This window comes from Lactiplantibacillus sp. B652, from assembly GCF_023806745.1.
GTDB classification, from domain to species: domain Bacteria; phylum Bacillota; class Bacilli; order Lactobacillales; family Lactobacillaceae; genus Lactiplantibacillus; species Lactiplantibacillus pentosus.
Genome location: NZ_JAMSKY010000008.1, coordinates 1 through 57,671, shown reverse-complemented (window position 1 = coordinate 57,671; position 57,671 = coordinate 1). Strand labels below are relative to the sequence as shown.

Genomic DNA, 57,671 nt, shown 5'->3' with positions numbered 1-57,671 from the left:
GTTATTAATGAAAATCGACTACTGGAAAGTACTCCGTGGCGCGTGAACGATTTGGAAAAGATGGTCATGGCAAGTCGCATGCATGCCTCTATCGGCTTCTGGTCAGTTGCAAACGAAGAGTTGATTGGTAACACAGCTCTGGGTGAACGAGTTGCCAAAAAACTGGTTCAGACTATTAAAAAATGTGATTATGAACACCTAGTCATGTCCGCAGAACTGTTGAATCCTGAAGGTACCGTGGACGAGGATTATTTAAAGAATTTTGATGTCTTGGGTGTTAATTATCCTGAAGCCGGTGTCATGGGTGCGGGCGCAGAACTGATCAAGCAAAACCATCCGCACCTCCCAATGATGAGTACTGAAAATGCGTCATACTTTTCAACACGGGGCGTGTACAAAGATGATGCTGAAAAGTGTCAGTGTAATAATTTTGGCTCGATGTATTCGATGGTCTTACCTGGTAAACGGAAAGCTGGCGATCCCGGAGTAGGTGGAACTGCACATCCAGAAACTGTCATGGATTATTTCCGTCAACATTCATATATGGGTGGTGTGTTCTTGTGGACGGCATTTGACTATTATGGTGAACCATCCCCATTTGAATGGCCTGGAATTGGCTCACAATTTGGGATTTGTGATAATTGTGGTTTCCCGAAGGATTATTACTATTATTATCAAGCACATTGGACTAGTGATGACATGATTCATGTGATGCCAGCTTGGAAACGTGATGCTTTAGAGTTGGACTCAGATGGGAAAGTTGCGGTGCGGGCGTTTAGCAATGCCCAGTATGCCGAACTATTTGTTAATGGCATTAGCTATGGTCGAAAAGCGCTCGATGACTGTGAAGTTAACTGGCGTGTTCCATATGCTGATGGTGAGTTAAAAGTCTGTGCAGATAATGGCGGAGAAGTTGTTGCTAGTGATTGTCGGCATACGAGTGATATTGCGAAAAAGGTTAATGTTTCGAGTGTTTACCGTGGTGTACAGGATACGCTGTATGAAATTAGTGCTGTCGATCAGAACGGTTATTTGGCAATCGATTCAAATGATCCAGTAGATTTGAGCATTCAAGACGGAACGATTATTGGTACTGGAAACGGCAATCCTGCAAATATTGAAACACCAGTATTAAATCAAGTCAGATTGTTTAATGGGCGTGCTTTAGTGATTGTTCGTCGAGTTGGATCACAAGTCGAACTGACTGCAAAATTAAAAACGGCACGTCATGGTTAGTACTGGGAAATGAACATAAGAAACATGATTTTTGAATATGGTGTGCGTGAGAAGGACACCATATACTTATAACTGTAAATGAAAGCGCAAACATTATTGAAAAATAAGACGTTATAGGGAAGGGTGCTTTATTAATGACTAAGAAAAAAGTTGCATTGGCGTTTAGCATATTGAGTATGAATTTATTGTTGATGTCTGGCTCAGTCGTTGGGGCTGCTATTGCTGCCATCAGTAAATCGTTTCCAACTGAACCAATTTCTAAAGTTCAGATGTTGAGTTCGATTCCACAACTTGGACAATTGGTTGCAACATTACTGTTCACATGGTTAACTTACCAATTGACACGTAAAAATATTGGGTTAGTTGCGGTTGCATTTGTTGCAATTGCAGGCTTGTTACCGGCATTTTATAACAGTAGTTTGAATATGATTTTAGCCTGCATGGTCGCATTTGGATTCGGATTAGGACTAATCAGTAACGTTGTACCAGTACTTTTACAAGAGTACTTTGAAGGTGAAGAACGTGCCACTGTAATGGGGTGGTCAATGGGCTTCAATAATATCGGTATGATGGCTTCAACTGCGATTGGTGGAATTTTAGGTGGCAGTAACTGGCGTAACTTATTCTGGATTTATGCGGTTGCAATCGTTATCTTCATTCTAGTATTTGCGATGTTGCCTAAAGGGGCTAAACTTACAGTCAATCATGAACAAGGCAACAAATCCAAAGGTGGCTTTTTACGAGTTGTCAAAGGATTGAATAAGTACGTATATATTATCTTAGCCGTTAGTTTTGTCATGTCCCTCATTATGATGACCTTTATGTCTAATCAATCAATCGTGTTAGCTGCTAAAGGGCAAGGAACCGCTTATACGGCACTAGTTACCGCCATCGGAAATTTAGGCGGAATTCTTACTGCTTTCGGGTTGAAATATATTCGTAAGATGACACGTAACGAAACTATGGCATGGGGCTTCATTTCCTTGGCATTATCATTTGTATTCGTCGTTTTCTTTAATAATGTTATCACGCACATCATTGGAAATATGTTCTCAGGAGCCGGAATTGTGATGGTTAATGCTACGATTCCATACGAATTATCCATTTTGGCTAATAAGAAACAGTTCCCAATCGTTATCGCAATGAATACCTTAATGACTTCGATTGCCGGTGTTACTGCACCGATGATTCTAGCAGGATTGCATATTAGTGCTGGGAACACTTCATTCGTCGTAGGTATTATCGCAAGTCTAGTGATTGCCGTCCTATTATTTGTAAGTCGGTTTGGTTCACGCGTCGGCCGCGCCCACAAACAGCAAGATAAAGACTGTTCTGTTGAAGGTGCGCAAGCGCATGCTAGCGTCTAAATAAGCTACTAATAATAATTTAGCCACATAAAAGACCAGGCATACTCTGTAGTGTGCCTGGTCTTTTATGCCTGATAATTAAATCTTCTGTTCCACATCCTCAATCGTCACAACCAAAGTAGCCCGAATCCAGTCGAACTTAGCGTGCATCTGATCGAAGTAAGCGCCGCTAGTCTCAAACTTACCGGTTCCATGAATATGGAAACCACAGCCAGTCCCAGTCGTGCCTGGCACCTTATAACTACCAACGGCGATGGTCAGGTGGTTATCCTTCGCGAAGTCGGCTTCAATTGAGTGCATACCAGCTGATGGGATCAATAGGGTATGGTCGTCGACTAGTTGCATGTAATGGCTCCACGTATTAACGACGTGGGCTGGCTGACCGTTGACGGTAACGATGGTTGCGGGGGTGGTGTCTTTGATTACTTCAAGAAATTTAGGGTCCATAATGAGTCTCCTTTAATATTATATCACTATAATATATTTTAGTTCATATATTAATTTTATCAAGCGAGACGGTTCAAAAGTGAGCAGAAATGTTGCCTTGTGAACGTCAACGGCACTAGTAAAAAAGACGGTTGCTTTTTACTAATGAAAGCGGTAACTTTAGCTAGGAGTGTTGATGAAGGGGTGTTTAAAAATGTATCAGGCAAGTCAGACGCGTTATGATCAGATGCAATACAATCGAGTGGGGCGAAGTGGCCTTAAGCTATCAGCGATTGGGCTCGGATTATGGAATAATTTTGGCAGTGTTGATCCAATTGCCAATCAAAAGGCGATTATCCATCAAGCCTTTGATCTGGGGATTACTTATTATGATTTGGCCAATAACTATGGCCCGGAACCTGGAAGTGCGGAGACCAACTTTGGTCAAATTATGAAGACCGACATGCGGCCGTACCGTGATGAGATGGTGATCGCCAGTAAAGCGGGCTATGTCATGTGGCCTGGACCATACGGCAATTGGGGGTCACGCAAGAGTATCATTGCTAGTGCTGACCAGAGCCTACAACGCACGGGACTCGACTATTTCGATATTTTCTACAGCCATCGTCCTGATCCTGAAACGCCGATGGCTGAGACCGCAGCGGCCCTCGACCAATTAGTTCGTCAGGGCAAGACGCTCTACGTTGGGATTTCCAACTATAATGGGGAACAGACAGCGGCGATGACCAAATTATTTGAGCAACTCGGAACGCCGTATATTATTCATCAACCGCGCTATAACATGTTCAATCGTCAAGCTGAACAAGACTTGTTCCCGGTACTGACGAAGACACACAAAGCAGCGGTTGGGTTCAGCTCGCTATCGCAAGGACTATTAACAGACAAATACTTGCATGGCATTGCAGCGAACTCCAGGGCGAATAAGGCCACGATTCCATTCCTCAGTCCCGTCCAAGTTGAACAGACCCTCACGACCGTTAAACGGCTCAATGAGGTCGCACAACAACGGGGACAGAGCCTGGCACAGATGGCTTTAGCGTGGAATTTACGTGAGCCCGCCTTAGCTAGTGTGCTGATTGGCGCTAGTCGGCCACAGCAGGTCGTCGACAACGTGGCGGCTTTGGACCAATTAGCATTTAGTGAAGCTGAATTAGCGAAGATTGATCAGATTTTGGCGGAACAGCCGGCCATTGATTGGTCAGCAGGACGAAAGTAACGTTATATAGCGAATAGTGGAACGCTATGTCAGCTAATTGAAATGCAAAAACAAAGAAAGGGTCGCATCCGAAGATGCGGCCCTTTCTGTACCTAATAGTTAAGATTATCTTAGCATAGTTTGCTGGCTTTGCAATGGTGAAGTTCTTTTACTAAAGAAATTAATGCTTAAGTTCGCTAATTTTCATATTTAATGATAAAGTTTTACATGATAGTTATCTCAAATACGTGCTAAAATCGACAAAACACTTTAAAATGACAATTAATTACGAAATAAAGCATGCGATAGCGACTTTAGATAGTGTCAGTATCTGTTTAAATTTAAGGGGGCCAATCCATGGCGGCAACGCTAAAAGATATTGCGAATAAAGCCGGGGTATCGTTGGCAACGGTATCGCGGGTGTTGAATAAGGATCAATCACTGTCAGTCAGTGAGACCACGCGGAAGCGCATCCTCGATGCCGCAGAAGCGTTACAATATTCTAAAAACAAGCGGCATACCATCACGACCGCACGCAAGCGACTCGCGATCGTTCAGTGGTATTCCGAATCTAAGGAACAAGACGATTTGTATTATATGTCAGTGCGGATGGGAATTGAACGGCGCGGTCAGGATAATCAGTTCGAAGTCACCCGGATTTTCCAAAATAATTTGCAGGAACTGGGCCCGGACGTGGATGCCGTGATTGCAGTCGGAAAATTCAGTCCGACTCAGGTTGATGATCTCGCTGCGGTGACCGACAACTTGGTCTTCGTTGATGACGACCAGTTTGACGCCGGCTTTGACAGTGTCATAACCGATTTTCGGCTAGCAACGGAAAAAGTTGTTGATTATTTCTGGCAACGCAACTTTCATCACATTGGCTTTATTCACGGTTCAGAAATGACGACCGACCATCAGCAGACCGTCGTCGACCGGCGAATGCTCGGCTTTCGGGCCGCGATGGAGCGCCGCCACGCTTTTGATCCCAAGTTTGTCTTTAAGGGTGACTACACTAGTGAGTCTGGCTTTAAGATGATGCAAAAGGCGATTCGAAGTCTGGGTGACCAATTGCCAGGCGCGTTCTTTGTTGCTAATGACCCGATGGCGGCCGGTGCACTGAAGGCCCTGCAAGCCAGCGGGATTCAGGTCCCAGAACGGGTCAAGCTATTTAGTTTTAATAACACGTCGTTAGCGACCTTTGTCTATCCTGAGTTGAGTGCGGTGAACGTGGATACCGAGCTCATGGGGGCGACTGCCGTGAGCCTGGTGATGAGCCGTTTAGCTGGGCGAACAACGACGCAACGCGTGGAATTAGGGACCAATCTAGTTGAACGTGCAAGTACCAAATAATCAGAAGCGAGACGTGAGCCGAATTATCGGCTCACGCCTTTTTAAGTAAAACTTTTACTCATCAGATGAAAAGTCTGGTATACTACTAAATGAAAGCGGTTTAAATAACACGGAGGTGGCATGTTTTGGAAACTAAAAAAACAGTATTTGATCAACTCGATGGCCAAGATGTCATGCGTTATACATTAGTTAATGACAAGCAGACGCGGATCTCAGTCTTGAGTTATGGCGGGACTTGGCAAGAATTTGTGGTCAATGAAGATGGCGTCGAACATCCCTTGATCTGGGGCCTCGACAGTATGGCCGATTATCAACGGGTCGGCTTCTGCCTTTGCCAATCAATCGGCCGGGTCGCTGGTCGAATCGGTGGCGCCAAGTTCGAGATCGACGGGCAAGATTATAATGTCGATATGAATGAACAGACTCATTCGCTTCATGGTGGTAACCATGGCTTTAATACCTTGAATTTCGACGGCGAGTTTAGTCAGGACGACGATAGTGTTAGTGTGACATTATCCAAGCATATCAAGTCAACTGACGATAATTACCCGGGAAATATGGACGTTAAAATCAAGTTTACTTTAGATAATCAAGACCAAGTCTCGATTGCCTTCACCGGTGATACTGATGCGGCAACGCTCTTCAACCCAACGAACCACGTTTATTGGAATACGACCGATGACCGGACGAGCTTAGCACAACAACAACTTCAAATTACCAGTGCTGCTCATCTCGAATTCGATGATGAAAAGGTCCCAACGGGCAAGAAGTTGGCAGTTAAGGGCACGGCCTATGACTTTAACCAAATTCAACCAGTCGAAAAGGCGTTAGCCCAATTGAAAGCTGAAAATGGTGGCATCGAATTCGATGATGCTTATGAAGTAACGCCGAGTGCCACGGAACCAATCGCAATCGTCGGTGATACTGCGGGTAAACGCCAAGTGAAACTTTACTCTGACCGGAATAGTCTGATTATTTTCACGGCGAACCCATTCGATCCAGACAAGCAAGACGCGCATGAATACAACGCGTTAGCAACTGAAGCGCAGACCTTGCCAGACGCCATCAATCATCCTGATTTTGACGACATCGTCTTACGTCCTGGTCAACCAGTGACCCATACGATTCGTTACCAATACGAACGTTTGAACTAGAATTAACTCCTTGTGTGAAATCACGAGCGCCCTCAATCGTCGGGGGCGCTTTTTTTGCGCGTACGGGGCCAGTTTGGCTACTAGTAAACGTTGTTTAAAGTTGTAATGCGTGTCTAGCAGTGAGATGTTAATGCCGATTTGGTAAATTTAGTTGCCACTTATCGAAATTTAGTTGAGCGAATGATAAAAATTCCAATATTTCACGGGATTTAGTTGGTATTGGCTGAGCATTAAAATTGACGCTAGCGGGTGATTACTAAAACAATTAAGCAAATTTTACTAAAAATCATTGACAATGTCCTTGAAAACGATTACATTTAAACATGTAAATTATTCAAGAAAGATGTGAGGCGAGATTATGGATGCAGAACAAAAGCAGAGCAAAGGTCGGAAGATAACATCACGACTTGCTTATTCATTCGGGGCGTTCGGGCATGATGCCTTCTACGCAACGTTATCGACATACTTTATTATGTTTGTGACCTCCCACTTATTCGATAAGAGCAGTGGGGCGCAAGGGACACAAATGATTGCATGGATCACCATGATTATTGCGGGCTTGCGGTTCGTGGAACTAGCAATTGACCCACTGATTGGGAACGCCATCGATAACACCAATTCACGTTGGGGCCACTTTAAGCCATGGATCGTGGTTGGTGGGATTATCGGTTCCGTCGTTCTAGCACTGTTATTCACGAATTTAGGCGGCTTGAACACGTCAAACCCAATTTTATATTTAATTATTTTTGCAATTTTATACATCACGATGGATATCTTCTATTCATTTAAAGACGTGGGTTTCTGGTCAATGATCCCAGCGATCTCATTTGACTCAGCCGAACGTGAAAAGACGGCCACATACGCCCGGGTTGGTTCTAACATTGGTGCCAACATTGTTGGGGTTATCGTTATGCCAATCGTTCTGATGTTCTCTGTTAAATCTAACAGTGGTCAGGGTGATAATCGTGGTTGGATGGCCTTTGGGATTATCATTGCCGCCATCGCCTTGATTTCTGCCTTAGTCGTTGCATTAGGAACTAAGGAAAATGATTCTGAATTACGTAAGAACACTGAAAAGACGACTTTCAAAGAAGTCTTCAAAGTGTTGGCACGGAATGATCAATTAATGTGGTTATCACTGATGTATGGGATTTATACGGCAGGGATTGCCATCACTAACTCACTTGAACTTTACTACTTCACCTACATTTTAGGTGATGCATCGAAATTCACGATGCTTGGCTCTTTGAACGCCGTTATCGGGATCTTTGCCGTATTGGCCTTCCCACCATTAGCTAAGAAATTTAGCCGGCGGAAAGTGTTCTTCTTAGCCATCGTCATCATGATGATTTCATTGATCATGTTTGCCTTTGCTGGTCAATCATTACCAATGATCTTGGCCGCCGCTGTTCTATTCTACATTCCACAACCATTGATTTTCTTAGTTGTTCTGATGGTTTTGAGTGATTCCGTTGAATATGGTCAATTGAAGTTTGGTCACCGTGACGAATCTTTGACCTTATCCGTTCGGCCATTGCTTGATAAATTAGGTGGCGCGATTTCTAACGGGGTCGTTGGTTTAACTGCCGTTTGGGCCGGGATGACTGCTGGTGCAACTGCCGGCGACGTGACTGCTCACGGACAAGCCATCTTCAAATTAATGATGTTTGGGGTTCCAGCTGCCATGATCCTGATTGGGACGTTCATCTTCTTCAAGAAGGTCAAATTGGACGAAAAGATGCATGCTGAAATCGTTGATGAACTTGAAAAGACTTGGTCAACTCACTTGGAAACTGATGAAACACCTGCCGAAGTTGAAGCCGAAGCTGATACTAAGACGACTGTTTATCAAGATCCAGTTGCTGGTCAATTGATCAGTTTAGATGAAGTCGCTGACGAAACTTTTGCTAACGGTAGCATGGGTAAAGGCTTTGCAATCAAACCAACTGATGGTCGTGTTTTAGCGCCATTTGATGGTGAAGTTGTTGCCACCTTCCCAACTCGGCATGCGATTGGGCTGCGTTCTGACACCGGTATTTTGACGCTGATTCATATCGGGATTGGCACGGTCAAGATGCGCGGGACTGGCTTTGTTCAGTACGTCGAAAAGGGTGATCATGTCACACAAGGCCAAGAATTGATTGAATTCTGGCAACCAGCAATTGAAAAAGCTGGCCTGGATGATACTGTGATGGTCGTTATTACGAACTATAAAGATATGCCTGAATTTAAGTACCTGAAGACTTCAGGAACCACCATCCATGATGATGAAGATATTTTACAGTTATCGAATGTCGGCTTACCGGATCAAGCATAGTTTCTTGATGAGAAGAGCTATTAATGACGCGAGCCATTAATAGCTCTTTTTTTCAGTAGTCGTAGGGAATCGTGAAAGGAAGTATTTGATATGGCAGTGACGTTGCAGCAAACTTTGATTAATATTGACGAACAGCACCTGGTCTTTCATCTGCATAACGATCAGATTTCGTATATCTTAGGCGTTGAAACGGGTGGGGTCCTCGCACACTTGTACTTTGGCCCGCGGGTCCGTGGTTATCACGGCGAACGCCAGTATCCGCGAATTGACCGGGGATTTTCAGGCAATTTGCCGAACACCACGGACCGGACGTATTCGAAGGATGATCTCCCACAGGAATATGGTGGCAACAACACCGGTGACTACCGCCAACCAGCTGCGATTATTCGCGCCGCAAATGGGGCCCGGACCGTGGACTTTCGGTACCAAGATTGTCGGCTGGAGGCGGGTAAACCCGATTTGAAAGGCTTGCCACAGACGTACGTCGAAGCGGAAGATGAAGCTCAAACGTTGATTGTGACGATGCGTGACGCGACGTTAGGGGTGACCGCGGAACTGGCATACACCATTTATCGCGATCGGCCCGTCATCACGCGCAGTGTCCGCATCATCAATCATAGTGAGCAACCCGTTGATTTGGAGAAAGTGGCTTCGATGCAGATGGACCTGCCAACGCAGCCACTGGACGCCATCTCATTGCCTGGTAGTTACGCGCGTGAACGTCAAATGAGTCGTGAACGGCTTCATCGCGGCCTCACTCAGTTTGAAAGCCGCCGGGGTGCCAGTTCTCATCATATGAACCCGTTTGTGGCGCTCGCTGATCCAGATACGAACGAATTTCGGGGCAACGTGCTCGGGGCGTTGTTGATTTATTCTGGTAACCACCAATTCAGTCTGGAACGGGACCCAATCGGTCAGACCCGTCTGACGGTCGGCATCAACGAATATAACTTTGATTGGCAATTAGCGGCTGGTGACAGTTTCCAGACGCCAGAAGTGGCGATGGTTTATTCAACGACCGGCTTGAACGGCATGTCGCAAGTCTATCACGACTTATTGCGGGAACGGGTCGCACGGAGCCGTTACAAGCACGAACCACGGCCAATCCTGATCAATAACTGGGAAGCGACCTACTTTGACTTCGATGCGGATAAGATTCAGAGCATTTTGGATGCGGCCGCACCGTTGGGAATCGAAATGTTTGTGCTGGATGATGGTTGGTTTGGTCATCGGAATGATGATAAAAGCTCACTGGGCGACTGGTTCGTTAACCGGGAGAAATTACCGGCGGGCTTAGCTGATATTAGCAAACGGACCCATGATAAGGGGATGCGTTTTGGTCTGTGGTTCGAACCGGAAAATATTTCGGCGGACTCGACCCTCTATCGGCAACATCCGGACTGGGTCTTAGGCGTCCCTGATCGTGGCCGGACCTTGTCACGGAACGAATATGTCCTTGATTTTAGCCAACCGGCAGTCGTTGACAACCTGTTTGAACAGATGACCGCAGTGCTGGACAAAGTGCCAATCGATTATATCAAGTGGGACATGAACCGGAATCTGACGGAAGTCTATTCGCCACATAGCGCTTCTGAACATGAAGGTGAGACCAGTCACCGCTTTATTCTGGGCGTTTATGACTTGATGGAGCGTTTGACGAAACGCTATCCGCAAATCTTGTTTGAAGGTTGCTCCGGTGGGGGTGGGCGTTTCGATGCCGGGCTAATGTACTACATGCCACAAAGCTGGCCATCAGATAACAATGACCCCATCGAACGCTTGAAGATTCAATACGGGACTTCGCTGGTTTACCCCATCTCTGCGATTACGGCGCACGTCGGGACGAGTCCTGACGAATTATTAGGTCGGTCGACCTCGATGAAGATGCGGAGTGCGGTCGCAATGAGCGGAACGTTGGGCTATGAATTAGACGCAGCCCAGTTGAGTGATGCGGATAAGGCTGCTGTTAAGGAACAAGTGGCGTTCTACAAGCAACACCGTGACTTGATCCAATACGGCACGTTCTATCGTCTTGAGAGTCCATTTGACTCTAATACCGTGGCTTGGCAATTTGTCAGTCACGATCAACGCGAAGCCTTGTTATTCACCTTTGTGATTTTAGGCGCCGTTCAGCCAGAACCCCATATTACTAAGATGGCGGGACTGGATCCTGAACAGACTTACGTTGAAGCCGACAGCCAGCGCGCTTATGGCGGGGATGAACTCATGCAACTAGGACTCTACACGACGCCGGTCCAAACCAGTGATTTCACTGCTCAGATTCACTATTTCCGGGCAAAGGATTAGTGTGCGCATGATGGATTTGCACGGATGGCATGACTGCTGGGCGAATCATTCCTAATCCGGTTGCTTGCTAGTCGTGAAACAAATTAGTAAAACTTCAAATTAAAATGGTCATTTACAGACAGCTACATGCCTGTAAATGACCATTTTTAGCTAGCGGAGCATTCAAGCTAGCTCATCCGCAACCAGACAAAAATGGCAGCCATTATCGAAAATGACTGCCATTTTAGTACCCATATTTAGTTGTCATCGCTAGGCGGGCTAGCCATCACACACGGCATCATCAGCTGATTTTAAAAGTGGATATTGAAGCTGAAATCGATATCCTGATCAGCTGGAATGTGGTACTGGGATTCGACGTCGGTTCCCCAACTGTCGATCCCACCGACACCACGAACGGCACCGAAAATGGAGAGGACGGTCCGTCGAGCTAACGGTAATTCTTCCATGTGAGTGGCGTTTTCCAGTTCTGCGGCGGTATAAGGTAAGCAACTGAAAGCGAAGGGCGCGTCAACTTGACTGAACGTCAGGCTGAAGGGTTCGCTACTATGGTCAGCGTTGTTTTGCGTTGTTGACCGTGTTACCGTGACTTGTTCTGTCTGCATATGCATGCCGCATTCTTGTGGCACCAGATAAGGGGTGACGGGTAGACTGTCAACGTGGAACTGGCCATGACTAGCGCCGGCTAAACGGTCAGGATAGGTTTCGCCTGATAGTCCGGTGTAATCGAAGCCGTTTGCGGTCGTTGGCATGATGAACCGCAACCCGAATGCTGGTAACTCCGGTAAGCCAGCTTTGCCAGCATAGTGCGTCGCCACGTTGATCTGACCATCGGCCGTCACGGTGTAGGTGACTGTGACCGTCGTGCTAGGAACGGTCGTCGTCACGAATTGATAAGCCAAGGAGACTTTCGTGGCCGTTTCATGGTCGGTGTAGCGATTGTTGAGCGGTGCGATCGGTAATGGCGTGATGGCTTGGTCATCAACCGTCAATTGAATGTCTTGGCAGGTTGAGAATTTGTCAGCCGCGTACCACTGCGCTGATTTAGTCGAAAAACCGCTCCCGTGATCATTGTCGGTGGTTGCGCGCCAGAAGACTGGTGTCGGCGTCCGATAAAGCCATTCCTTGCCGTTGACGAGTAGTGATTCGAGACCACCGCGCTCGTAACTGAATAGGTAGTGGAAGTTATCGCCGGCCAGGCCTAAGCTGCCATCACCGTAAATAACGTGTAACTGATTATTTGTGTAAGCCATAGTAATATTTCACCTCTTGCATTGCTGGTTTTGGCGACCGGTCGGCAAACATTAAGCCGTCACCGGAAAATTCATAGTCAGAATGGCGTTCATCGAAGTCGCCACCGTAACGAAGGACGTCTTGGTCAGTGACTGGATCATGAACGAACAGGGCTTGGTCGATAAAGTCCCAGATAAAGCCGCCTTGATACATTGGGTATTTATCAATCAAATCGTTGTAAGACTTCATGCCACCGAGTGAATTCCCCATATCATGCATATATTCGCAATCGAGGAATGGCTTGGCCGGATTGTCGTCCAAATAAGCGGCGATCTCGTCCGGCTTTTCGTACATACGACTTTCGACATCTGAAATCCGGTCTTTTAGTTCAGGCGTGTGCACCACACCTTCGTAATGAACGAGTCGTGAATCGTCGTGTTGCTTGTAGAAGACTTGCATTGCGGCAATGTCTTCGCCAGCGAATGATTCGTTACCGAGTGACCAGAAAATGATGGATGGGTGATTCTTGAACCATTCGTAATTCGAACGGGCCCGGTCCACCACAGCTTCAAGCCAGTGTGGATTGTCGCCAGGGACGTTGTAGGACGGTTCGATTGCGCCCATCTTTTGCCAAGAACCGTGTGATTCCAAGTTGTTTTCAGCCATTAAATAGATGCCAGCTTCATCACAGAGTTGATACCATGGCAATTGGTCTGGGTAGTGGCAAGTCCGATCAGCGTTGATGTTATTCGCTAACATCGTCTGGATATCAGCCTTCATATCGGCCATCGTAATCACCCGACCAGTATGCGCATTCCATTCGTGCCGGTTGACGCCGTTGATGACCAGTCGTTGATTGTTGACGTAAATGACCTTGTCGTCACGGAGTTCAACGGTCCGGAAGCCAAACTTGTAAGGAACGACTTCTAAAAGCTCGTGATTAGCATCGTAAACTTCAATCAGTAATTGATAGAGATACGGTGAAGCTGGTGACCAGAGCTGAACTTGGTCAAAAGCCATTGCGTCAAATTTCACGGTGTCACTGCCCGTTTGGGTTTGCGTTGCAACAACTTGACCGTCCTGATCCTTAACGGTAAGTGCCAAAGTGGCCGCATCGCCAGTCAGCTTAGTGGTGACATTCAAGACACCGCTTTCAAAATCATCGTTGACGGTTGGACGCAGATCCAAGTCGTTGAGGTGAGTGGCAGGTTCAGCCAATAAATTGACGTCGCGGAAAATCCCGGAAAAGCGGAACATATCTTGGTCTTCGATAAAGGATGCCGTGCTTCGTTTGTAGACCCGAACGGCCAAGACGTTGTCGGTGTCTTGGATGTAGGGCGTCAAGTCGAATTCAGATGGTGTAAAACTATCTTCGGCGTAACCGATGAAGTGCCCATTCAACCAAACGTATAAGGCTTCTTCAACCCCTTGGAATTGAATGATGACCCGTTGCCCTTTGAAGGCATCGTCTAAATCGAATGTTTTAAGGTATGAGCCGACCGTGTTGTCGTCAGCATCACTGAACAGGCCAGGGGTTAATTGATCCTGATTCAGGGTGTATGGTGGGCGCCGGTAAATTTTACCTTCCCACGGATAGAGCGTATTGATGTATTGAATCTGACCGTACCCGGCGAGTTCGATGTGGCCGGGGACTTGAATCGTGTCGAAGTCACTCGCATCAAAGTCCGGTTGATAGAAGTCAACGGGGCGTTCGGCCGGTGTTTTGGCAAAGTTGAAGCGCCAAGCACCATTTAAGGACTTAACGAAACGACTGCCAGTTTTGATTTCAGCTGCGTCGTGATAATAGTGATGGTCACTATGCGCAGGTAATTGGTTAACCCGGAACACTTCCGGGTCGTCTAACCATTGAAGATTAGCTTGCATGAGGAAGCTCCTTTCAAAATCGTTAATAAAAACGCTTACAACTATGATGATAAAACATTGTGGGGTATTTGTACACGATATTTTAGTTAAAATTTAACTAAATCAATTGATGATAACGGGATAATAACCTCGGCGTAAATCGAAAATGAAGCCTAGGTTCAGGCGAAATGGTAAAGCGTTACCATTTTTGCTATAAAAGGATTGTTAAGGTATTGACAGCGGCCACTAAAAGCATTATAGTCAAGTTAATAAAATTTTAGTAAAACTATTTACGGAGGGATTTTTCATGAAAACTAGCGACTTAAAACAGGAGTTTACCGAAGCCTTTGATACCACACCAGAACGGGTCTTCTTCTCACCTGGTCGGATTAACTTGATCGGTGAACATACTGATTACAACGGCGGTCACGTCTTCCCATGTGCGATTACGATTGGGACATACGGGGTCTACGCACCACGGACGGATACGACGGTTCGGATGTATTCCGCAAACATTCCAGATGCGGGCATCGTGACTTTCGACGTTAATGATTTAGCCTATGATAAAGCCGCTGGTTGGACGAACTATCCTAAAGGGATGATGAATGAAATCGCCAAGACCGGTGTCAAATTCGATCACGGGTTCGACTTCTACGTTCACGGTAACATGCCAGATGGCGCCGGCCTGTCTTCATCCGCTTCAATCGAACTATTGACCGGTATCATGTTGAACACTGGGTTTGACCTCAACATAAGCCAATTAGACTTAGTTAAGATTGGCCAAAAGTGTGAAAACAACTACGTGGGCGTTAACTCCGGGATCATGGACCAATTTGCCGTTGGAATGGGTAAAAAAGATCAAGCAATTTTACTAGATACCAACACGATGGATTATTCCTATGCGCCAGTTAAGCTTGGTAACAACGTCATCGTCATCATGAACACGAACAAACGCCGTGAATTAGCGGATTCCAAGTACAACGAACGTCGCTCAGAATGTGAAGAAGCACTGCGGCGCTTACAAACTAAGCTGGACATCAAGTCTCTCGGCGATTTGACCAACGACCAGTTCGATGCAGCAGCTTACCTCATCAATGATGAAACCTTGATCAAACGCGCTCGTCACGCGGTCTTTGAAAACCAACGTGCGATTCGCGCAACCAAGGCGTTAGCTGATGATGATTTGACGACCTTTGGCGAATTAGTTACGGCTTCACACGTTTCATTACACTTTGACTACGAAGTAACTGGGAAAGAATTGGACACCTTAGCTGAAACGGCTTGGAAACAACCTGGCGTATTAGGTGCGCGGATGACTGGTGCCGGCTTTGGTGGCTGTGGCATTGCCATCGTTGACAAGGATAAGGTCGATGATTTCAAAGCCAACGTCGGTAAAGTTTACCGCGACACGATCGGCTACGACGCTGACTTCTACATCGCAGAAATCGCTGACGGCCCTAAGGAACTTTAATCGCGACGATTAGGACGTTAATCGTCAGAAAGTTAACGTTAATTTAGAAGATGTGCGTTAATTACTAAAAAGTGAACGTTAATTTAGAAGATGTGCGTTAATCATCAAAAAATGAACGTTAACAGCATCATGATTTAAATCAGTTATATGCATTGAGGAATTTGAGGAGGAATTAGAATGGCAGTTTTAGTTTTAGGTGGTGCCGGTTACATCGGTTCACACGCGGTTGATCGGTTGATTGCAAAAGGGTACGATGTGGCGGTTGTGGATAACCTGGTCACTGGGCACCGGGCAGCGGTCAACGATCAAGCTCGATTTTATGAAGGTGATGTGCGGGATACGGCGTTTATGAATACCGTATTTGACCAAGAAAACGTGGAAGGTGTCATTCATTTCGCCGCATTCTCAGTGGTCCCAGAATCGATGAAGGATCCGCTCAAGTATTTTGACAACAACACGGCCGGGATGGTCAAGTTGTTGGAAGTTATGGCTAAGCATGACGTTAAGCGGATCGTCTTCAGTTCAACGGCGGCAACGTACGGCGAGCCGAAACAAGTGCCGATCAAGGAATCTGATCCCCAAGTGCCAACTAACCCTTATGGTGAAAGTAAGTTGGCGATGGAAAAAATCATGCATTGGTCCGACTTAGCATACGGCATCAAGTTCGTGGCGCTTCGTTACTTTAACGTGGCTGGCGCTAAGCCAGATGGCAGTATCGGTGAAGACCACGCCCCAGAAACGCACTTGGTTCCGATTATTTTACAAGTCGCTGCTGGCGAACGGGATCAATTACAGATCTTCGGTGATGACTATCCAACGCCTGATGGGACGAATGTGCGCGATTACGTTCACGTGGTCGACTTAGCAGACGCCCATATCTTGGCGCTCGAATATCTCAAACAAGGTCATGACAGTGATGCGTTCAACCTCGGTTCTTCAACTGGCTTTTCTAACAAACAAATGTTGGATGCTGCGCGTGAAGTGACTGGGAAGCCAATTCCAGCCGTTATGGCACCGCGGCGTGCGGGTGACCCAAGTACCTTGGTTGCCGCTAGTGATAAAGCGCGGAAGGTCTTGGGCTGGAAGCCACAATACGATGACGTCAAGGAAATTATTAAGACGGCTTGGACTTGGAAAGAAAGTCATCCAGCTGGCTATGACGATCGGGGAGGCCAGAACTAATGACGAGTTTAGATCAATTTGTTGATGCTGTGATTGCCTCACCATCACAATATACCGCGATGGACCGCATTTACGTGCACAATCGGGTCTTAGGACTCGTTGGTGAAGGCGAACCAGTCGCTGCGGCGGACGACCAGTTAACGAGTTTGACGGATGCGTTGGTCGAAACGGCGATCCAAAATGGCAAGATCGAAGCGTCCCAGTCGGATCGCGATATCTTGGCTGACCAGTTGATGGACTTAGTGACACCGTTGCCATCAGTCCTCAACCAACGTTTCTGGGACAAGTATCAAGACAGTCCCAAAGCGGCGACGGATTACTTCTTTAATTTGAGCAAAGCCAACGACTACATCAAGACGCGGGCGATTGCCAAAAACGTGGTCTTCCCAGCTAAAACGGCCTTTGGTGACCTCGAAATCACCATCAATCTCTCGAAGCCTGAAAAGGATCCCAAAGCGATTGCGGCCGCACGGAATCAACCACAAGATGGCTACCCACTGTGTCAGTTATGTATGCAAAACGAAGGCTACTTGGGTCGCTTAGGCTATCCAGCACGGAGTAACCACCGCATCGTGCGGTTGACATTAGGCGGGGATACTTGGGGCTTCCAGTACTCCCCTTATGCCTATTTCAATGAACATTCGATCTTCTTGGATCAAGAACACCGGCCAATGGTCATCAACCGGCAAACATTCACGAACTTGCTCGAAATCGTTCGTCAATTTCCACATTACTTTGTGGGCAGTAATGCGGACTTGCCGATCGTTGGTGGTTCGATGTTGTCACACGAACACTATCAAGGTGGTCGGCACGACTTTCCAATGATGAAGGCGCCAATCGCGCGGTCAATCGACTTAGGAATCGCCGGCGTTAAAGCGGGCATCGTTAAGTGGCCAATGTCAACGATTCGGTTATCAAGTCCGGATGTCTTGGCGTTGACGGATGCCGCTGTCAAGATTCATGACACGTGGATGAACTACTCAGACGAAAGCGTGGACGTCCGTGCCTATACGGATGGTACTCGCCATCACACGACGACGCCCATCGCCCGTAAAGTTGGCGACGATTACGTTTTAGATATCGTGCTGCGTGATAACCAAACGTCCGCTGAGTTCCCTGATGGTATCTTCCATCCACACCAGGATGTGCAACATATCAAGAAGGAAAATATCGGTTTGATCGAAGTCATGGGCCGCGCTATTTTACCAGCACGTCTCAAGACGGAATTGGCCGAAGTGGGCAAATATTTGTTGGATCAGCCAAACGAAATGGTCCCAATGCATCAAGCATGGGCTGACCAATTGAAGGCTGATAACACGATCACTGCCGATAATGTCACCAAGGTGATCGACAAAGCAGTCGGCAATGTTTTTGCCCGCGTACTGGCAGATGCCGGCGTCTTCAAGTGGGACGATCAAGGCGAAGCGGCGTTTGACCGGTTCATTGCAACACTCAAAGACTAAATTGTAAATTAAGCAAATAAAACGTGGGGCAACGGGGTGTTGCTGTGCTACTGGCCAATCATTATTGGTCAGTGGTGCCAGTCCCCGCGACCCCACGTTTGTTATTAGAAGGAGGCGAGACGATGGCCGTCACGTTAAAAGATATTGCCAACCGGGCAGATGTCTCGCTGGCAACGGTCTCGCGAGTATTGAATTATGATCGCACGCTGTCTGTGAGCGACCAGACGCGCCAACGGGTGTTTGCCATCGCCGCGGAGCTACGTTATAGCAAGCGCAAACGGCGAGACGTGAAAACGATGATGCGTAAGAATATTGCAGTGATCCAGTGGTATTCCAAGACGCAGGAGCACGATGATCTGTATTACTTAGCGATTCGCAAAGGAATTGAACATCAGGCCCAGGTCTACGGTTTCACCACCACGAGCATTTTTCAAAACAAATTGGATCAGGTCGGTGATGATATTGACGCGGTAATTGCGGTGGGGAAGTTTAGCCCGACGCAAGTGCGCCAGTTGAGTGAATTGACCCCGCAACTCGTGTTTGTGGACGATGACCAGTTTGCACAAGGCTTCAGCAGCGTCGTCACGGACTTCACGTTTGCCACGAGTCGGGTCGTCGACTATTTCTGGCGGCGCGGGATCCAAGATATTGGCATGATCTATGGTCAGGAGTGGTCGACGGATCAACAAGTTGAGATTCCAAATCAGCGCCAACAAAGCTTCAAGCAAGCGTTAGAGCGCCGCCATGCCTATCATCCTGAGTATGTCTTGGCTGGCGACTACACGAGTCAGTCTGGCTATGTAACGATGAAACGGGCGATTGCCGCGCTAGGGCCGCGTTTGCCACACGCTTTTTTCGTGGCTAATGACCCAATGGCGGCGGGGGCCCTGAAAGCCTTGCAGCAGGCCAAAATTGCCGTTCCTGGACGCGTCAAACTGTTTAGCTTCAACAATACCTCGCTGGCGGAATACGTTTACCCTGAAATCAGCTCGGTCAACGTTGAGACGGAACTGATGGGCAAGACCGCCGTCGACCTGTTAGTCAACCGATTCCAAGACGCTCACCAAGCGGCCCAACGGATCGAGCTGGGAACGACACTGGTGGAACGGGAGAGTACGAAATAACGAAAAACATCCTGAGCTGTACTGTGGATTAGCAGAACGGCTCAGGATGGTTTAGTTTTAATCATTTAGTCGTAAAAATTTCTTCAATCAAGTTAGGATACTGCTGAATTAATTGTAGTAACCGGCAGGCGCTGCCATTTGGCTGAGATTTGCCAGCTTCCCAAGCTTCAACCGTGCGCGGGGAGACCGCCAAAACTACCGCCAGAACGCGCTGTGTGATGCCAAGCTCTGAACGAATCGCTTTGATATCTTGTGCCGAATAGTGAGGTACTGGTTGCAGCGATGATTCGTGGACCGTGACGTTTGAATAATCACCATTTAGCGCTGCAGTTGCTTGTTGGATGCTTTTTTGTAGATCAGTTAATTTTTCGCTCATGATTTTTCCTTTCTGGTTGTGAAATGCTAAAGGTCAATCAAACAGTTCAGCGCATTGATTAATGCCATTGTATGCGCACCTCGTCCTCTATTCCGTGCCACCCATGCTTTGGGATTAGCTAAAGAGTCAGCCGTGAAAAGAATCTGGCCAAACTTTATCCTGCGAAAACGAGCAATTGCGGCTAGTGCTGAGCATTCCATCTCCACGACTTCAAATCCCTGTGCCACATACTGATCAGCCAATGCAGGTGTCTCACGAAAGAAAGCGTCGGTTGTCCAAGTCTTGACGGTTTTTGCTGCAACTGAATTCTTGCGTAGTGACGCCTGAACAGATGCAATTATGTCCGAATCAAGCTGAATACTTGGCGCTGCTGGCAAGTAATGATAGGATGTCCCCTCATCACGCAAAGCTTCCGTAACAATTAAAAAAGAATTCTCTGGAATTTCTCGCAGAACACCGCAAGAGCCTACCGCAATAATCTGTTTGGCACCATAAGCAATTAGGAATTCCATAATCTGTGCAGCGGCTGGTGCACCCAAAACCGAACGACAGACCCCCATCGTTTCACCATGCCAATTAATTTGAAAGACCTGAATGGCACCCGAAAACATCGGAAAAGTTGCTAACGCTTCAGCGTTGTATTCTTGACTAAACTTACGCATCACTTCTGGCGTTACGAATGCCAGTAACATCTTATCTGGAAATTGATAATCTTCATCTCTAAAGGGATTAATAATCGCTTTAGGTGAAGAATCATAGTTAGTTATCGGAAGAAAATTCATAGTTGCCTCCAAAATTGTATTTCAAGTAAAATTTGCGATCTCACAAACGTTCGTTAATTTTTATACCGCTCGCTCTAGCTAATGTTAGTTTGACTTCACTGTTGTACTGTTACAAGTGAATATTAACATTCCAGCAAAAAATAGACTGTCAGATTAAAAAACTTTGGATGGGCGCATTTGATACGGACTTCCGAGCCCACGAATTGATTGACTATTGATCAAACGGGGTAACGTCAAACCATTATTGAATACGGTAATATCGTATACTAAATTTTCGTAGTTATCAATTTTATTATTCCGAATAGCAGGTGCCGTAGTAATGGGCACTTATTTTGGTGATGCTTTCGGGTGCGCTAATTTCATTTTTGCTCGTTGGCAGTAGCGACTGACTTGAATTGGTGGCAGACTGTTAATTCGTTCAAGGAACGTTAATATAAATAATGTTAACGTTAAAGTCCGGTACGCAGTATTAGGGGACAAGGACTAATATTTGGCTCTATAACTGCAATGAATTTTAATTGCAATAAGTTACAAATAGTTGCCAGTGAAACTCCAAAATTACCGGATGAGGATTCGATTACTGTAGTATTCTGATTGATTTTTCCGGATTTTATGGCCTGTTCAATGATGTAATATGCGGGACGAACCTTTACGTTGTTAAGCATATTGAATGGACTCAAGTTTGGCGAAAATAGATATGTGATTATTTGAACTTGAAACCTCCTGAAATGGTGTGTTCCCAATCAATTTTTTGATTATTGAAAGTCTTTAATGAATCGTTGTTAGTGTTCATGGCTTCTCCTATTACATGATTAATTTTGGGGTCTTTAAAATATTAAATACCCCCGTTGAATGCTACTCTTTTTTTAAATTAAAGATTAATTAAAAAATTGACAATTAGTTACATCTAGATTACAGTAAGACAATTAATGTTTAATCAATTAATCATTTTGAACGATTTTAATGCTTTTATTATTTTGAAATTATATTTCACAGAAGGCGGTAATGGTTTATTTTGAATCATACATTTACAAGAATTGGAGATGAACATGAAAGTATTTAATGCCCCGGATTCAAAGGGCCTGTTAAAAGGTTCGCCAGCAACAAGTTCTCAGACGCAAATTTGGTTATCTGAGAAAACCCATTCTTCTAAAAACCAGCAGTCAAAAGTTACATTTACAGTTGACGTATCGGGAAGGGTTGGGATAAAGAGGCTAAAAAAAGCAATTGAGTGCGTACTACAAAGTCAAAGTGCCTACAACGTCTACTTTTACTTAAAAGATAATCAGTTAATGTTTTCGGAGAGAACTTCGATACAAACTGATACGAATGATGTTTCGTTTGTAGTCCTGGAAAATATAAACAAAACTAGGTTTAACTTAGATGATGGTCCCTTGTACAAGATAACCATTTATCGCTTGAGTAAAACTAATGTTAGAGTATTGTTTCAATTTCATCATATTATTTTTGACCAATTTTCTGTGCATCTTTTTTGGAATCAAGTGGTTGATTATTATAATGGCGTTCAACAAGAGTTACCGACGAGTTCAAACTTTTTAGCTTTTGTTGAAAAGCCAAACTTTGGTATGACAAGGAATGATCTGGTTAGAATCAGGAAGGAATGGGCAGAAAAGTATACCAGAATTGATGACATTAAAATTATATGGATATCTGAAAAGGATTGGGAGATTTCTCAACAAAGAGTTCAATTTAAGTTGATCAAAAAAAAGCAAAGCTTAACTTCTATAAACATTCTAATGGGGGAGATAATTTCAAATGTTCTTTCAAAAAGATACTGTTCAAACTTTAAGGATAAATTGAATATTGCTATACCCTATGTAAATAGGTTTAAAGAAGAGTTATATATCCAGGGACACTTCGTTAATATGTTACCGATGATGATTGGACGTAGTGATTTTACTCCTAGCCTAGAAGAGTGTGTAAGCATGATGACTGATAATTTTATGGAACTTTTCTGGAGACAAAGACTTTCTTTTGATGAGATTCTGAGTACATTAAATTTTCCATCTCGAAATGAAAAGTCTGGTTTTGTTCAAATAGCATATGTATATGCAAGAAAAATAAAACTAACACCTTTGAATATGTCCACAAGGGTTAAGTTTAAAGAAATTATTCAAACACCGATAGATTTTCCACTAGTTATTTATGTGTTGGAAGGGAAAAATAGAAATAACGATTGACTTTGATGGAATCTTAATTGGGAAAAACGAGATTAGATACTTAGTTGATCAGATTGTTAAGGAATATAAAAAAGTATAAGGAAGCAATCAGATTGATGTCGGGATATGGAGAGTCACATGCATCTTTTGGTGAAATCATACAAGGAAACAGATTTGTAAATAAAACTAGTTTTTTTTAGTAACAATGCCGATAAATTTAAATTCTAAGGTAAAATTCATTCCGGATAATTCTGGATTAGTGCGCGTGGTCCCAAGTTATAAAACAAAAGTTATTGCAGCAATCAAAGGATTGGCTGAATTGCTCAAAATTACTGTATCGGGCACTTTTATTGTTGAGAGTAGGATTCCGGAGGGTAAAGGGTTGTCAAGCTCTTCAGCAGATTTAGTCGCTGCAATACGGGCATTTATAGATTATTCAAAAATTAAGGTTAATCTGGAACAGATTGGGAAAATTATATCTACGGTTGAGCTTTCTGATGCAGTTATGTACGACAAAAGTGTGCTTTTTTATAATCGCATTGGACAGTGTGAAGAAAAATATGATTTTCTTCCATCAATCACAATCTTAGCTGTTGATGAGGGCGGTGTAATCGACACAATATCTTGTTATAAAAAAAGGCAGGAGCAAACATTAAACACGTTTTATCTTCAAGAGACTCTGTTAGCAGATCTTCGTCATGTTATGAAAAAGCGTGATGTTTCAGCAATAGGACGTGTATGTACTCAAAGTGCAATTATTAATCAAGATGTTTTGCCTAAAAAATATTTGACGGAAATGCTTCAGATTGTCGATGATTTTTCGATACTTGGCGTAATAGTGTCGCATACTGGTACATACATTGGATTGTTATTGGATCAAACTGAAAGTGATTATGAGAGAAAACTTGCTCTTGTTACTCACGAATTGAAAGCAAAATCTCTTGAATATCACATTTATACAACATAGGGGTAGAAATGAAAAGGCAAACAAAAATATCAGGTTTCGAAGTAATAAAATATTTATCCTCTGTTTCCGCGTCATCAGCGGCCAACAGTGCCTCTGCATTGGCCATATATTGGTTCGTTCTTAAATCTAGTGGGAAAGTTTCAACGTTAGTCTTAGCAGGAGTTCTACAATCTTTACCTGCTATCTTTGCTGTCGTTATTTCCGCGCTTGCAAATAAAAGAGGGTCCAAATTTTTAATGGTATATAGTGACTTAATACGTGCGGTGCTTTTCTTAATAATTGCGATTGCTTGTACCACACGTTTTGGTATTTGGCTTGCAATTATTATTAATATTGTCATACAAGTTTTTGAACAACTTCGAACAGCTGCTACGACAACAATTATTCCAGAGGTAGCGGGTTCAAGTTCTAAATTGGGAACGTGGGTAGGCTTATCAAATAGCATTACTGCTGCGTTCGAGCTTATTGGTGTGTCTATCAGTGGTGTTGTTTTTGATGCTTTTGGGTATCAAACTCTCTTCACAATGATTTCTTTTGTTTTCATGATATCAAGTATATTAGCGATGTTTTTAAAAATAAATGTGGTAGTAAATGAAGATTCTAGTAATTTTGACATGATACAGACATTTCGACATATTCTTAGTTCAAAACTTCTAGTTGGAATTATTCTGCTGGCAATTGCTGTTAATATTTCATTTGCCCCGCTTGATGTAATATTAACGGCTTTTGTCAATGAGGTATTAAAAATGGGAGCGACTGTCTATGGATTTGTAGATAGTGGACTAATGGCTGGGATGATACTTGGATCTACATTATTTGGTATTGTGGCCGGTAAATGGCGTGTAAAACCAATTGCAATCGTTGGGTTCTTAGCATGTTCATCCGCTTTGTTTAGTTTCATGTTCATAAAAAGTTGGCAATTAACTATTGTAACAGTATTTTTATTAGGGACCTTAATGGCCTTTGTAGATAGTGCCATGGATTCTTGGCTTTTAGAAATTGTGCCAGAAAATGGCAGGGTTGCGATTTTTACAACTGTTACATCACTTTTTACAATTGCTGCACCACTTGGTACAAGTTTATTTGGATATGTTTATCATGCAGCCGGTGTGTCATTAGCCTTTGGTTTGATGGCATTAGTTATCTTAGTAGGTGTGTTTTTTTCATTGAGAATACAGGAGGATTGACGAATGGAACAATTTAAAAAGATAAAGATTGAGATGCTTTCCCAAGGTAATGCCGAAACTATCGCCAATGATTGGCATTATGAGGGCGTCTATTCATTTTATGATATGACCGAAGACCCCGAGGATTTTGAAGAAATTATCTCGCCAGACTTAAGAGGAGACCGCTATTTTCAGGTTGTCAATGATGATGAGTTGACCGGCTACTTTTGTATTGAGCCGTTATCAGCACGAAAGGCAGAAATCGGGTTGGGGCTTAAACCTGATCTAACTGGTCAGGGGCTCGGGTTATCGTTTCTGAAGTTGATTGAACATTTTGTTTTGCAACATCAGAAGTATCAAACATTAGTTTTATCAGTGGTGGCGTTCAATGAGCGAGCCATCAAAGTCTATATTAAGGCCGGTTATGTGAAAGTTGGTACTGAGATGGTTGCTTCTAATAATTCGGAATATGAATTTATTCTGATGGAAAAAAACGTCTCAAGGCAAGTTGATGAAATGAACCATTGAAATGGCCGCAAAGTCACTAATCTTTAGTGGCTTTTTTGTGCCAATCGTTAAACATCGACAATGAACTAGATTTTATTCGATTTAAAAAATGGCAGCACCAATGAATTGCGTATCTAAATAATATGGCTTGCTTGTTATGAGCGGTGTGTTGGGGTGGCGCAAGTTCGTAAACAGGACGGATCTACCCTTGAAGGGTATAATAGCGGTGAGGTGATGGAAATGAAATCGACAGCGGCAACGCTCAAACAAATTCGGCAACATTACCGAATTAGTCAAGCCCAACTGGCGAAGCTACTCAACACATCAGTTCGAACGGTGCAGCACTGGGAACAAGCAGACTATCAACCAAGTGGCGCCGCGGTGCGCTTGATTCAAATTTTGGCAGCGGATGATGCAGTTTTTCCTGCATTGACACAATTCAAGGAGGACGATCAAATTATGTATCTAGAACACGATGACCAAAAACTGACGATTATGGACGTGCCATTTCGGAATCGCAAGGAGTATCGGGCAACTCTGAATGCCATTATCAGTAATATGTATGAGGGCTTTGAACCAACGAAGCGAGATATTGAGGATGCGAGTCGTTTTTATGAGGATGGGCCAATCAGTGCACAAGAGATGCTAGCAACAATTCAAGCCTCCGCCGACCGTAAAGCTGAATGAGAAAAGTCTGGGCGGACTACCTTCAACCAAATGGCACATTGCGTAATTTGTTAGGAATAACCAACGCGGAAACGTTACAGAAAATCGAGTACAAGATAAGCACGCAACAGCAACAAGCCTTGATTCAAAATCAATACAGGTTGCCCAATGGTCAGCAGTTGACCGGACGTAAGATTGAAGAAATGAAGTTAATCAATGCTTATTTACTGGATCAAATTTACGATTGGGCCGGCCACTATCGCGAAGTTGATTTCAATAAAACGATGGACGGGGTCGTCACGTTTTTTCATCCCGTCGCCCTGTTCGGTAATGCTGAATTAGATATTCAGCGCCAACTCGACGATTATGCACAATTGCCCGACGACCGTGAAAAAATCGCCCAGGCGTTAGGCAGTCTCGTGACTGAAATCAATATGTTTCATCCGTTCCGTGAAGGTAATGGACGGACGACCCGGCTATTCACGGCCGTTTTAGCGCGGCAACATGGCTTCGAGATCAATTATACTCAGGAACAACAAGCCGCTTATATGCGCGCCTCAGTGGCGGATGATGCAGCACTGATGGGCCAGGTGTTTTTGGCGGTGTTGGAAGGGTAACTTTTGAAGACACTGGTAAAGTAGCGCTGTTTCATTGATAATAGAGCGTACCAAACTAAATTTTAAATCGAGGAGGATAATATATGCAGAAATATCGTGATTATCGAATGGCCATTGAAAAAACACTGGCCATGATTCAACCGACTGACGATGGCTTAGCAAGCGGCGCTGTGACCATCCAAGAAATTTTAAAATTAGCCGCATCCGAGACACCACTAGAACAGACAGAAAATAAAGAAGATACCCATTCAGAAGCACCCACACAGTCAAGACCGGACCCGACCGTTAAAAATGAAGCGACACTGAATACGGATCGGCCGACAATTGAGAAGATAAATACTGAGAAGTCAGCAACTGAGGAGCCAACGACTGAAAAAACATCCACTGAGCTGGTCACCCAATCAACTAAACCATCTCCAGATGAACCAAACCATACCGTGATGCAAGTTAGACGGCGACTAAAAGGGTTTGATTTAATTGATCCAGATAATGACAAAGCACCACATTACTATTACGATGAAATCCTAGCTAGACAATTAGAAATTCAAAATGGCGATTGGGTTCAAGTCGGAACAATGCAAAGAGGCAAGAATCATCCCTATATTGAAAAAATCTTGAGTCACGCGGAGGTTCCAAATTTAATTACCGTGGCCCCGCTCTACGTTGTTAACTACAACTCATTTGATGATACTTATCAGATTACCCAAAATTACCAAGGCACCCCATTAGCGAGTGTTAATCCCGCCGTTGAGACGTTTAAAATTTCAGGTCGCGACGCCTTGCGCCAACGGATCAATGATGGCCAGTTAGTCGACCTCGCTTGGTTTAATGAGCAGCCTGACAAACCAGTCGTTCGCTATGTCCATCATAGTCATCGGCCCCTGGGCGCACAGGCGAATCGACCTGAAAAACGGGTCAAGTCGACCACTTCTACCGGTCCGGCCGAACCAATTCAAACGTTAGCCTTTGATTTAAAAGCCCAAACGGTCGCCGTTGTCATGGGTGACGCCAACACCCGGCAGCAACAGATCACCCAGTTGATTGATGAACACAACGGTCATGCACTACTGATTGACGCCTTCAAACATAGCAACAGCGCCAGCTTCTACAATCAACAACTCAGCCAAACAGATATTGTCGTCATGGTCCAAAACCAAAACAAGCATGCGACATCCAAAGCATTGAGCAAGGCGGTCAAACAATATGACCTCAAAATGGCCATTGCCAATGGTGGCGGCCTACAACAAATCGAACGGGCGATGTATCGTGCCGTTAAAGGCCTACCAGCTTTTGAAAGTGGCAATTTGATTACTTATCCGCAGGCGGAGGCGCAATAGGCGGGCCAGTGGTTTGGCGATAGCTATTAAAGAAATTAGTAACTGGTCCGTTGCTAATCGAATAAACAGAAAATAGTACAATCGCAAAGCAAGATTAGATTTACTTAAGCATTAATAAAAGACATTTTTGACACCAGTTCGTGCGGAAGGCCGCCAAACTGATTGTCAAAAATGTCTTTTTTTGGTGGTATTTTACAAATTTAATCAGTCCGCGGCTTTAGAAAACTCTTACGATAGACTAATTTCGCATCGACTAAGACCATCCGTTTCTGAGGACGATCAAAGATGATGGTATCTTTAAGCGTCGCGATTGCCTGTGCCGCGATGTCATCCGTATCAATATGAAAAGTGGTCAATGGCGGTGAGACGTAGCGGGCAATGTCGATATCGTTGATGCTGATGATCGATGTGTCAGCGGGAACGGTGATCTTGTTTTCGTTGAAAGCCTGTAAGACACCGACTGCTAGGGGATCTGAACCGATTAGGAATCCTTTAGGGAGTGCCTGTCTGTACAACGATTGGACGACCTGCTGACCTAGTTGATAGCCACTGGCAACTGAAAAAGAGCCACCAACGAACATAAATCGTTCGTCGAAGAGCTGCAATTCACGCAAGCGACTTTCAAAGTACTTTTGTCGTGGGTCTTGATGATGGGTGACTTGTTGATCTTTACTCCAATAACCACCGTTAATGAGCCCAATTGGCGTTTTGCCGGCAGCGATTAATTGGTCGATCGCGTACTCAGTGATGGCTTGCAGATTTGGTTGAACCGAATTGAAATGTCGCGGATCCGGGTTGGAATCGACAAAAATCCGGTGAGGCGTCAGTTGCCGCAAGTGCTTGAGGGTTGGGGTGTCGAATTCACCGACTGCCATAACCCCATCAATATCGGCGGGGATGTGGTCAATGTCAGGATAAAAAGTCAGGTCCAGATTAGCCTGTTTACCATGTTCCACTAGCCCTTGCCGGAGATTGCTGAAATAAATATCTTCTAATTCTTGTTTCGGCTGCACCGCAAAAATGACCGCAACCTGGTAAGTCAGGCCGTGAGTCGTGTTCGGCTGCTGATAATTTAAGTTTTGAGCCGTCTGGAGAATCTTTTGACGCGCGTGATCTGAGATTGAAAATGTCGGGTCGTTATTTAATAGCCGCGAGACAGTCGCTGGTGAGTAGCCAGCCTTAGCGGCAATTTCACGAATAGTTGGCATTGAAACACACCCCTCTCAATGTGGATTAATAAACAATTGGTTACTGATTGAAATGCCTTCACAGTAATAATACGCTTTCATTCGCGGAAATAAAAGTAGTAACGATAATAAACGGAACGTAAATGTTGTTTACTCATATTTAGTAATTATTTTAGTAAAACGGCTTACATTCGACAATGAAAGCGCTTATCATAAGAGCTGTTAAAGATAAATTGATTAGACAGAAAAGTGAGGGTGCGTTGCAAATGACCAATCCAATCAAGACCACTGAATTTTTACATGGTGGTGATTACAATCCAGATCAATGGCTGGACCAGCCCGGCGTCATCAAACAAGATTTTAAAGCATTTAAGCAAGCCAAAATTAATACGGTAACGTTGGGTATTTTTGCTTGGGATAAGTTAGAACCTTCTGAGGGACATTATGACTTCAGTTGGCTGGATGAAATCTTTGATCAAGCTGAAGTACAAGGAACCAAGATTATCCTGTCAACGCCAAGCGGTGCCCGGCCACGTTGGTTGGCTGAAAAGTATCCAGAAGTGTTGCGGGTCAATGAACAGGGCCAACGGAATCAATTTGGCGAGCGCCATAACCATTGTTTTACCTCTCCCATTTATCGTGAAAAGGTGCAAGCCATCAATCGGAAGCTAGCCGAACGATATGGTAAGCGACCGAGCTTGTTATTGTGGCATATCTCCAACGAATACGGTGGTGCTTGCTACTGTGACTTGTGTCAGGCAGCCTTTCGTCAGTGGATTCAAAAAAAGTATCAGACCTTAGGCCATTTGAATCACGCTTATTGGAATGACTTTTGGAGTCATGATTATACAAGCTGGGATCAGGTCCAAGCACCGTCACCATTAGGAGATACTGGGGTGATGGGATTAAACCTGGATTGGCGCCGGTTTGTGACTGACCAGACGATTGATTTCTTTGAATCGGAAATCCAACCGCTACGTGAGCTCACACCGAACGTACCAGTTACGGCCAACTTTATGGGTGGCAATCCATCCGAGTCACACGTCTTCTACGACTTGGACTATCAAAAATTTGCTAAGCATGTCGATATTGTTAGCTGGGATTCTTATCCGAACTGGAGCAATGGCTATGAAAGCACCGCGCACTTAGCTATGAAGACTGCTTTGATGAATGATACGATGCGGAGCCTCAAGCATGATAACTACCTAATTATGGAAAGCACGCCATCGCAAGTCAATTGGCATCCGTACAACCGGGCCAAACGTCCTGGCATGCACGAAATGGGCAGCTTGCAACAGATTGCCCATGGCGCGGACTCCGTCTTATATTTCCAACTGCACCAATCATTGGGAGCTTCTGAAATGTTTCACGGGGCAGTCGTTACCAATCGTCGGGGAACTAAGACTCGGGCCTTCAAGGATGTCCAACAAGTGGGGCAAGATTTGCAACAGCTACAAGCGGCGCACGCAACGACGCGTTCGAGGGCGAAAGTCGGCATCGTTTTCGATTACGATAACATGTGGGCCCTGGATGATGCGCGCAATTATGCCAATGAGACCAAGCAATATTGGCGGACGATTCAGGAACATTATCAATATTTCTGGGAACATGACATTCCAGTCGAAATCCTCGCAACGACTGATGATCTATCCGCATATGACCTCATCATCGACCCGATGCACTTTATGATGAGTGCGGAATTTGCGGCCAAACTAAAGGCCTATGTTGAACAGGGTGGACACTTAGTCGGCACCTATATCACAGGCGTTGTTGACCGTGATTTCTTGGCCTACCAGGGTGATGGGTTAGCCGATTTACAAGCAACCTATGGCCTCAAGGTACAAGAAACGGATACGTTATATCCGCAACAGCACAATGCATTAACGGCCTATCATCAAGCTTATCAAATCAATGATTACTGTGATGTGATTGAGACGACGACGGCCGAGACGCTGGGCACTTATCAAAAGGATTTCTATGCCGGCACACCCGCAGTGACTAAAAACACGCTTGAAAATGGAAGCGCATACTATCTTGCGGCTCGAACAGATACTGACTTTTTGGCGGCCTTCTATGAACAATTGGCGATTCAACTTGAACTCAAGCCAAGCTTACCAATCACCAAAGCAACGCCAAAAGTCGCGATTCAAGTTCGTGAGAATGCAACGGAACGCTATTATTTCGTGATTAATTTTAGTCACCAGCCGACCACTGTGACGTTGGCTCAACCGTTACACGCTGTATTCAGTGACCAATCGATACAGGGAGAACAAGCGCTAGCCGGTTACGGTGTTCAAGTTTACACGATGCCAAAATAAATAAACGGGGTGAAACTAATGGAACAAAATGTGGAACAACAACCAGTGACGAAGAAGAAGCTGTCATGGCGCCAAATCAACGAAGGCGTGGCATTCGGGCTTGGTAATCTCGGTCACTCAGCCTTTTATGGCGCGTTAAGTACTTACTTTATCGTATTCGTGACCAGCGGGATGTTTAGCGGCGTGGCGCCGGCCATTGCAAATCGATTGATTGGACTAATTACCGGATTAGTCGTTGTGATTCGGTTAGCGGAAGTCGTCGTCGACCCGATTCTTGGGAATATCGTTGATAATACCGAGACACGCTGGGGCAAGTTTACGCCGTGGCAAGTGATTGGGAGTATTGTCAGTTCGGTCTTATTAGTCGTGATCTTTTCAGGCATTTTTGGCTTAGCCAAAGTTAATTGGATTCTATTTGCCATTGTTTTCGTGATTTTATTTATTATTCTAGATGTCTTTTACTCATTAACTGACGTTTCATATTGGGGCATGGTTCCCGCAATCAGCGAGGATAGTCACGCCCGTGGGATTTATACCGCATTAGGTAGTTTTACTGGAACGATTGGTTGGAACGGCCTGACGATGGTCGTGGTACCGATTACGACTTACTTTACCTTTATGGCGACAGGGAAGCATACTCAGGGTCCTCAAGGTTGGTTAGCGTTTGCTATTATTGTCGGGATTGTGGCGATCCTGTCAGCGTTATGTGTGGCTTTTGGAACGAGTGAAAAACACAATGCAATTCGAGAAGCCGCTAAGCAGAAGACGACGATCAAAGGCGTCTTCATGGGAATCATTAAAAACGATCAGATCATGTGGGTCAGTCTCGGCTATCTGTTCTATTCTTTAGCTTATGTGACGACTAACGGTGTCTTGTTCTACCTCTTTAAATTTGTGATTGGGAAGCCCGGCGAATTCTGGATTGCTGGTGCCGTTGCAACGGTGATTGGCTTTGTTACCTCGCCACTATACCCAATCTTGAACCGGTTCATTCCACGGAAAGTCCTGTTTGCACTCGGCCAATGCTCAATGATTTTGGCTTACATTATCTTTATCGTGGCCCATACTAATTTGACGTTATTGATTATTGGGTTGGTCCTCTTCAACATCAATTTTGCCCAACTCGTCACGGTATTATCGATGACGGATGCCATCGAATACGGACAATTGAAGAATGGTAACCGGAATGAAGCCGTTGTCTTAGCTGTACGGCCAATGCTCGACAAGATCACGGGTGCCTTTTCCAACGGGATCGTGGGTGCGATTGCCTTAGTTGCCGGGATGACTGGCAGCGCCACTGCCGCTGATATGACCGCCAGCAACATCCACACGTTTGAATTACTGGCCTTTTACCTACCATTGGCTTGTGCGATTTTGTCATTACTCGTCTTCATGTTCAAAGTAACGATTACGGAGAAAAAACACGCCGAAATCGTCGAAGAACTGCAGACGAAGCTTGCAACTGGTGAAGTTGCGGATGCACCAGCGACGGTCGCAACCGTTGACGATGCGCTGACAACGAAAGTATTAGCACCTGTCAGTGGTCAACCGATGATGCTTGAAGCAGTCAAAAATGGGAATCGAGGTCAAGGCTTACCAGGCGTTGGTTTTGCAATTCAACCAAATGATGGCCAGCTATACGCACCGTTTGACGGGACGATTCGGTTCACGTTCTCGACGAAACACACACTAGGAATTGTTTCTGACGCCGGACTTGAAACGATTATTCATGTCGGCTTAGGGACGGTCAACCTTCGTGGTGCTGGCTTTACGACTTACTACCAAGATGGCCAAGTTGTGCATGCGGGGGATCTACTGATGACTTTTGATCGTGACCTGATCAAGCAACATGGTTATGATGATGTCGTCGTCACTTTCTTCACACAACCTGGGCGAATCACAGCTCGGACGGATGACTGGCCGGCAACGATTCAACATGGACAGTCAGCGATGAAAGTTACTCTCAAACCAGAACCAAAATAACTCCTACACCCCAAATGAGCCCTGCCGGCAAACGCTGACAGGGCTCATTTCATATTTAAAAGGACTTCATCAAACATCGCACCAAAATTAGTTTAAAGATGCATTTGCAATTATCAATCGCAACTAAATCTAATGTTTGACCGGCAATTCCATACCCATGCTGGCCTGATTTTGCCGCGTGACGAGGTAATGAACGGTCCCGAAGACGGCGCCGACTAGTGCAGGTACGAGCCAGTCCATTCCGCTACTGGCTAGTGGCAAGTAGCTTTGGACGTGTGCCATGGCTTGACCAAAGGCACTTTGGCTAACGACTGCTGGAAACGCTGCGACCATGTCGAAGACGGCGGGAACAACGGTGAAGACGACGACCCAGACGTAAACGACGCGTGACTTATGGAAGAGCGGCGACAGGATGGATAAGAAGATCAAGGCCATCGCGAGTGGGTACAGGAACATCAAGACGGGTGTGGACCAGGCGATGATTTGATTGAGTCCGACGTTCGCCGTCAAGAATGAGGCGAGGCAGGTGATGCGTAACCAAGCTTTGTAGCTCAAGAAACCGAAATGTTTATGGAAGTCTTGGGCAAAGGCGGCGACTAAACCAATGGCGGTCGTCAAACAGGTCGTGACGATCAAGACGGCTAATACGGCCTGCCCGACTGTCCCCATGTAATGATTGACGATTTGGTCAAAAGCAACGCCACCATTATCTGATAATTTGAAGCGACCGAGGGATTGTGCCCCTAATAAGATCAATAAGACGTAGATCAACCCTTCAAACGCCATTGAGAAGAAGCCGGCGCGGGCAGTCACCCAGGCAGCCTTGTTGGGATCCGTTTGGCCCCATAAAGTTAACGGCCGTGACGATGGTGACCCCGAGTGCGAGACCAGCCAGGGCGTCCATCGTGTTGTAACCTTGCAAGAAACCGTTAGTGAACCCGGCACTCTGGTAAGCTGCGGTGGCAGTCGTGCTACCAGCATGTGCTAATGGGCTACTAAAGGCGACGGCGAAGATTACCACGAGCAATAATAAGAATAATGGATTTAATAATTTGCCGACGCGAGCCATGATCTTGCTTTGCTCAACGGAGAGGTAGTAAGCCAGACCGAAGAATGCGGCTGAGAACAGTAGGAGTGCCAGTGATTGGTACTTGGCTGGGAAGAATGGCGCTAATCCAACGGTGAACGAAACGGTGGCCGTCCGGGGTGTCCCGAAGAAGGGCCCAATCGTGAAGTGAATCAGGACCATGAAGACGACCGCAAAAGTTGCACCCAAGGGCCGACCAATATCGTAGACCCCTTTTGATTTAGTGACACAAACGGCTAGAACGGAGAGTAACGGTAATAAAACGGCCGTTACGAGAAAGCCCACGGCCGCCATGCCCCAGTGTGAACCAGCTAATTGGCCGAGATGTAGCGGAAAAATCAGGTTACCAGCCCCGAAGAATAGGGCGAAAATCATTGAGCTTAAAGTGACATAATCACGTTTGGTCAAGTTGCGTTTTTGGATACGATTTAGCATAAAATCAGCACTCCTTTGTGTGTTCGGGTCAACGATTGCTCGTAATGACGCCTTTAAAAAGTTGCGATTAACCAAAAAACGCCCTGATATCTGAGTTAGACTCAGAAACCAGGACGTTTTTACACGTGTTACCACCTTAGCTTTGTGACCGCATTGCTACGGACACCTCAGAAGGTACGGCAAGTGACCGGCCACTTGCGATACCCGGGCTCAATAATGGGAGCAACCAACAGCAACTAACGAGACGCTCGTCACTGCCACTCAGAGCTGATTTTCAATTAGCTAGTCGTGATGTCATTTCACCAAGCTGACACTCTCTAAACACTGCTAGGAAATTTACTTTGTTCGTCAACGTGTTTGTTAACCGTTTTTTAATGTGGTTCTAACTTACAACCGTGAAGATTATTTGTCAATCTTTTTTTGAAAATTGATTGGAAAATGTCTTAGGGATACTGACGGGTCGCGGATTGTGGGCTGGGAGGGCTGGAGAGACGCGATTGCTGCCGCTGATTGGCACATCAGAGCCTCAGATTATCAGGCGTTATTGGCAGTTGTCGCTAAGTTAGTAACTTCAACGTACGGGGCCGGGGGCAGTGACATAAAAATAAGAATGTGTGTACAACATGCTATAATGTACACACGAAAATACGAGGAGGATTATCGATGAGCGAAAACAATTCAGATCACATCAAAATGTTCAAAAACGGCAATTCATTTGCTTTCCGGGTGTCTAAAAAAGACCGGGAAGCGCTAAACGCCACGAGTGAGACTAGTTTTGAAAAAATTGTTTCCCCTGACGGCCAGGAGATCACATTTCGCAAGGTAGCGGATGAGCAGACCGACCTGTTAGCGATGGCCGACCATATTCTTGACCAACACGGCGACTTATTGAAACGACTGGAGGACTTATGAGATACCTAAATAAGCAATTCCTCATTGACCTCAACCAAGATATTATCAAGCGTGCCGATAAGAAATATGGCGGTGTTCAGTATTCGCAGGGACTTGAAATTGTGATTGAACAACCGCAACAGGTCTTGTTTGGCAAGGAATTGTATCCTAATATCTGGATTAAGGCCGCGTTTATGATTCAGAAAATAACGAAGAAGCATATCTTTGTGGATGGCAATAAACGGACCGCGTTCTTCAGCGGCATTATATTCTTGTACGCGAATGGCATTCGATTGAGTTATACCGATGATGAAGCCGTGGTACTGATTCTGGACGTCACGACCAACCCCGACACGGATGAAGTGATGGTGGCGTTAGCGGAGTGGCTGAAGGCCCACCAAGTCCCCAATGAAGCTTAAATACTGAAACGCTATTCGCTACAAGCTGGCGGATAGCGTTTTAAAATTGATTAATGACCACCGATAATCAATGTGCGCTAATTTTTTATGAAAAAAACACGTTAGCAGGTGCGGAATCGGCTGGAAAGTTGGATAATAGCACTATCAAGTAATTTGTGAGGAGGAACCGCCGATGACGACTAGTGACGAACAGAAGCCGCAATGGCAAGTGAATCAGAACCGCCACACGCGTTTCCGGACGATTGTGAGTGTGTTGCGCAAGTACAATGTGCTGAGTAATCTGGCGCGTCAGAAGAATCCTGACCAGGTTCGCGCGGCATTCGAAGAACTGGGACCCACTTTTATTAAAATCGGGCAGATTCTGTCGTCACGAACGGATATCGTTAAGCCGGAGTTCGCCAATGAATTCAAAAAATTGCAGAATAATGTTCGCGCCGACGATTTCGACGTCGTCCAACAAACGATTGAGCGGCAGACGGGTAAGCCAATCGATGAAATGTTCGCCCAATTCAATGAGCAGCCGTTTGCATCCGCATCAATGGGACAGACCCATCACGCGACTTTACTGAACGGTCAAAAAGTGGTGGTCAAGGTTCAACATCCGGGCATCGATGCCGAAGTGGCGCTAGATATTTCACTGTTCGAGCGGGCATTACCACTGTTGCGCTACATTCCGGAATCGTCGGTTGTCGACATGCAGGAAATGGTGGCGGAAATCAAGCGGTCGCTGTTTAACGAACTGGATACGAGCATTGAGGTCAAAAACGGCTCACGCTTTTACCGGTTGAATGACGGTGATGATATCATTCGCGTGCCGCGCGTCTACGGCAAGTACAGCACGCAAAAAGTTCTGGTCAATCAGTACATGCCGGGCACGACGATTCAGCATTTTATGGCTAAAGTCCTGGCCGCGGATGAAGCGGGTGATCATCAATACGATGAAGAGCGCCGCTACCTAGCAAATGTGCTCGTCCAGAACTTTCTCAAGCAAGTGTTCCAAGATGGCTTTTTCCATGCGGACCCGCATCCTGGTAACATCTTGTTACGTGAGCTGCAGCCGAGCGATATCGGGTACAATGACACGGTTCCGCAGCGCGTGGGCAAGCTCGGTAAACGCCAACTGCCGCCGTATCGCTTGGTCTACCTAGACTTTGGTATGATGGGCGAAATCAGTCCGGCACTGATGGCGGGGATTGCCAACGTGGTCGTGGCTGTCACGACGGAGGACACCCATCAAGTCGGTAAGGCGATTCTGGCCATTTCCAATCGAACCGGGGCAGTTGACGAGGAAGCCTTCTTCAGTGAGCTCGCGCCGTTTTTGAGCCAATATTATAATTCGGGTTTGGGCGACATTGACTTTCAAGGGTTACTATTTGAGATGGTCAAGGTTTGCCGGAGCAATAACATTCAGATGAATCCAGCAGTCACGATGCTAGGCAAGGCCTTTGGGACGATTGAAGGCATCGTTGAACCCTTAGACCCGACCCTGTCGATGATGGATGTGGCCCGCCCATTTGCCCGCAAGTACATTCGCGAAAACTTTAATATACGCAATGAGCTAGAGGACGGTTTGTTGGCCAGTCTGCAGAGCTTACGGGATGCGCCCAAGATCCCGTCGCGCCTGCTGTCGGCTTTGGATACCTTTGAAAACGGACAGACCCGCGTCAACTTGGTGTTTTCACACCGCAAGCTATTCATTGACCGTATCGATTCAATGGTCAATAAAATCGTGCTCTCAGTGATTTTAGCCGCACTGATCGTCGGGTCCTCGTTACTCGTCCAGAGTCATCCGGATAATAGCTGGATCACGAACATCGGGATTTTCGGTTATGTGTCGGCGGTCGTCGTGATTATCGGCCTGCTGATTGGGACGCTGCATTCGTGGTATACCCATTGGCGGCGGAAATAGGCAAGTTTAGAGCCGAATGCGGTCTGAGTCGGCCTTGCTTGCGGACGGGCTCAAAGGCAGTTATGACGTCATTATGGTAAACCAGTGTTTCAGCCGATAAAAATTAAAACTAAAAAAGTGCGGCCATGATTTCAATGACGAAATCATGGCCGCACAGTCGTTACTAGTCAATTAAATGGCTTAGTCTTCTGAACCCATGACGCGGGCACAAAAGGCAGCTAAGATGGCACCAACTTCTGGTGCTAAGATGTAGACCCATAGGTGTGATAAGGCGCTACCACCGGCGAAGATTGCGGGACCAATTGAACGGGCAGGGTTCAAAGACCCACCGGTCAAGTTGAGGGCAACGATGATCAGGAAGGCCAACGTTACACCAATCGTCAAACCGGCGAAGTCCGCGTTACCATGGTCGTTGCTGGTGACGTTCAAAATCACCAGTAAGAACAAGAAGGTAACGAGTGCTTCAACGAAGAAGGCCATCCCACTACCGATTTTTGGAAAATCAGTTTGTCCGAGTGACGTTGCGGATAAGCCTAACGCGCTGACGAAGGACTTAACAGCTGCGGAAGCGACGATTGCCCCAATAATTTGGGCGATGATGTAACCGACCGCGTCGGCGGCATCGATTCGGCGATTGATCAACATCGCGGTCGTTACAGCCGGGTTGAAGTGGCCACCTGAAATACCACCAAAGGCATAGGCGGAGACGGTGATGGCTAACCCAAAGGCTAATCCAATGGCGAGGACGTCACCCTTGGCAATCACAACGGTCGCGGTCCCTAAGAACACTAACATAAACGTGCCGAGAAATTCGGCGAGATACTTGCGCATATTTGCACACTCCCTTTTGGAATAATTGCTAACCTAACCTATTTTACAATAACTATCGGCTAAAACGAGGCTTTTTGCTCAATTAATGGCAACTTGCCGTAAGTTTTTGATAATTATATTTATTAGCTGGTTATATCCTTTGCATTGATGTCACGGGATTTTTGGTGATTTTCATCGGACTTGAAAACCCGTATATGAAAAATTTGTTGTTTGCCAGCGATAATTACCACTGGTCAGTATGATGAGACACTGACCTAACGTGCTGTGCGGTTGTTATTCAGCATGCAGGATGCTTAGAACGCGCCAATTTCTCAGTTTAAAAGCAGTAGCTGTGACCCAGTTCCAGAAGTCGACAAACGAACAGCTAGCCAAATCAAAAATACGATTCTGTTCTATAATAGTAACGACAGTAGTTGCTAGCATTAATGAAAATCATTCAGTTTGTTTCACGTGAAACAGTAAAGGAAGGTTGAATTCATGGCGTTATCGTATCAAGCATTGTTAACGGCAGTTCCGGTGGTGTTAAAGGCGGGCAACGTGCCCAACATTGTCGGTGAAGCGGGTATCGGTAAATCAGCACTCGTCGCGGATGTGGCGCGAAAGCTCGGGGCAAAACTATTTACGACGGTCGTCAGTCTTTCTGAAAAGGGCGATTTAGCGATTCCAGTGCCGCCGCTAACGAGTGACTCGTTTATTCAGACGCAACACTATGGTCAATTGGCGGATGTCCAATTTGGCTATTCTCACACGCTGATTGAAATCGTTCAATACGCCGAAGCCCATCCGCAACAGCCAATCTTATGGCTGCTCGACGAGTTTAACCGTGGGACGCAGGCAGTTCAAAGTGAATTGATGAACCTCGTTTTACAACGTACGATCAATTCGTTACGGTTGCCCGAACAAGTTCAACTGATCCTTGCCGAAAATCCCGATGCCAGCATGACTGGCTTCGAACAGAGCACGTACGGCGTCGTTGCGGGGGACGCGGCCATCAAAGACCGGACCGTCCGTTTAGTGATGCGCGCGGACCCAGCGGACTGGCTAGCTTGGGCGCAACGTTCTGATGAACAGCGTCAGCGGCCCAATATTCATCCGCTCGTCCAACAGTTTATTAGTGAAGATGTGACCCGCCTCAACCAAACGGATGTGCAGGCGGACTTAACGGCGACGCCCCGTGCCTGGGAACGTGTCTCAGCCAACCTATATGAACTCGAACAGTTGCCGGATGACCAACAAACGCTCGTCGCACTCGATATTTTTCAAGGTGATGTCGGCGCGACACTGGGGCTGGCCTTCTATCAATTTATCGAGCAGCAAGCCATTCACGTGACGCCGGCGATGCTGTACGAGGCCCAACCCGTCGGTGCCGTGGTCCCTGCCCCAGTCTTGAAACAGTTCACCGCGATGAGCGAGCTGCAAAAGAGTACGGTGCTGGCGAGTTGTTTGCAGCTGACGGCGACTTATCCGTTGACTGATGACCACAACGCCGGACGGTTTATGCAATTATTGCAAACGCTCAGCCAGGATGGTCAGTTCGCCCTGGTCCAACAGATTGGCCATCAGCGTGAGTTACTAAAACAGCTCTATACGGCCAACGTTGCCAAACAAAGTCCGTATGTCACGGCACTATATCAATATTTGCAACAAGTCGCGAGTTGGTCGAATCAATAGAAGGGGGTGCGGTCGATGCTGAATAACGCCGCGGAATATGCCAATTGGCGCCAAACGATGTTGACGACCGCGTCAACCCATCCGGCGCAGGAAGCTGCGACAATGCTCAGTCGTGCCATCATTGAGTTATTGGCGACGGACCAGTTTTATGGCGAATTACTGACGCGCTTGCCCCGGCAACTGAATACTGAGTTGAACGCGCCGTTTGCCTTGAGCTGGGTAGATAATCAGCTCGTCTTACAGTATGCCCCGCAAGCCTTAGCTCAGACGTTTACCCGGTTCGACCAGTTACAAGCCGGCCTCAAACACGTCGCGTTACACGTGGTGTGGCAACATCCATTGCGCTACCGCAATCAAGTCGCCACACAGCAACGACTTGTGACGTTAGCGACGGATTTGGCCGTGAATCAGTATGTGAGCGGGTTGCCAGCAACGGCGATTTCGCTGGCTCAGATACAGGCGCAGGTGCCCGTCACGTTACCGCAACACGCGGATTCGGGGACTTATTTACGATTATTGCGCCAACAACAGTCAACCGATCCAGAACGGCCGAATGCGGGCCAGACAACTAAATCCACGCCACAAGGGCCGCAACACCGCCAATCAAGTACGGGCCAAGAGTCACTGCCAGCTACCGGCCCCATTGACGATGCTCGTCAATGGTCGGCAAGCGGCCAGTTGACGAACCCTAATCTGGCGCAATCACGTCTACGCCAATTAGCCAAGGATGCGTGGCAACAAACGACTGAAGCCGGTCGGGGCTTGGTTGCGGGCCACGTCGCTGCGCAATTGGACGTCCTTAGTCAGCCAGCGCAAATCGACTGGCGGCAATTATTAGTCCGGGGATTAGGCCAAATTCCGAGTGGCAAGAAGGCCTCACACGCTCGCTTTAATCGGCGTCAACCCGCCCGCATGGAGTTGCCTGGTCAGATCAGTGATACCCGTTTGGATTTACAAGTCTACGTTGACCAGTCGGGGTCCATCAGCGATGCCTTATTACGCCAGTTGTTGGCTCAAGCCGCCACCTTGACTCAACTGTTAACGGCGACGATTACGATCAAACCGTTTGATGCAATCGTCCAACCAGGTCAAACGTATCAGGCTAGTTTCCCGCAACAGGTGCGGTTCGCTCGCCATGGTGGCGGGGGGACGGCCTATCAGCCGATTTTTGACGACTTAGCCCGGCATCATCAAACGGCTGCGACAACGCTTGCGCTCATCTTAACGGACGGTCGGGGTGAGGCTCAGATTGACGCGCATCATTTTACCAATGTCATTTGGTTATTGGCGCAGCCAACTGACAAGTTATCGATTCACCCCGTCGTTGGCCAGGTCGTTAATTTGAATTTAGGAGATGATCCCGATGGCCCAACCACTTAATCCAGATGATATGCAATCATTATTGACACATGACCGCCGTTATCAGCGTGCGGCCGCAATCCTTCACGACCAGTGGCAACGCGTCTCGGCGGAAGAAGACCTCGCTTATCGCCAGCAGATCACGGTCGACGATCTACGGTTTGCCAAGGCGTTACTAGCTAGTGAAACGCTGACGAGCCCCTTTGACTTCGACCATTACGCCGGTGCTCAACAGCTGCGCCAGCACTATGGTAGCCAGCTGACCAGTGCCGCACAAAATTGGTTGGTTCAGAAATATGTTTAGTCGTGTTCAGTTTACTGGCCATGAACGATTTAACATCAATTAATAAAATAAAAATGCAGATGCTAAAAGAAACCACAGCTTTCCGATTCATCAGAAGGCTGTGGTTTTATTATGCGCAGTTATTAACGCGTTAAAAATTGGCGCCAAGCTTGTTCACGCAGCGCAATATCTGGGTGAGCGCCCTGACGAAGACGAGTCTGGAGGCCAATCCGGGCTTCGAGTAAGGCCTGGGCAAGGGCAGTACTGGATTGCGTGTTGATGATTTGCTGACTCGCTTGACCCTTTAAAATGACGGCGGACATCAAGGTCAAGTAATCATTGTAGAACCAATCAACGGCTTGCTGGACATCGGTGTCAGTCGTCCCGAATTCAGCGACCGCGTTGGCCATCAGATCACCAGCTGGCTGGTCAGCGTTAGTTAAATCACGGCTAAACAGCATGCTGAGCACCGTCAACGCATCAGCGCCACTTTGTTCGAGCTGTTGCATCGCTTGCGTACAGCTTGTGAGCGTTTGTTGATGGTAGCGACTTAGCGCGCGGAGGTAGAGCGTATGCTTGTCACCAATGGCATTATAGAGACTCTGCTTTTTGACCCCACTGGTCGCGACGATTTCATCCATCGACGTGTGGTAGTAGCCTTGTTGCCAAAATAAAGACATAATTTTTTCAATAACTTGATCATCTTGAAATGTTTTCTTAGCGGGCAAAATCGAGGCCGCCTTTCTGATTTGAAATAAGTATTTCAAGTATACCATAGCCGGATTAGCGATTTGGTAAATATAATTGAACGGCTAAAATTGTTTGCTCAAAGGGCCTTTACTGTTTTGAAATTGGATTTTAATTGAGCACAATTAGTTGCATTTGGAAATTAAATAAAATTAGGGTTATTAAATCGATTACATCAGTTTATAAATTGAAGATAAGTTAAACAAACGGCGTAGCGTTGCGGGACTATTCCAAATTGATATAGCAATTCAATAGTTATAAATATCAGAACTTTTACCTAATGTTACTTCTCATTAAAGTCTAACAACAATATAATGTTGATGGCTTATTTAGTTAAGGCGGGTAACTACTAGCGATTATTTGACCATAAATGGCAGGCTGAAAAGCTTGATGTTAAACTGATTGCAGTAGTTTATATCGAAATATTTGTATTCGTCATAATATTAGAAACGGCTCAGAGGTCCGTTAAAAAGGCACTTTTAATCAATGATTAAGGGGCAACATTAATTGACAGCGATTCCAATACCATGATATATTTTCGTTGCTGATAGGGTTACTCACAACGATTCACTATTAGTACCAAGAATTAATTAGATTAATCAGACGTCAGTCAACTACTGGAAAGGAGTGGTCATATCAAATGGCAATCTGGCGGATTAATAATCGGGCTCAGCCAACTTATTAGCATTCCGGTGCTGGCTGATACCCAAACTGGAACTTACCATTTAACGGTCACTTCTAACTCAGGTGTGACTGGCAATCCCGTCAAAGGACCGCTACAAGGAATCTTACCGCAGATGAATGAAGTACAGCAGTGGATTCTACTCGTTATCGGGGTCTGCGGACTAAGTTTGTTAATATTCTTAATTCTAATCTGGTGGCGCAACCGTCAAACAATAAAGGAGCAACCAAAATGAAAAAATATATTGGAACACTTGTTGCAGGCATGACACTTATGGCAGGCTTACCACTCGTTGGGCAAGCAGCTGATAAAACGACTGAAGCACAAGTGAAGTTGGAACAAGATGAAAATAACAAGGACATTACGTTAGATGAAGCCCCAGCCTTGGATATGGGAACGGTTACAATTGATAACACGACGCAAACCAAGACTGCAGATACGGTCACAGGTAGTGTGAAGGTGACTAACCCCGGTAATACGGATGGCTGGAGTGTTCAAGTCGCGGGCTCCAAGTTTTTAAATGGCAGTCAGGAATTACGGGGCGCCGCATTAACATTCAAGAATGCCAGTGTGACGGCTGATGATGAAGCCAACGCTTCTAAGAATCCAACTGCACCCGATGTAACGGTGAACGAATCTAACCAAATGATTTTAGGCGCCGTTGCCAATGAAGGAATCGGTAAGTTTACGAGTGCTTATGCCAAGACGGACGTTTCCCTGTTAGTACCTGCTGGTAACTCAGCTGGGGCTTACACTTCTACGCTGACTTGGACATTAGGCAACGCCCCTAGCTAATTGAGAACCAATGGACCAAAGGAGAGCTGAGGTGTGACCGATGAGAATGGGATTGTTGGTGACAGGTCGGTTACTAATGATGGCCGTTAGTGGGCTGATTATTAGTAATTGGGGCTGGAGCGTGACAACGCAAGCTGCAGATAGACAGTCACAGGTGCAGGTTAAGTTGACCCCGTCGGACGATGACGACGCAGTTTCTCCGGTCGATCCTGATGATCCCAGTAAGCCATACCCTGGTGATCCGGCAGATGAAGGTAACGTGACCGGAACAGGCTCACGGGGCAAATTAACCATCGATTTCGTCAGTAATCTTAAGTTTAAACCCGTCACGACAGCCGGTGGACCCGCTACGGTAACGGCGCAAAATGAGCGTGCGATGATTCAGGTCACTGATCGGCGTGCATCGGCAGCTGGCTGGACACTACAAGTAACGCCCAGCCCGTTACAAAGTGGTCAGCAGCAGTTAACGACCTCGTTGAAGTTAGGCAGTGTCCAACTCAAACCGGGGACGGGCAATGTCAGTGCCGCCCCGAACGTGGTCAACACCGGCGAGCTCGTGACAGGTATCGCGAACAACGTCGTCACTGCCCAACCGCAATCGGGCTTGGGCACGTGGTTAGTTATTTTGAATCGGGGCGATGAACTGACACAACTTCAGATTCATGACCGGCAACTCAGTGCGGGTGATTACACCGGTACGTTAGCCTGGTCATTAAACAATGCACCTAGTTGAATAGTTTGATTGAAGCTGCTACTCGTCAAGAATGGCAGCTTCAATCATACATAGCACGTCACTTACCGTTGAAAAAAGGAAGGGTAACCCATATGAAAAAAATATTTTGGCAGTTAATGGCAGTTGTTGCTGTGATTGGGGCCGGCTGGACGATGCGCGCTCAGGCCGACGATTTGAACTATACGGTTCAAGCTGATTTACCTAAAAATCAGATCAATCAAAAAGTCTCTTACTTTGATTTAAAAGTGACCCCAGGCCAAAAACAAAATCTGACGTTGCATATTAAAAATAGCGATAGTAAAGAACACCGCTACACCGTTTCACCTAACTTGGCGGTGACGAATGATAACGGGATCATCGACTACAGTCAGGCCAACGCGAAGGCGGATGATTCACTGAAGTTTAACATCAAGACTGCGCTTTCGAAGAAGCAGGTCGTGACGGTGCCTGCTAAGTCGAGCAAGGCAGTGACTATCCAGCTGAACGTCCCTGAAAAAGAATTTAAAGGTGTGGCACTCGGCGGGATCAACATTGTTCAAGAGTTGAGTGGTAAGAAGCAACAGGCCAGTAGCGGGATGGCCATCAATAATCAGTACGCCTATGTGATTGGGCTCCAGTTACAAGAGTCCGATAAGACGACCATCAAGCCGAACATGAAGTTGCATTCCGTGAAAGCCGAACAACGCAATTACCGGAACTATGTCTCGGCGAACTTACAAAATAATCAGCCGGTCATTATGCACGGACTCAAGATCAAGAGTTACGTGACCAAGGCCGGGAGTTCTAAGAAAGTGTTAACGACGAATAAAGAAAATATGTCGATGGCCCCGAATAGTAACTTTAACTTTGCAATTGGTGATGGCAACAAACAGCTCAAAGCTGGCAAGTACACGTTACATTTAACCGCGACAGCGGATAAGGGCAAGTGGCAATTCACTAAGAACTTCACCATTACGGACAAGACGGCTAAAGCACTCAATGATACGGCTGTGACCGAAAAACAAACGAACTATTTCTGGTGGTTTGTGGCACTCGGCGTCGTCATCATTGCCCTATTAGGCGCAATTATCTGGCTACTATTGAAAAACCGCCGCCGTCAGGATTAACTAGCGAGAGGAGTTTTCAACATGTGGAAGGGACCGAAACAAATACTTGTTGCATTAGCGGCATTAACCGGGTTATGGGCCGGGACCGCCCAGATTCAAGCTGCGGACGAAGCGTCGTTAGCAACGGCACCGTCTGGCTTGAATCAGTTGGATAAACTCTTCACGCTTCCTGCCGCATTCAATAGCGGGGTGACGAACAGCGCTAGTATCGCGAACGTTACTAATGCCAGCTCGCCAAACACGCAGTCGATTCAAGTGATCAATGGCAAGAAACAAATGGGTGGCTTTTGGTCAAATGATGCCAACCGTTTTGACATTAACAAGGATGCCACCTTCAAGATGTGGCTATACTTGGGGTCATCAACGAGTACCAGTAAGGCCGGTGACGGGATGGCCTTCGTCTTACAAAATGATCCGAACGGGACGACGGCTTCCGCCAAGGTCAGTTCATCGAGTATTATTGGGGAGACCCTCGGCGTGTGGGGCGTCGATACCAATAACAAATTACAGGATGGCGATGAATTTGCCAAAACTGCCATCCAGAATAGTTGGGCCTTAGAGTTTGACACCTATACCAATACATCGACCGGTTATAGCGATGCGGGTAAGGGTGACGCCTTTGATAATGGGATCAAGAAACAACATATTGCGACCGGCTACCCAGGTAGTGCGAGCCAATATATCAATAATTCAGTCAAGAGTCTCGATATCACGGGGATTATCTGGTCAACGCGGTACTTCTTTACGCAGACTCACCATAATTTAGTCACCAACATGACGCTGGGTGACAGTAAGTGGCACCACCTCGTAATGAACTGGAATGCCGCTAGTAAGACGATGACTTACACGTTTGACGATGTGAATCCGGACGGCTCGGCAACTGGTGGTGGCTTTACTCAGAGTGAAGTACTCGACACTAGCAAGTTCAACAGCAGTGATGGCTTGATGCGCTGGGGCTTCATGGGCGCGACTGGGAGTAATTCCGGGAACAACATGGTCGTGATCGAGAGTGCGCCTAATCTCGTCGATGCGAGTGCGGCGGTCAAAGTGACGGATAAAACTAAGAACCGCGAAATCACGACCGGCAGTCAGTTGAAGGCTAAGCACAAGGTCCAATATGACTATCAACTCACGTATCAGAGTGGCCAATTAGATTGGGACAATATCACGGCCGAGCTCAATTTGCCGAAGTACGTGACGTTTGATAGCGCAAAAGTGACGTATGCGGATGGCAGCGAACAAGCCTTGACCGCGCCAACTGCGGATGCCACTAAGGTCGACTATAGCTTGAATAAAGCCTTGTCAGCCAGTCAGAAGACGGCGACCATCACGCTTACCGGGACGGCCAACGATGTGACGGTCAACCAAAATACGACGGTCACCAGCGCGACGTTCAAGAATAAGGTCTTCGAGACGTCAACTGAGGCGCCTGATTATCTGATTACGGTCGACCAGCCGATGGGGATTTATATTCGAAACAATCCTTACACCGTTGCTAATGGTGAGGATGTCACGATCAAAGGAATCGTGGCCGTTGAAAACTCCGAACAATTGACGAACGATAAGGTGACGTTACATCCCACGGTCAACGGCCAAGAAATGCCGACGGTGCAGATGAGTAACGATGAAGAATCCGGGTTCTTTAGCTACAAGATCAAAGCCAGTCAGTTACATGTCGGCAATGATAATAAGCTTGAAATCTGGGCGTCAGACCCTTATGAAAATGAATCACCAGTTGGTGTTGCCAATATCACGGTGACCGGTGGCGAACTGAGTTTTAAGAGCGTCTCCAAGAACAGTACGTTCAAATCGATCACGCTTGATGGGCAAGCCCAAACCACTGATCGTGAAGACGACTGGCAACTGGTCGTCCGTGACAGTCGTGGTAAGGGGTCCAGCTGGCAACTGCAGGCGAGCGCGACTAACTTCAAAACGACGGGTGGTCAGACGTTAGCGGGTGACGTGCTCTTCCGCGAAGGTGATAAGACAACGGTTCTGAATAGCAACGGCACCGTAATTGACAGCCATACAACGACCAGCGATAATGACGACTATGACGTCTTATCTGACTGGACGAGCAAGTCTGGCATTTTGTACCGCAGTAACGCCGGGGCCGTTCCCGGTTCGTACACCGGTGACATCACGTGGACGTTGACGGATGCACCAAAGTAACTAGTGGTTGGTGAATAAAAGAGAAGATGAAAGCTCTTACAAGTGAACGCTTGTGAGAGCTTTTTCTTATCGTTTGATGATTAGTTTAAGGGCAGTCATGATTTTTATTAACGACCCCTGTTAATCGAATTAATAAACGGGTTAATTCCCATAAATGCTGTAATATCGGCAATTCGTTATCACTTGATTAGTGAAAAAAGTGCGTTTTTTGCGTGTTTTTGGTTGCGTTTTCTTTTTCGTTTAGTACAATGTAATTGTTACCAAATACATGTTGCACAAATATGATTGTGAATATAAACACATTTAAGGAGCGCGTTTAATATGAAAGTTATCGTAATTGGTTGTACTCATGCCGGAACTGCTGCTGTAAATCAAATCTTGGCGTCAAATCCAGAAACAGACGTCACGATTTATGAACGGAATGACAATGTGTCATTTCTCTCCTGTGGGATTGCCCTCTATCTTGGTGGCGAAGTTGCCGATCCACAAGGGCTCTTCTATTCCAGTCCAGAACAATTAGCCAAATTAGGCGCGAATGTTCATATGCAACATGATGTGACCGACGTGGATACCGAAAATCATGAAATTACCGTTACTGATTTGAAGACCGGCGAATCCAAGAAAGATCATTACGACAAATTAGTTGTCACAACTGGTTCATGGCCTGTAATTCCACCAATCGATGGTATCGACAGCCCGAACGTTTACCTCTGCAAGAACTGGACGCATGCCCAAAGCTTATGGGAAGCTGCCAAGCCAGCTAAGCGCGTCATCGTTATCGGTGGGGGCTACATCGGGACTGAATTAGTCGAAGCTTATCAGAAGCAAGGTAAGGAAGTTACCTTAATTGATGGCTTACCACGGATTTTAAACAAGTATTTAGACAAAGGCTTCACTGACCGGGTCGAAAAAGACTTCGTTGACCATGGCATCAAGATGGCCTTAAATCAGATGGTTAAAGGCTTCAGTGATGATGGCAAGGAAGTTACCGTTAAGACTGACAAGGGCAGCTACACCGCTGATATGGCAATTCTCTGTGTTGGTTTCCGGCCAAACACCAGCCTATTAAAGGGCAAAGTTGACATGAACCCGAATGGCTCCATCAAGACAAATGACTACATGCAAACATCTGACCCTGATATCTACGGTGCCGGTGATTCCGTTGCAGTTCACTACAACCCAACTAAGAAGGATGCTTACATTCCATTAGCCACTAACGCGGTTCGTCAAGGAACTTTAGTTGGTTTGAACATCTTCAAGCCAACTCGGAAGTACATGGGGACGCAATCAACTTCTGGTTTAATGTTATTTGGCAAGACGATTGTTTCTTCAGGGATGACCTTGGAACATGCTCAAGCTGAAAAGGTACCTGCAGAAGCCGTTACCTTTGAAGATAACTACCGTCCAGAATTTATGCCAACCACGAAACCAGTTCTGATGCAATTGGTTTACAACCCAGAGACGCGTGAAATCTTAGGGGCCCAATTCATGAGTGAACATGACGTTTCACAATCGGCTAACGTGATCTCAGTGATGATTCAAAATCACAACACGATCGATGACTTAGGCTTTGTTGACATGTTCTTCCAGCCAATCTATGACCGTCCGTTCAACTACTTGAACTTATTAGGCCAAGCAGCTATCGCGCATGCGGCTGAAAAAGTGACGGAATAATTGAATTAAACGAGTTATTTTGACTCGAAAAAGATGCACCGCTGATCCGAACAAGACATGTTTCGGATCAGCGGTGCATCTTTTTTTGTTGGGGCACGACGGTTAACGGTCAGTCGTTGCTGGAACCCCACACGCTTGTGTTGAGAAGATTGACCCTACTATTAAAGGTGCGAGTGCCTAGGACGCTTGGTAGTCAAAGTTTAAGTTGTCGGTAGTCGTAAAGCCCAAAGCTGTCAGCACTTGTCCCATAAGTGAATCTGGTTGAGATAAAGCTAATTTGAGCTGCTGGAGTTTTAATTCGACGGTGCCGAATGCCACGAGTCGTTCCAGAATTTCCGTTAAGGGGGCGACGTCATGATTAGCGTCCGTCAGCTGGACTGTCAACGTTGCTTGGTGGGCAGCCATATCAATTGGCGCAAACCCGACCTGTCCGCAGAAATCATTGGTAGTCCGATCAGTAACGCCCCAAATCAGCTGACGATCGTTAAAAATCTCGCGCATCACTTGATTGATACGGTCGGCCGTCGCTGCCATGGTCACGGTCGTATCGGTCGTTTGGTAGAGATTGAAGACGTCGACCACGCGGACTTTCGTGAGCCAATCAAATGCATAGTGCGGCGTCAAAATAGGATGGTATTTTTCAAATTGTGACATCAAGCGCGTGCTCCTTTAAATGAGTTATTTCGATGTGAAACGATAAGTCTATTGTACCACGGGTCTGGGGGCGGGCTGGGTATGGATGATTTGGACTAGTAACTGTTTTGAATATTCCACCATAAAGCACTTAGTCTTCTAAAAAAGTAAGCACAATTATATCTCATGTGAAAAATCATTACATTTCACAAAATACTAATGATTTTACTCGATGTTATAATAAAGGCTTACTTTTAGTCTGCTATCAGCACCAACAACCCCACCAACCTAAAAATCGGTCCTCCGAGTCACAAGCTCGAAGAACCGATTTATTTTAGTTATTTATTTTAGTTATTTATTTTAGTTTAAACAATAAGAATTAAATTACCAAATCTTGACCCGTTTGTCTGGTGCCAAGTACATCGCGTCTTCAGGTTGGATATCGAAGGTCGTGTAGAAGTCATCCAGATTCTTTGGTTGCACATTGGCCCGCAGCTTAGCTGGGGCGTGGACGTCGATTGAAAGTAACAGTTGCATGTATTCCGTCGTTGCTTTCATCCGCCAGATCATGGCCCAGTTGGTGAAGAAGGCGTTGAGGTCGACGTCGTCTTCGCCCTTGGCTGCTTCTTCAGCACAACTCAGACCACCGGCATCGGCAATATTTTCGGATACCGTCAGCGTCCCGTTGACCTTAGCGCCAGCGAAGTCGAGACCGTCAAATTCACTGATCATCGACTTGGCGAGTTCCTTGAAGTGTGCGGAATCTTCGTCTGTCCACCAGTTATGCAAGTTCCCAAATTCGTCGAACAGTGCGCCGTTGTTATCGAAGGCGTGTGAGATTTCATGGGCAATCACGGCACCAATACCACCGTAGTTCGCGCTAGAAGACTGTTCGAGACTATAGAACGGTGCTTGCAAGATTGCTGCAGGGAAGACGATGATATTCATGAATGGGTGGTAGTAAGCGTTGACTGTGTCCGCACTCATTTCCCAGCGCGTCCGGTCCGTGGCCTTACCCCATTTTGAGAACATGTCTTGCCGAGCAAGTCGGTTGAAGTGGAGCACGTTACTCAACACGTTGCCGCCCTGTTCAGGGGTGTGCGTCTTGAACTTCGTGTAGATGGCTTCCAATTTATCAGGGTAACCGACTTGAATACCAAGTTTATCAAGCTTGGTGACGGCCTTGGCACGGGTATCGGCACTGAGCCAGGTGTTGGCTTGCAGACGGCGCTTGTAGACGCCAATCATTTTCTCGACCATCTGATGCACGTCAGCTTTGGCAGCTTCACCAAAGTATTTGTGACCATAGTAGAGGCCAACGACTTGGTCAAACGTGCCAGTTGCGAGATAGTAGGCACTCTTCGCCTGGTTACGTGGTTCCTTTTGTCCAGAGAGGGCCCGGGAGTAGGTCGTCGCTAAGACCCGCATGTCGTCGCTTAAGTAGCCGCTGTAGCGTTGAACTAACTTCGCCTTCATCCAGTTCTTCATCAAGCCGAAGTTGTCCGGATTGACCACGTCATTGAAATGGTCAAAGAAGGCGGGTTCTGGCAGGATGACTTGTTCAGGATTACCATCGATGACCGAATACGTGATGGCAGCCAAGTCTAAGTACCGACTTGTGTTGACGAAATCGTTGAATTTACGAGGGTTATACATCTTGCTGTAATCAGCGGATTCTTCAGCGGATTTGACCCACGGCACGATCAACCGGTCAAACTTCAAGGTGTCGTCGACGATTTGCTTGGCTTCCGCTTCGTCGTAGCCGGTCTTTTGAAGCAGTTCAGTCATCATTTGTGCGTAGATGGCGAGTAACTTAGGGCCGGCCTGGTTGCCTTCGTCGTAGTAAGTCTTGTCGGGCAAAATGGTGCCGGGTGCTTGGGCGAAGAGGGCGTTGACCTTGGTATTCTTCATGTCAGCGTCGACGTCCAGGCTGAATGGCAATGGGAGGCCGTCGTAGATCCAATCGGGCATCCGTTGTTGTAAGTCAGCAAAATCACTTAGACTATCGACTTGCTTGAGGCATGGTAATAGTGGTTCAGCCCCGTTAGCGTCGCGTTGCTTAAAATCTTTGGCTAAGCGGTAAAACTTGATAAATTCAGCTAGCTGGGGATTATCAGGTTCAACTGAACCCGCAGCCATGGCATCAAAATCATGCATTAACGTTTTTTCGATGGCATCGACTAAGTCCATGAAGCCACCAGTTGAAGAATGGTCATCCGGAATGACGGCGGTTTTGAGCCACTCGCCATTGACGGCATCGTAGAGATCTTGTTTTACTGCTGCTTGATTAATGGTTGCCATTAAATCCACTCCCTAATAAATTTTCTAATACTAGTTTAATTATACCTTAGATTAATCCAAGTGGTATCGTCGAGTACCGCTGAAAATTAAAATGATTTTGGATAGTGAGAGCTGTCGGCAAAATTAAACCGAGTCGGTGTAGTGGCCAAACGGCGCGCTTCAGTCACGGCAATCGCGTTAATTTGGGCCCTTATATGTGATTGGTTGGGACAAGATTACGGCTGCAACCAGCGAAAAATAGGCGGGTGAACAAACCAACCGGATGAGCGCTCACAGGTTGTGAATCGCCATCCGGTTGGTTTGATTATCTTATTCAGTTAATAACAGTTGGTCTGCATCGTTGATTTTAATGATTTTGCCAGTCTTTTGGGTAATCAGGCCTTGACGTTCGAACAAGGCGAGCTTGCGGCTAATGCTTTCAGGGGTGGTTCCCAAGAAGGTCGCCAAGTCCTTCTTCTTTAATGGTAATTTAAACGCGTCCGTCTTGAGTGCAGCCGCCGTTTCCGTGAGGTAGTTGGCTAGGCGCGCTTCGACGGACTCGGTCGCCGTGCTCGTCGTTTGGCGTTCCAGCTGGGTGAGCCGTCTGCCGAAGACGTTTAAGACGTTGATGCTGATGCTAGGATATTGTTGCATCAACGCTTGAAAGTCGGCGCGGCGGATGCTGCAGACATCGGTCGGAACCAGCGCTTCGCCAAAGGACGTGCGGCGTTGGTTCTCAAATAAGGCAGCTTCGCCATCAATATCACCAGTTTGTAATAAGTACAGTAACTGTTCCCGGCCATTTGCAGCTAATTGATAGACTTTGACTTGGCCGTTGGCGAGAATCATCAACGAATCGAGTGGGTCGTCAGCGCTGAAAATGGTGCTGCCGGCTGGAAAGTGATGATGCTGAACGATCGTTTCAATTGTATCTAACTGTTCATCAGCGAGTTCCTTGAAAATCGGCACTAACTGAACGCATTCATGCTCTGCCATGAGAACACCCCCTAATTAGATTCACCTTTACTATACCAGATTTCTGCTATGGCGTAGGCGTTCGCGTTTCATCTATGGCTTGATTTTTAACAATTTTATTGTAACCGAAAACTTTTTATTATTTCTTGACGGCGGTCAAGTTCTTATCAATAAAATCCGGTTATGATAGAACCATCAAATGAGTTGATACGGAGGTAATTGAAATGAAAATTATTATGCAATTAGGAACGTTGACCTGCCCATCATGCATGACCAAGATTGAAAAGGCTGTGTCGAACCACGAGGGTGTCGAAAATGTCAAAGTGTTATTCAATGCTAGCAAGGTCAAGGCCAACTTTGATCCAGAAGTAACGTCGGCCGATGATTTGGCACAAGTCGTTACCGGTTTGGGCTATGAAGTAGAAAACGTTAAGGTTAAATAGGAGGACGCATTCATGAGTGAATTAACAATCGATGAACAATACGCCGCTGAATTAAAACAAAGTGATATTGACCACCACGTCCCGACTGCCGGTGCGATGACGAATCACATCCTGTCGAATCTAATGGTCGCATATGTTAAGTTAAGCCAGGTCAAATGGTACGTCAAAGACCCGCAATCATTGGCATTGCGGACGGAATATCAACAACTGATCGACCAAAATGTCCGTCAGTTTGCTGAACTCGGTGACTTACTCTTAGATGAAAACCAAAAGCCATCTTCCACAACGGCTGAATTAACCAAGTATTCAATGTTGGAAGAAAACGGGGCTCTCAAGTACCAATCCGCTGATGAACTCGTGGCCGCAACCATCAAGGATTTTGATACGGAAAACCTATTCGTTGACCGGGCTATCAAGTTAGCTGAAAAAGAGACCCGGCCAGCATTAGCCGCATGGTTAGTCGCTTACCGCGGCAGCAATAATCGCAACATCCGGGAACTGCAAGCCTACTTGGGCAATGACGCACGTACCGGACTAGATGAAGAAGACGAAGATGATGATGACTAATTAGTCAGGTCAATTCAAATGAAGTGCTCGGAATCGCCATTGTGTGGGCAGGCGATTCCGGGCACTTTTGCTATTGTGACTAGGCTGCGCTATACTAGCGACATTAATTAAGGGAGGGACCCCAAGATGTCGATTAGTGATATTATCATGTGGACGTTTGTCTTTATTATCGCGACTGGGTTCGTAACGGTTGTTTCAACGACAGTACTGTTGAAGCGAGCAAAACGAGCGCCCAAGGATACCGAGCAGTCCCACAGTGATGACGACGATGACTGGAAAAAAGATGATTGGAACCATGATGATTGGAAAAAGGGCGATTGGAAGGATTAGTGGCGTTAGCTGGTGACAATCGGGAAACAACTGTCGCTGTTGGTAGTTGAGATGGCTTACTGTTCGGCAGTGCGTGCTCGCTCAGCCTGATAGTCGGGTAGCTGCTCGATTGACGGATGAATGACCACTTTACTTGGTACAATTGAGCGCTGAATATTAAGAAACGGCAAACTTTAGTTAGTATTAATGATTAATAAAAAACGTGCGTGATTGCGGCTATCAAGTTAACTTGATGCTGCAATCATGCGCGTTTTTTTGAATCGATTGAGTGTTGTTTCGTAAGCCCGCTAACAAGCGCTATGAACAACTAATGTTGAAGACTTATCAGGGTGCTGATTGTCAATTTTTTAACATACACTTGATCAGTTATCTGATGACGCACTTCAACGAAGCACTGCTAAGCTATATGAGGTTTATAATTATAAGCAAAAATACAAGCAAGGTGAGGCAACTACAATGCCAGGTTACCGGCCAAAACCGGTATATCTCTTACAGGCCTTCCAATAAGTTAATACGTACACGTTCAGTAAAAGTGTTGCAGTAGCGGGCCCGCAGTAGTCATATGCCCTAAATTTAGCAAAAGCTTCATTATCAGATTATGATTTGGATGGCTATCACGCAAAAACTGTGCAACAGAAGTAAAATAGGCTATCAAAACCAATGCGACCGGTCAAAAAAGTGGATGATATAAAAAAAGCTCCATTATGGTAATAGAGGACATTTGTACGGATGATGTGTCAGAAGGAATCTGCGACGATATTTTAGAGGCGGTTTTGGAACATCGAATGCGCCGTATGCAAGAAAAGTTAATAACTTGTTTCACGTCTTGATTATTCTGATATTAACAGTGTCCAAGATGCAATAAGAGCCCTCAGAAAACAAACGAGAAACCAGTTCACATCTGGTAATTTACAGAAAATCGGGAAAGCAATTTATGAAGTTGCACAATCATTAAAGTGAGGATGACAAAAATGCGTGCTTTAGTTGAAGTCAATCAAAACAAGATTAATATTGAGTTAGATGATTTAGCTGAATTGATTTGGGGAATAGACAAGAACGGACTGTGGATTAACCATGCCGGTACCACACAAACTTTGAAAGATGAATTTCGACTATCTTTTTCTCTATTTCCAAGTGACTTAAATCCAGAATGGAAGAATGTTCCCTTGGAATGGAAGGCAGACGGATTACTTATACAGCCAGTTAAAGATAATTCTAAAGAAATTGCGGTGTTTACTGAGTATGAAACTGAGTTACCTTTCAATCAAAAAGGATTTTACAATTTAGTTGCATATCTAGCAACGCACTTGAATGGCAAGATTAGCGAGGATGACGGTAATCACTGGAAGACGATTTCTCAGTTTCGTTTGAAACATAAATCGATTATGATAGCTGACTTTTATCAACTGTTAGCCGAAAGCATCGAAATCAGTGCAAAAGCTCTTCCCGTTGACGAACCCAAGTATTACGATTTATTGAATGAATAATTGAGAAGGCGGAAAATGATTGTGAGGCCCTATAATTGAGTCGATAAACAGGCCAAATGAGCAATACTTTATGTGTTTTTCTGAGTAAGCAGTAAATAATTAACCGTATTGTTTTCCCGAATTGTTTTACAAATTATTTCCAGTAAAAAAGAGTGTTCTGAACTTCTCGGTTTTTGAGAGAAGCTCAGAACACTCTTTTCCTTCAAAAGCACCTCATCAATTTATTTAATGAGGTAATCAGAATCCATATTGTCAGCAACGGTTGTAAAATGTTGGAAAATACCGATTAGAAAATGTCGGTTTTCCAACATTTTTTTACGGTAAAATAAACGCATCTCAAATTTGGAGGAACTGAAATGCGTTTAGA

The 57,671-nt window shown here is 45.9% G+C and carries 47 protein-coding genes, 2 pseudogenes and 1 other annotated feature (1 of these 50 running past the window's edge); of the genes and pseudogenes, 36 read left to right on the top strand and 13 right to left on the bottom strand.

All coding sequences use genetic code 11. The features are described from left to right. Both MZO40_RS10620 and MZO40_RS10615 read left to right on the top strand, forming a co-directional pair. Positions 1-1,236, top strand: partial view of a glycoside hydrolase family 2 TIM barrel-domain containing protein gene (locus MZO40_RS10620; protein ID WP_105961385.1) — the 3' portion only. Its footprint begins 1,170 nt before the window's first position; the window shows 1,236 of its 2,406 coding nt (coding positions 1,171-2,406); the start codon falls outside the window, past its left edge; its stop codon occupies positions 1,234-1,236. Positions 1,237-1,370: 134 nt separating this feature from the next. Continuing rightward, positions 1,371-2,603 (top strand): MFS transporter, encoded by a 1,233-nt coding sequence (locus MZO40_RS10615; RefSeq protein ID WP_252133269.1) that lies wholly within the window; start codon positions 1,371-1,373, stop codon positions 2,601-2,603. A gap of 78 nt (positions 2,604-2,681) precedes the next feature. On the opposite strand, the gene MZO40_RS10610 is transcribed toward MZO40_RS10615, so the two are convergent. Beyond that, positions 2,682-3,050 (bottom strand): pyridoxamine 5'-phosphate oxidase family protein, encoded by a 369-nt coding sequence (locus tag MZO40_RS10610; protein WP_021338078.1) that lies wholly within the window; start codon positions 3,048-3,050, stop codon positions 2,682-2,684. 193 nt (positions 3,051-3,243) lie between these two features. Here MZO40_RS10610 and MZO40_RS10605 point away from each other — a divergent pair, with 193 nt between their 5' ends. From MZO40_RS10605 to MZO40_RS10585, 5 genes are all read left to right on the top strand, one after another. Next, the gene (locus tag MZO40_RS10605; protein WP_105961386.1) at positions 3,244-4,266 is read left to right on the top strand and encodes an aldo/keto reductase; all 1,023 of its coding nucleotides are present in this window, start codon (positions 3,244-3,246) and stop codon (positions 4,264-4,266) included. A 336-nt stretch (positions 4,267-4,602) separates the two neighbouring features. Next, entirely contained in the window at positions 4,603-5,598 is a 996-nt protein-coding gene (locus MZO40_RS10600) for a LacI family DNA-binding transcriptional regulator (protein ID WP_050338230.1), read from the top strand. A gap of 125 nt (positions 5,599-5,723) precedes the next feature. Continuing rightward, positions 5,724-6,752 (top strand): aldose epimerase family protein, encoded by a 1,029-nt coding sequence (locus tag MZO40_RS10595; protein WP_165861048.1) that lies wholly within the window; start codon positions 5,724-5,726, stop codon positions 6,750-6,752. Between the two features lie 358 nt (positions 6,753-7,110). Further along, a complete protein-coding gene (locus MZO40_RS10590) occupies positions 7,111-9,069 on the top strand; it encodes a PTS sugar transporter subunit IIA (protein ID WP_252133268.1) in 1,959 nt (652 codons plus the stop codon). A 90-nt stretch (positions 9,070-9,159) separates the two neighbouring features. Then, positions 9,160-11,376: an alpha-galactosidase gene (locus MZO40_RS10585; protein ID WP_105960887.1), complete on the top strand. Its 2,217-nt coding sequence runs from the start codon at positions 9,160-9,162 to the stop codon at positions 11,374-11,376. Positions 11,377-11,666: 290 nt separating this feature from the next. Here the strand turns inward: MZO40_RS10585 and MZO40_RS10580 are convergent, their stop codons facing one another. Then, on the bottom strand, positions 11,667-12,626 hold the full coding sequence (locus tag MZO40_RS10580; RefSeq protein WP_088770476.1) for a beta-galactosidase small subunit: 960 nt from the start codon (positions 12,624-12,626) through the stop codon (positions 11,667-11,669). Beyond that, on the bottom strand, positions 12,610-14,490 hold the full coding sequence (locus tag MZO40_RS10575; protein ID WP_105960885.1) for a glycoside hydrolase family 2 TIM barrel-domain containing protein: 1,881 nt from the start codon (positions 14,488-14,490) through the stop codon (positions 12,610-12,612). The genes MZO40_RS10580 and MZO40_RS10575 overlap by 17 nt, the downstream gene beginning before the upstream one ends. Before the next feature lie 286 nt (positions 14,491-14,776). Between MZO40_RS10575 and MZO40_RS10570 the strand changes: the two genes are divergently transcribed. The 4 genes from MZO40_RS10570 (at position 14,777) to MZO40_RS10555 (ending at position 19,709) form a co-directional block, all read left to right on the top strand. Next, complete coding sequence (locus tag MZO40_RS10570; protein ID WP_105960884.1) at positions 14,777-15,940, top strand: galactokinase; 1,164 nt, start codon at positions 14,777-14,779, stop codon at positions 15,938-15,940. 177 nt (positions 15,941-16,117) lie between these two features. Further along, complete coding sequence (gene galE / locus MZO40_RS10565; RefSeq protein WP_003640038.1) at positions 16,118-17,122, top strand: UDP-glucose 4-epimerase GalE; 1,005 nt, start codon at positions 16,118-16,120, stop codon at positions 17,120-17,122. Continuing rightward, complete coding sequence (locus MZO40_RS10560; RefSeq protein WP_105960883.1) at positions 17,122-18,585, top strand: UDP-glucose--hexose-1-phosphate uridylyltransferase; 1,464 nt, start codon at positions 17,122-17,124, stop codon at positions 18,583-18,585. The genes galE and MZO40_RS10560 overlap by 1 nt, the downstream gene beginning before the upstream one ends. 122 nt (positions 18,586-18,707) lie before the next feature. Beyond that, entirely contained in the window at positions 18,708-19,709 is a 1,002-nt protein-coding gene (locus MZO40_RS10555; RefSeq protein WP_105960882.1) for a LacI family DNA-binding transcriptional regulator, read from the top strand. A gap of 61 nt (positions 19,710-19,770) precedes the next feature. On the opposite strand, the gene MZO40_RS10550 is transcribed toward MZO40_RS10555, so the two are convergent. From MZO40_RS10550 to MZO40_RS17650, 3 genes are all read right to left on the bottom strand, one after another. Next, positions 19,771-20,085, bottom strand: a complete 315-nt coding sequence (locus tag MZO40_RS10550) for a DNA-binding transcriptional regulator (RefSeq protein ID WP_105960881.1) — start codon at positions 20,083-20,085, stop codon at positions 19,771-19,773. A gap of 26 nt (positions 20,086-20,111) precedes the next feature. Beyond that, positions 20,112-20,867, bottom strand: coding sequence for a nucleoside phosphorylase (locus MZO40_RS10545; RefSeq protein ID WP_105960880.1), 756 nt, complete (start codon positions 20,865-20,867; stop codon positions 20,112-20,114). Between the two features lie 449 nt (positions 20,868-21,316). Continuing rightward, on the bottom strand, positions 21,317-21,532 hold the full coding sequence (locus MZO40_RS17650; RefSeq protein WP_105960879.1) for a pyridoxal-phosphate dependent enzyme: 216 nt from the start codon (positions 21,530-21,532) through the stop codon (positions 21,317-21,319). Between the two features lie 384 nt (positions 21,533-21,916). On the opposite strand from MZO40_RS17650, the gene MZO40_RS10540 reads away from it, so the two are divergent. The 7 genes from MZO40_RS10540 (at position 21,917) to MZO40_RS10510 (ending at position 28,307) form a co-directional block, all read left to right on the top strand. Beyond that, positions 21,917-23,068 carry a condensation domain-containing protein gene (locus tag MZO40_RS10540; protein ID WP_165861047.1) on the top strand — a complete coding sequence of 384 codons (1,152 nt, stop codon included), beginning with the start codon at positions 21,917-21,919 and terminating at the stop codon, positions 23,066-23,068. A gap of 244 nt (positions 23,069-23,312) precedes the next feature. Then, entirely contained in the window at positions 23,313-24,014 is a 702-nt protein-coding gene (locus MZO40_RS10535; protein WP_165861046.1) for a hypothetical protein, read from the top strand. A gap of 8 nt (positions 24,015-24,022) precedes the next feature. Beyond that, positions 24,023-25,201, top strand: a complete 1,179-nt coding sequence (locus MZO40_RS10530; protein ID WP_252133267.1) for an MFS transporter — start codon at positions 24,023-24,025, stop codon at positions 25,199-25,201. A 3-nt stretch (positions 25,202-25,204) separates the two neighbouring features. Beyond that, positions 25,205-25,708 (top strand): GNAT family N-acetyltransferase, encoded by a 504-nt coding sequence (locus tag MZO40_RS10525; protein WP_105961663.1) that lies wholly within the window; start codon positions 25,205-25,207, stop codon positions 25,706-25,708. A 219-nt stretch (positions 25,709-25,927) separates the two neighbouring features. Next, positions 25,928-26,374, top strand: coding sequence for a helix-turn-helix domain-containing protein (locus MZO40_RS10520; protein ID WP_105961662.1), 447 nt, complete (start codon positions 25,928-25,930; stop codon positions 26,372-26,374). After that, complete coding sequence (locus tag MZO40_RS10515; RefSeq protein WP_105961661.1) at positions 26,371-26,970, top strand: Fic family protein; 600 nt, start codon at positions 26,371-26,373, stop codon at positions 26,968-26,970. The genes MZO40_RS10520 and MZO40_RS10515 overlap by 4 nt, the downstream gene beginning before the upstream one ends. A gap of 83 nt (positions 26,971-27,053) precedes the next feature. After that, the gene (locus MZO40_RS10510) at positions 27,054-28,307 is read left to right on the top strand and encodes a DUF2325 domain-containing protein (RefSeq protein ID WP_122217937.1); all 1,254 of its coding nucleotides are present in this window, start codon (positions 27,054-27,056) and stop codon (positions 28,305-28,307) included. 200 nt (positions 28,308-28,507) lie between these two features. Here the strand turns inward: MZO40_RS10510 and MZO40_RS10505 are convergent, their stop codons facing one another. Beyond that, on the bottom strand, positions 28,508-29,515 hold the full coding sequence (locus MZO40_RS10505) for a LacI family DNA-binding transcriptional regulator (RefSeq protein ID WP_105961658.1): 1,008 nt from the start codon (positions 29,513-29,515) through the stop codon (positions 28,508-28,510). 245 nt (positions 29,516-29,760) lie between these two features. Between MZO40_RS10505 and MZO40_RS10500 the strand changes: the two genes are divergently transcribed. Continuing rightward, entirely contained in the window at positions 29,761-31,812 is a 2,052-nt protein-coding gene (locus MZO40_RS10500; protein ID WP_105961657.1) for a beta-galactosidase, read from the top strand. Between the two features lie 18 nt (positions 31,813-31,830). Next, positions 31,831-33,795: a PTS sugar transporter subunit IIA gene (locus MZO40_RS10495; protein WP_252133266.1), complete on the top strand. Its 1,965-nt coding sequence runs from the start codon at positions 31,831-31,833 to the stop codon at positions 33,793-33,795. A gap of 129 nt (positions 33,796-33,924) precedes the next feature. Here MZO40_RS10495 and brnQ read toward each other — a convergent pair. Beyond that, positions 33,925-35,317: pseudogene (gene brnQ, locus MZO40_RS10490) on the bottom strand (branched-chain amino acid transport system II carrier protein). A 106-nt stretch (positions 35,318-35,423) separates the two neighbouring features. Beyond that, positions 35,424-35,678 (bottom strand) — a binding site (T-box leader). A 302-nt stretch (positions 35,679-35,980) separates the two neighbouring features. Between brnQ and MZO40_RS10485 the strand changes: the two are divergent. From MZO40_RS10485 to MZO40_RS10475, 3 genes are all read left to right on the top strand, one after another. Further along, entirely contained in the window at positions 35,981-36,229 is a 249-nt protein-coding gene (locus MZO40_RS10485; protein WP_105921887.1) for an AbrB family transcriptional regulator, read from the top strand. After that, on the top strand, positions 36,226-36,627 hold the full coding sequence (locus MZO40_RS10480; RefSeq protein ID WP_088770488.1) for a type II toxin-antitoxin system death-on-curing family toxin: 402 nt from the start codon (positions 36,226-36,228) through the stop codon (positions 36,625-36,627). Before MZO40_RS10485 ends, MZO40_RS10480 begins: the two co-directional genes overlap by 4 nt. Before the next feature lie 172 nt (positions 36,628-36,799). Further along, complete coding sequence (locus MZO40_RS10475) at positions 36,800-38,536, top strand: AarF/ABC1/UbiB kinase family protein (RefSeq protein WP_252133265.1); 1,737 nt, start codon at positions 36,800-36,802, stop codon at positions 38,534-38,536. A gap of 180 nt (positions 38,537-38,716) precedes the next feature. Here the strand turns inward: MZO40_RS10475 and MZO40_RS10470 are convergent, their stop codons facing one another. Continuing rightward, positions 38,717-39,367, bottom strand: coding sequence for an MIP/aquaporin family protein (locus MZO40_RS10470; RefSeq protein WP_050338251.1), 651 nt, complete (start codon positions 39,365-39,367; stop codon positions 38,717-38,719). A gap of 477 nt (positions 39,368-39,844) precedes the next feature. On the opposite strand from MZO40_RS10470, the gene MZO40_RS10465 reads away from it, so the two are divergent. Genes MZO40_RS10465 through MZO40_RS10455 form a run of 3 tightly spaced genes read left to right on the top strand, consistent with a single transcriptional unit; the run spans position 39,845 to position 42,701 of the window. After that, positions 39,845-41,038 (top strand): ATP-binding protein, encoded by a 1,194-nt coding sequence (locus MZO40_RS10465; protein ID WP_105961654.1) that lies wholly within the window; start codon positions 39,845-39,847, stop codon positions 41,036-41,038. A 15-nt stretch (positions 41,039-41,053) separates the two neighbouring features. Beyond that, entirely contained in the window at positions 41,054-42,418 is a 1,365-nt protein-coding gene (locus tag MZO40_RS10460) for a VWA-like domain-containing protein (RefSeq protein WP_050338253.1), read from the top strand. Next, complete coding sequence (locus MZO40_RS10455) at positions 42,402-42,701, top strand: hypothetical protein (protein WP_050338254.1); 300 nt, start codon at positions 42,402-42,404, stop codon at positions 42,699-42,701. Before MZO40_RS10460 ends, MZO40_RS10455 begins: the two co-directional genes overlap by 17 nt. A 122-nt stretch (positions 42,702-42,823) precedes the next feature. On the opposite strand, the gene MZO40_RS10450 is transcribed toward MZO40_RS10455, so the two are convergent. Next, the gene (locus MZO40_RS10450; protein WP_105961653.1) at positions 42,824-43,408 is read right to left on the bottom strand and encodes a TetR/AcrR family transcriptional regulator; all 585 of its coding nucleotides are present in this window, start codon (positions 43,406-43,408) and stop codon (positions 42,824-42,826) included. Between the two features lie 932 nt (positions 43,409-44,340). On the opposite strand from MZO40_RS10450, the gene MZO40_RS10445 reads away from it, so the two are divergent. The 5 genes from MZO40_RS10445 to MZO40_RS10425 all read left to right on the top strand — a co-directional run bounded on the left by MZO40_RS10445 (position 44,341) and on the right by MZO40_RS10425 (position 50,589). Further along, complete coding sequence (locus tag MZO40_RS10445; RefSeq protein WP_088770490.1) at positions 44,341-44,904, top strand: WxL domain-containing protein; 564 nt, start codon at positions 44,341-44,343, stop codon at positions 44,902-44,904. 40 nt (positions 44,905-44,944) lie between these two features. Next, positions 44,945-45,637 (top strand): WxL domain-containing protein, encoded by a 693-nt coding sequence (locus MZO40_RS10440; RefSeq protein WP_105919524.1) that lies wholly within the window; start codon positions 44,945-44,947, stop codon positions 45,635-45,637. Positions 45,638-45,729: 92 nt separating this feature from the next. Beyond that, positions 45,730-46,743, top strand: coding sequence for a DUF916 and DUF3324 domain-containing protein (locus MZO40_RS10435; protein ID WP_105961651.1), 1,014 nt, complete (start codon positions 45,730-45,732; stop codon positions 46,741-46,743). A gap of 21 nt (positions 46,744-46,764) precedes the next feature. After that, a complete protein-coding gene (locus tag MZO40_RS10430) occupies positions 46,765-48,915 on the top strand; it encodes a lectin-like domain-containing protein (protein ID WP_105961650.1) in 2,151 nt (716 codons plus the stop codon). A 321-nt stretch (positions 48,916-49,236) separates the two neighbouring features. After that, positions 49,237-50,589 (top strand): FAD-dependent oxidoreductase, encoded by a 1,353-nt coding sequence (locus MZO40_RS10425; RefSeq protein WP_003640011.1) that lies wholly within the window; start codon positions 49,237-49,239, stop codon positions 50,587-50,589. Between the two features lie 177 nt (positions 50,590-50,766). Here the strand turns inward: MZO40_RS10425 and MZO40_RS10420 are convergent, their stop codons facing one another. The 3 genes from MZO40_RS10420 to MZO40_RS10410 all read right to left on the bottom strand — a co-directional run bounded on the left by MZO40_RS10420 (position 50,767) and on the right by MZO40_RS10410 (position 54,498). After that, positions 50,767-51,243: a GNAT family N-acetyltransferase gene (locus MZO40_RS10420; RefSeq protein WP_105961649.1), complete on the bottom strand. Its 477-nt coding sequence runs from the start codon at positions 51,241-51,243 to the stop codon at positions 50,767-50,769. A gap of 363 nt (positions 51,244-51,606) precedes the next feature. Beyond that, complete coding sequence (locus MZO40_RS10415; protein WP_021338047.1) at positions 51,607-53,523, bottom strand: M13 family metallopeptidase; 1,917 nt, start codon at positions 53,521-53,523, stop codon at positions 51,607-51,609. Between the two features lie 309 nt (positions 53,524-53,832). Continuing rightward, positions 53,833-54,498 carry a Crp/Fnr family transcriptional regulator gene (locus tag MZO40_RS10410; protein ID WP_050338262.1) on the bottom strand — a complete coding sequence of 222 codons (666 nt, stop codon included), beginning with the start codon at positions 54,496-54,498 and terminating at the stop codon, positions 53,833-53,835. A gap of 203 nt (positions 54,499-54,701) precedes the next feature. On the opposite strand from MZO40_RS10410, the gene MZO40_RS10405 reads away from it, so the two are divergent. The 5 genes and pseudogenes from MZO40_RS10405 to MZO40_RS10390 all read left to right on the top strand — a co-directional run bounded on the left by MZO40_RS10405 (position 54,702) and on the right by MZO40_RS10390 (position 57,304). Beyond that, complete coding sequence (locus MZO40_RS10405) at positions 54,702-54,920, top strand: heavy-metal-associated domain-containing protein (RefSeq protein ID WP_014571628.1); 219 nt, start codon at positions 54,702-54,704, stop codon at positions 54,918-54,920. Positions 54,921-54,932: 12 nt separating this feature from the next. Further along, positions 54,933-55,487 carry a DNA starvation/stationary phase protection protein gene (locus tag MZO40_RS10400; RefSeq protein WP_252133264.1) on the top strand — a complete coding sequence of 185 codons (555 nt, stop codon included), beginning with the start codon at positions 54,933-54,935 and terminating at the stop codon, positions 55,485-55,487. Between the two features lie 126 nt (positions 55,488-55,613). Then, the gene (locus MZO40_RS10395) at positions 55,614-55,817 is read left to right on the top strand and encodes a hypothetical protein (protein ID WP_050338263.1); all 204 of its coding nucleotides are present in this window, start codon (positions 55,614-55,616) and stop codon (positions 55,815-55,817) included. A 372-nt stretch (positions 55,818-56,189) separates the two neighbouring features. Beyond that, positions 56,190-56,324 (top strand): annotated as a pseudogene (locus tag MZO40_RS17645) (hypothetical protein); the annotation flags it as partial. A gap of 464 nt (positions 56,325-56,788) precedes the next feature. Further along, positions 56,789-57,304: a hypothetical protein gene (locus MZO40_RS10390; protein WP_105921895.1), complete on the top strand. Its 516-nt coding sequence runs from the start codon at positions 56,789-56,791 to the stop codon at positions 57,302-57,304. Positions 57,305-57,671 lie beyond the last annotated feature (367 nt).

Coding starts and splice junctions, on each gene's coding strand:
- MZO40_RS10615 (WP_252133269.1), top strand. CDS start 1,371: ATGACTAAGAAAAAAGTTGCATTGGCGTTTAGCATATTGAGTATGAAT.
- MZO40_RS10610 (WP_021338078.1), bottom strand. CDS start 3,050: ATGGACCCTAAATTTCTTGAAGTAATCAAAGACACCACCCCCGCAACC.
- MZO40_RS10605 (WP_105961386.1), top strand. CDS start 3,244: ATGTATCAGGCAAGTCAGACGCGTTATGATCAGATGCAATACAATCGA.
- MZO40_RS10600 (WP_050338230.1), top strand. CDS start 4,603: ATGGCGGCAACGCTAAAAGATATTGCGAATAAAGCCGGGGTATCGTTG.
- MZO40_RS10590 (WP_252133268.1), top strand. CDS start 7,111: ATGGATGCAGAACAAAAGCAGAGCAAAGGTCGGAAGATAACATCACGA.
- MZO40_RS10585 (WP_105960887.1), top strand. CDS start 9,160: ATGGCAGTGACGTTGCAGCAAACTTTGATTAATATTGACGAACAGCAC.
- MZO40_RS10580 (WP_088770476.1), bottom strand. CDS start 12,626: ATGGCTTACACAAATAATCAGTTACACGTTATTTACGGTGATGGCAGC.
- MZO40_RS10575 (WP_105960885.1), bottom strand. CDS start 14,490: ATGCAAGCTAATCTTCAATGGTTAGACGACCCGGAAGTGTTCCGGGTT.
- MZO40_RS10570 (WP_105960884.1), top strand. CDS start 14,777: ATGAAAACTAGCGACTTAAAACAGGAGTTTACCGAAGCCTTTGATACC.
- galE (WP_003640038.1), top strand. CDS start 16,118: ATGGCAGTTTTAGTTTTAGGTGGTGCCGGTTACATCGGTTCACACGCG.
- MZO40_RS10560 (WP_105960883.1), top strand. CDS start 17,122: ATGACGAGTTTAGATCAATTTGTTGATGCTGTGATTGCCTCACCATCA.
- MZO40_RS10555 (WP_105960882.1), top strand. CDS start 18,708: ATGGCCGTCACGTTAAAAGATATTGCCAACCGGGCAGATGTCTCGCTG.
- MZO40_RS10550 (WP_105960881.1), bottom strand. CDS start 20,085: ATGAGCGAAAAATTAACTGATCTACAAAAAAGCATCCAACAAGCAACT.
- MZO40_RS10545 (WP_105960880.1), bottom strand. CDS start 20,867: ATGAATTTTCTTCCGATAACTAACTATGATTCTTCACCTAAAGCGATT.
- MZO40_RS17650 (WP_105960879.1), bottom strand. CDS start 21,532: ATGCTTAACAACGTAAAGGTTCGTCCCGCATATTACATCATTGAACAG.
- MZO40_RS10540 (WP_165861047.1), top strand. CDS start 21,917: ATGAAAGTATTTAATGCCCCGGATTCAAAGGGCCTGTTAAAAGGTTCG.
- MZO40_RS10530 (WP_252133267.1), top strand. CDS start 24,023: ATGAAAAGGCAAACAAAAATATCAGGTTTCGAAGTAATAAAATATTTA.
- MZO40_RS10525 (WP_105961663.1), top strand. CDS start 25,205: ATGGAACAATTTAAAAAGATAAAGATTGAGATGCTTTCCCAAGGTAAT.
- MZO40_RS10520 (WP_105961662.1), top strand. CDS start 25,928: ATGAAATCGACAGCGGCAACGCTCAAACAAATTCGGCAACATTACCGA.
- MZO40_RS10515 (WP_105961661.1), top strand. CDS start 26,371: ATGAGAAAAGTCTGGGCGGACTACCTTCAACCAAATGGCACATTGCGT.
- MZO40_RS10510 (WP_122217937.1), top strand. CDS start 27,054: ATGCAGAAATATCGTGATTATCGAATGGCCATTGAAAAAACACTGGCC.
- MZO40_RS10505 (WP_105961658.1), bottom strand. CDS start 29,515: ATGCCAACTATTCGTGAAATTGCCGCTAAGGCTGGCTACTCACCAGCG.
- MZO40_RS10500 (WP_105961657.1), top strand. CDS start 29,761: ATGACCAATCCAATCAAGACCACTGAATTTTTACATGGTGGTGATTAC.
- MZO40_RS10495 (WP_252133266.1), top strand. CDS start 31,831: ATGGAACAAAATGTGGAACAACAACCAGTGACGAAGAAGAAGCTGTCA.
- MZO40_RS10485 (WP_105921887.1), top strand. CDS start 35,981: ATGAGCGAAAACAATTCAGATCACATCAAAATGTTCAAAAACGGCAAT.
- MZO40_RS10480 (WP_088770488.1), top strand. CDS start 36,226: ATGAGATACCTAAATAAGCAATTCCTCATTGACCTCAACCAAGATATT.
- MZO40_RS10475 (WP_252133265.1), top strand. CDS start 36,800: ATGACGACTAGTGACGAACAGAAGCCGCAATGGCAAGTGAATCAGAAC.
- MZO40_RS10470 (WP_050338251.1), bottom strand. CDS start 39,367: ATGCGCAAGTATCTCGCCGAATTTCTCGGCACGTTTATGTTAGTGTTC.
- MZO40_RS10465 (WP_105961654.1), top strand. CDS start 39,845: ATGGCGTTATCGTATCAAGCATTGTTAACGGCAGTTCCGGTGGTGTTA.
- MZO40_RS10460 (WP_050338253.1), top strand. CDS start 41,054: ATGCTGAATAACGCCGCGGAATATGCCAATTGGCGCCAAACGATGTTG.
- MZO40_RS10455 (WP_050338254.1), top strand. CDS start 42,402: ATGGCCCAACCACTTAATCCAGATGATATGCAATCATTATTGACACAT.
- MZO40_RS10445 (WP_088770490.1), top strand. CDS start 44,341: ATGAAAAAATATATTGGAACACTTGTTGCAGGCATGACACTTATGGCA.
- MZO40_RS10440 (WP_105919524.1), top strand. CDS start 44,945: ATGAGAATGGGATTGTTGGTGACAGGTCGGTTACTAATGATGGCCGTT.
- MZO40_RS10435 (WP_105961651.1), top strand. CDS start 45,730: ATGAAAAAAATATTTTGGCAGTTAATGGCAGTTGTTGCTGTGATTGGG.
- MZO40_RS10430 (WP_105961650.1), top strand. CDS start 46,765: ATGTGGAAGGGACCGAAACAAATACTTGTTGCATTAGCGGCATTAACC.
- MZO40_RS10425 (WP_003640011.1), top strand. CDS start 49,237: ATGAAAGTTATCGTAATTGGTTGTACTCATGCCGGAACTGCTGCTGTA.
- MZO40_RS10420 (WP_105961649.1), bottom strand. CDS start 51,243: ATGTCACAATTTGAAAAATACCATCCTATTTTGACGCCGCACTATGCA.
- MZO40_RS10415 (WP_021338047.1), bottom strand. CDS start 53,523: ATGGCAACCATTAATCAAGCAGCAGTAAAACAAGATCTCTACGATGCC.
- MZO40_RS10410 (WP_050338262.1), bottom strand. CDS start 54,498: ATGGCAGAGCATGAATGCGTTCAGTTAGTGCCGATTTTCAAGGAACTC.
- MZO40_RS10405 (WP_014571628.1), top strand. CDS start 54,702: ATGAAAATTATTATGCAATTAGGAACGTTGACCTGCCCATCATGCATG.
- MZO40_RS10400 (WP_252133264.1), top strand. CDS start 54,933: ATGAGTGAATTAACAATCGATGAACAATACGCCGCTGAATTAAAACAA.
- MZO40_RS10395 (WP_050338263.1), top strand. CDS start 55,614: ATGTCGATTAGTGATATTATCATGTGGACGTTTGTCTTTATTATCGCG.
- MZO40_RS10390 (WP_105921895.1), top strand. CDS start 56,789: ATGCGTGCTTTAGTTGAAGTCAATCAAAACAAGATTAATATTGAGTTA.